This window comes from Thermococcus sp. (assembly GCF_027012695.1).
GTDB lineage: Archaea > Methanobacteriota_B > Thermococci > Thermococcales > Thermococcaceae > Thermococcus.
Genome location: NZ_JALUYR010000082.1, coordinates 1 through 53,051, shown reverse-complemented (window position 1 = coordinate 53,051; position 53,051 = coordinate 1). Strand labels below are relative to the sequence as shown.

65 protein-coding genes and 1 rRNA gene (1 of these 66 running past the window's edge) are annotated in these 53,051 nt (G+C 55.7%); 25 read left to right on the top strand and 41 right to left on the bottom strand.

The genetic code is table 11. From position 1 onward, the window contains the following. A protein-coding gene (locus MV985_RS06815; RefSeq protein ID WP_297464647.1) for an MFS transporter crosses the window boundary here: on the top strand, window positions 1-461 show its 3' portion. 721 nt of this gene lie to the left of the window's left edge; 461 of the gene's 1,182 nt are visible here — the last part of the coding sequence; its start codon lies beyond the left edge, outside the window; it ends in the stop codon at window positions 459-461. A gap of 26 nt (window positions 462-487) precedes the next feature. Here MV985_RS06815 and MV985_RS06810 read toward each other — a convergent pair whose 3' ends face one another. From MV985_RS06810 to MV985_RS06795, 4 genes are read right to left on the bottom strand one after another with little or no spacing between them, the layout of a single operon-like run. Beyond that, a complete protein-coding gene (locus MV985_RS06810; RefSeq protein ID WP_297464645.1) occupies window positions 488-1,051 on the bottom strand; it encodes a nicotinamide-nucleotide adenylyltransferase in 564 nt (187 codons plus the stop codon). After that, on the bottom strand, window positions 1,044-1,484 hold the full coding sequence (locus MV985_RS06805; protein ID WP_297464644.1) for a HEPN domain-containing protein: 441 nt from the start codon (window positions 1,482-1,484) through the stop codon (window positions 1,044-1,046). The genes MV985_RS06810 and MV985_RS06805 overlap by 8 nt, the downstream gene beginning before the upstream one ends. Continuing rightward, complete coding sequence (locus MV985_RS06800; protein WP_297464643.1) at window positions 1,474-2,013, bottom strand: nucleotidyltransferase domain-containing protein; 540 nt, start codon at window positions 2,011-2,013, stop codon at window positions 1,474-1,476. Before MV985_RS06800 ends, MV985_RS06805 begins: the two co-directional genes overlap by 11 nt. Window positions 2,014-2,050: 37 nt before the next feature. Continuing rightward, window positions 2,051-2,830, bottom strand: a complete 780-nt coding sequence (locus tag MV985_RS06795) for an S-adenosyl-l-methionine hydroxide adenosyltransferase family protein (protein WP_297464642.1) — start codon at window positions 2,828-2,830, stop codon at window positions 2,051-2,053. 48 nt (window positions 2,831-2,878) lie between these two features. On the opposite strand from MV985_RS06795, the gene MV985_RS06790 reads away from it, so the two are divergent. From MV985_RS06790 to pgsA, 3 genes are read left to right on the top strand one after another with little or no spacing between them, the layout of a single operon-like run. Continuing rightward, the gene (locus MV985_RS06790) at window positions 2,879-4,483 is read left to right on the top strand and encodes a transglutaminase domain-containing protein (RefSeq protein WP_297464640.1); all 1,605 of its coding nucleotides are present in this window, start codon (window positions 2,879-2,881) and stop codon (window positions 4,481-4,483) included. Then, the gene (locus MV985_RS06785) at window positions 4,483-5,013 is read left to right on the top strand and encodes a tRNA (cytidine(56)-2'-O)-methyltransferase (RefSeq protein WP_297464639.1); all 531 of its coding nucleotides are present in this window, start codon (window positions 4,483-4,485) and stop codon (window positions 5,011-5,013) included. Before MV985_RS06790 ends, MV985_RS06785 begins: the two co-directional genes overlap by 1 nt. Window positions 5,014-5,025: 12 nt before the next feature. Then, window positions 5,026-5,595 (top strand): archaetidylinositol phosphate synthase, encoded by a 570-nt coding sequence (gene pgsA, locus MV985_RS06780; RefSeq protein WP_297464666.1) that lies wholly within the window; start codon window positions 5,026-5,028, stop codon window positions 5,593-5,595. A gap of 95 nt (window positions 5,596-5,690) precedes the next feature. Here pgsA and MV985_RS06775 read toward each other — a convergent pair whose 3' ends face one another. Further along, window positions 5,691-6,398 carry a TIGR02253 family HAD-type hydrolase gene (locus MV985_RS06775; protein ID WP_297464637.1) on the bottom strand — a complete coding sequence of 236 codons (708 nt, stop codon included), beginning with the start codon at window positions 6,396-6,398 and terminating at the stop codon, window positions 5,691-5,693. Window positions 6,399-6,545: 147 nt separating this feature from the next. Between MV985_RS06775 and MV985_RS06770 the strand changes: the two genes are divergently transcribed. After that, window positions 6,546-6,827, top strand: a complete 282-nt coding sequence (locus MV985_RS06770) for an Lrp/AsnC ligand binding domain-containing protein (RefSeq protein ID WP_297464636.1) — start codon at window positions 6,546-6,548, stop codon at window positions 6,825-6,827. Here MV985_RS06770 and MV985_RS06765 read toward each other — a convergent pair. Together MV985_RS06765 and MV985_RS06760 are read right to left on the bottom strand one after the other, a co-directional pair. Beyond that, complete coding sequence (locus MV985_RS06765) at window positions 6,808-7,377, bottom strand: ASCH domain-containing protein (protein WP_297464634.1); 570 nt, start codon at window positions 7,375-7,377, stop codon at window positions 6,808-6,810. The genes MV985_RS06770 and MV985_RS06765 overlap by 20 nt on opposite strands. A gap of 4 nt (window positions 7,378-7,381) precedes the next feature. Next, a complete protein-coding gene (locus MV985_RS06760; protein WP_297464632.1) occupies window positions 7,382-7,723 on the bottom strand; it encodes an ASCH domain-containing protein in 342 nt (113 codons plus the stop codon). Window positions 7,724-7,795: 72 nt separating this feature from the next. Here MV985_RS06760 and MV985_RS06755 point away from each other — a divergent pair, with 72 nt between their 5' ends. After that, entirely contained in the window at window positions 7,796-7,963 is a 168-nt protein-coding gene (locus MV985_RS06755; RefSeq protein ID WP_297464665.1) for a class III signal peptide-containing protein, read from the top strand. A 9-nt stretch (window positions 7,964-7,972) separates the two neighbouring features. Beyond that, the gene (locus MV985_RS06750) at window positions 7,973-9,172 is read left to right on the top strand and encodes an A24 family peptidase C-terminal domain-containing protein (RefSeq protein ID WP_297464629.1); all 1,200 of its coding nucleotides are present in this window, start codon (window positions 7,973-7,975) and stop codon (window positions 9,170-9,172) included. Between the two features lie 134 nt (window positions 9,173-9,306). Here the strand turns inward: MV985_RS06750 and MV985_RS06745 are convergent, their stop codons facing one another. From MV985_RS06745 to rrf, 3 genes are all read right to left on the bottom strand, one after another. Beyond that, on the bottom strand, window positions 9,307-9,936 hold the full coding sequence (locus tag MV985_RS06745; RefSeq protein ID WP_297464627.1) for an HAD-IB family phosphatase: 630 nt from the start codon (window positions 9,934-9,936) through the stop codon (window positions 9,307-9,309). Between the two features lie 39 nt (window positions 9,937-9,975). Beyond that, window positions 9,976-10,647 carry a protein-L-isoaspartate(D-aspartate) O-methyltransferase gene (locus tag MV985_RS06740; protein WP_297464625.1) on the bottom strand — a complete coding sequence of 224 codons (672 nt, stop codon included), beginning with the start codon at window positions 10,645-10,647 and terminating at the stop codon, window positions 9,976-9,978. A 67-nt stretch (window positions 10,648-10,714) separates the two neighbouring features. Continuing rightward, window positions 10,715-10,836, bottom strand: a 5S ribosomal RNA gene (gene rrf, locus MV985_RS06735). A gap of 55 nt (window positions 10,837-10,891) precedes the next feature. On the opposite strand from rrf, the gene MV985_RS06730 reads away from it, so the two are divergent. Both MV985_RS06730 and MV985_RS06725 read left to right on the top strand, forming a co-directional pair. Further along, window positions 10,892-12,400 (top strand): hypothetical protein, encoded by a 1,509-nt coding sequence (locus MV985_RS06730; protein ID WP_297464623.1) that lies wholly within the window; start codon window positions 10,892-10,894, stop codon window positions 12,398-12,400. A 4-nt stretch (window positions 12,401-12,404) separates the two neighbouring features. Further along, window positions 12,405-12,761: a ribonuclease P protein component 4 gene (locus MV985_RS06725; protein WP_297464621.1), complete on the top strand. Its 357-nt coding sequence runs from the start codon at window positions 12,405-12,407 to the stop codon at window positions 12,759-12,761. Here MV985_RS06725 and MV985_RS06720 read toward each other — a convergent pair whose 3' ends face one another. The 3 genes from MV985_RS06720 to MV985_RS06710 form a co-directional block, all read right to left on the bottom strand. Further along, window positions 12,762-13,919 carry a cell wall-binding repeat 2 family protein gene (locus MV985_RS06720; RefSeq protein WP_297464619.1) on the bottom strand — a complete coding sequence of 386 codons (1,158 nt, stop codon included), beginning with the start codon at window positions 13,917-13,919 and terminating at the stop codon, window positions 12,762-12,764. Between the two features lie 223 nt (window positions 13,920-14,142). Further along, entirely contained in the window at window positions 14,143-14,718 is a 576-nt protein-coding gene (locus tag MV985_RS06715) for a cyclase family protein (RefSeq protein WP_297464617.1), read from the bottom strand. Between the two features lie 24 nt (window positions 14,719-14,742). Beyond that, window positions 14,743-15,477: an MBL fold metallo-hydrolase gene (locus MV985_RS06710; protein ID WP_297464615.1), complete on the bottom strand. Its 735-nt coding sequence runs from the start codon at window positions 15,475-15,477 to the stop codon at window positions 14,743-14,745. Window positions 15,478-15,564: 87 nt separating this feature from the next. On the opposite strand from MV985_RS06710, the gene MV985_RS06705 reads away from it, so the two are divergent. Further along, entirely contained in the window at window positions 15,565-16,830 is a 1,266-nt protein-coding gene (locus MV985_RS06705; protein ID WP_297464613.1) for an adenosylhomocysteinase, read from the top strand. Here the strand turns inward: MV985_RS06705 and MV985_RS06700 are convergent. The 10 genes from MV985_RS06700 to MV985_RS06655 all read right to left on the bottom strand — a co-directional run bounded on the left by MV985_RS06700 (window position 16,781) and on the right by MV985_RS06655 (window position 26,675). After that, on the bottom strand, window positions 16,781-17,677 hold the full coding sequence (locus MV985_RS06700; RefSeq protein WP_297464610.1) for a hypothetical protein: 897 nt from the start codon (window positions 17,675-17,677) through the stop codon (window positions 16,781-16,783). The genes MV985_RS06705 and MV985_RS06700 overlap by 50 nt on opposite strands. After that, window positions 17,664-18,923 (bottom strand): DUF58 domain-containing protein, encoded by a 1,260-nt coding sequence (locus MV985_RS06695; protein WP_297464608.1) that lies wholly within the window; start codon window positions 18,921-18,923, stop codon window positions 17,664-17,666. Before MV985_RS06695 ends, MV985_RS06700 begins: the two co-directional genes overlap by 14 nt. After that, complete coding sequence (locus tag MV985_RS06690; RefSeq protein WP_297464606.1) at window positions 18,920-19,726, bottom strand: hypothetical protein; 807 nt, start codon at window positions 19,724-19,726, stop codon at window positions 18,920-18,922. The genes MV985_RS06695 and MV985_RS06690 overlap by 4 nt, the downstream gene beginning before the upstream one ends. Next, window positions 19,727-21,667: a carboxypeptidase-like regulatory domain-containing protein gene (locus MV985_RS06685; RefSeq protein WP_297464604.1), complete on the bottom strand. Its 1,941-nt coding sequence runs from the start codon at window positions 21,665-21,667 to the stop codon at window positions 19,727-19,729. It abuts the gene before it with no gap. Next, window positions 21,664-22,635 carry a MoxR family ATPase gene (locus MV985_RS06680; protein WP_297464602.1) on the bottom strand — a complete coding sequence of 324 codons (972 nt, stop codon included), beginning with the start codon at window positions 22,633-22,635 and terminating at the stop codon, window positions 21,664-21,666. The genes MV985_RS06685 and MV985_RS06680 overlap by 4 nt, the downstream gene beginning before the upstream one ends. 115 nt (window positions 22,636-22,750) lie before the next feature. Further along, a complete protein-coding gene (gene wtpC, locus MV985_RS06675; protein WP_297464600.1) occupies window positions 22,751-23,785 on the bottom strand; it encodes a tungstate ABC transporter ATP-binding protein WtpC in 1,035 nt (344 codons plus the stop codon). Further along, window positions 23,778-24,524 carry a tungstate ABC transporter permease WtpB gene (gene wtpB, locus MV985_RS06670; RefSeq protein ID WP_297464662.1) on the bottom strand — a complete coding sequence of 249 codons (747 nt, stop codon included), beginning with the start codon at window positions 24,522-24,524 and terminating at the stop codon, window positions 23,778-23,780. The genes wtpC and wtpB overlap by 8 nt, the downstream gene beginning before the upstream one ends. Before the next feature lie 39 nt (window positions 24,525-24,563). Then, window positions 24,564-25,595 carry a tungstate ABC transporter substrate-binding protein WtpA gene (gene wtpA / locus MV985_RS06665; protein ID WP_297464597.1) on the bottom strand — a complete coding sequence of 344 codons (1,032 nt, stop codon included), beginning with the start codon at window positions 25,593-25,595 and terminating at the stop codon, window positions 24,564-24,566. A 200-nt stretch (window positions 25,596-25,795) separates the two neighbouring features. Then, entirely contained in the window at window positions 25,796-26,350 is a 555-nt protein-coding gene (locus MV985_RS06660; protein ID WP_297464594.1) for an HD family hydrolase, read from the bottom strand. Window positions 26,351-26,360: 10 nt separating this feature from the next. Then, entirely contained in the window at window positions 26,361-26,675 is a 315-nt protein-coding gene (locus MV985_RS06655) for a GTP-binding protein (RefSeq protein ID WP_297464661.1), read from the bottom strand. A 49-nt stretch (window positions 26,676-26,724) separates the two neighbouring features. On the opposite strand from MV985_RS06655, the gene MV985_RS06650 reads away from it, so the two are divergent. Continuing rightward, entirely contained in the window at window positions 26,725-27,282 is a 558-nt protein-coding gene (locus MV985_RS06650; protein ID WP_297464592.1) for an Era-like GTP-binding protein, read from the top strand. Here MV985_RS06650 and MV985_RS06645 read toward each other — a convergent pair. After that, window positions 27,279-27,572 (bottom strand): hypothetical protein, encoded by a 294-nt coding sequence (locus MV985_RS06645; RefSeq protein WP_297464590.1) that lies wholly within the window; start codon window positions 27,570-27,572, stop codon window positions 27,279-27,281. The two genes, MV985_RS06650 and MV985_RS06645, sit on opposite strands and share 4 nt — an antisense overlap. Continuing rightward, a complete protein-coding gene (locus tag MV985_RS06640; RefSeq protein WP_297464588.1) occupies window positions 27,551-28,864 on the bottom strand; it encodes a prenyltransferase in 1,314 nt (437 codons plus the stop codon). Before MV985_RS06640 ends, MV985_RS06645 begins: the two co-directional genes overlap by 22 nt. A gap of 73 nt (window positions 28,865-28,937) precedes the next feature. Here MV985_RS06640 and MV985_RS06635 point away from each other — a divergent pair, with 73 nt between their 5' ends. Further along, window positions 28,938-30,038: a TRM11 family methyltransferase gene (locus tag MV985_RS06635; protein WP_297464585.1), complete on the top strand. Its 1,101-nt coding sequence runs from the start codon at window positions 28,938-28,940 to the stop codon at window positions 30,036-30,038. On the opposite strand, the gene MV985_RS06630 is transcribed toward MV985_RS06635, so the two are convergent. Continuing rightward, window positions 30,035-30,457 carry a CoA-binding protein gene (locus MV985_RS06630; protein WP_297464583.1) on the bottom strand — a complete coding sequence of 141 codons (423 nt, stop codon included), beginning with the start codon at window positions 30,455-30,457 and terminating at the stop codon, window positions 30,035-30,037. The two genes, MV985_RS06635 and MV985_RS06630, sit on opposite strands and share 4 nt — an antisense overlap. Before the next feature lie 62 nt (window positions 30,458-30,519). Between MV985_RS06630 and MV985_RS06625 the strand changes: the two genes are divergently transcribed. Next, on the top strand, window positions 30,520-30,858 hold the full coding sequence (locus tag MV985_RS06625; protein ID WP_297464582.1) for a hypothetical protein: 339 nt from the start codon (window positions 30,520-30,522) through the stop codon (window positions 30,856-30,858). Between the two features lie 66 nt (window positions 30,859-30,924). Here the strand turns inward: MV985_RS06625 and MV985_RS06620 are convergent, their stop codons facing one another. From MV985_RS06620 to MV985_RS06605, 4 genes are all read right to left on the bottom strand, one after another. Beyond that, window positions 30,925-31,182, bottom strand: coding sequence for an NfeD family protein (locus MV985_RS06620; protein WP_297464580.1), 258 nt, complete (start codon window positions 31,180-31,182; stop codon window positions 30,925-30,927). Between the two features lie 64 nt (window positions 31,183-31,246). Further along, complete coding sequence (locus tag MV985_RS06615; protein WP_297464578.1) at window positions 31,247-31,930, bottom strand: SprT family zinc-dependent metalloprotease; 684 nt, start codon at window positions 31,928-31,930, stop codon at window positions 31,247-31,249. Between the two features lie 51 nt (window positions 31,931-31,981). Beyond that, window positions 31,982-32,650, bottom strand: a complete 669-nt coding sequence (locus MV985_RS06610) for a TIGR00703 family protein (RefSeq protein WP_297464660.1) — start codon at window positions 32,648-32,650, stop codon at window positions 31,982-31,984. A gap of 34 nt (window positions 32,651-32,684) precedes the next feature. Further along, window positions 32,685-33,113, bottom strand: coding sequence for a DUF371 domain-containing protein (locus tag MV985_RS06605; RefSeq protein ID WP_297464577.1), 429 nt, complete (start codon window positions 33,111-33,113; stop codon window positions 32,685-32,687). 109 nt (window positions 33,114-33,222) lie between these two features. On the opposite strand from MV985_RS06605, the gene MV985_RS06600 reads away from it, so the two are divergent. Then, window positions 33,223-33,426 carry a 30S ribosomal protein S17e gene (locus MV985_RS06600; RefSeq protein ID WP_366085296.1) on the top strand — a complete coding sequence of 68 codons (204 nt, stop codon included), beginning with the start codon at window positions 33,223-33,225 and terminating at the stop codon, window positions 33,424-33,426. Window positions 33,427-33,450: 24 nt separating this feature from the next. Here the strand turns inward: MV985_RS06600 and MV985_RS06595 are convergent, their stop codons facing one another. Then, window positions 33,451-34,047, bottom strand: coding sequence for an ArsR family transcriptional regulator (locus MV985_RS06595; protein WP_297464572.1), 597 nt, complete (start codon window positions 34,045-34,047; stop codon window positions 33,451-33,453). Window positions 34,048-34,243: 196 nt separating this feature from the next. Here MV985_RS06595 and MV985_RS06590 point away from each other — a divergent pair, with 196 nt between their 5' ends. Together MV985_RS06590 and nth are read left to right on the top strand one after the other, a co-directional pair. After that, window positions 34,244-34,672 (top strand): ATPase, encoded by a 429-nt coding sequence (locus tag MV985_RS06590; protein ID WP_297464570.1) that lies wholly within the window; start codon window positions 34,244-34,246, stop codon window positions 34,670-34,672. Continuing rightward, window positions 34,641-35,363 (top strand): endonuclease III, encoded by a 723-nt coding sequence (gene nth / locus MV985_RS06585; protein WP_297464569.1) that lies wholly within the window; start codon window positions 34,641-34,643, stop codon window positions 35,361-35,363. The genes MV985_RS06590 and nth overlap by 32 nt, the downstream gene beginning before the upstream one ends. Window positions 35,364-35,562: 199 nt before the next feature. Here nth and MV985_RS06580 read toward each other — a convergent pair whose 3' ends face one another. Both MV985_RS06580 and MV985_RS06575 read right to left on the bottom strand, forming a co-directional pair. Further along, entirely contained in the window at window positions 35,563-36,141 is a 579-nt protein-coding gene (locus MV985_RS06580) for a TrkA C-terminal domain-containing protein (RefSeq protein WP_297464567.1), read from the bottom strand. Continuing rightward, window positions 36,134-36,739, bottom strand: a complete 606-nt coding sequence (locus MV985_RS06575; RefSeq protein ID WP_297464565.1) for a TrkA C-terminal domain-containing protein — start codon at window positions 36,737-36,739, stop codon at window positions 36,134-36,136. The genes MV985_RS06580 and MV985_RS06575 overlap by 8 nt, the downstream gene beginning before the upstream one ends. Before the next feature lie 112 nt (window positions 36,740-36,851). On the opposite strand from MV985_RS06575, the gene MV985_RS06570 reads away from it, so the two are divergent. The 4 genes from MV985_RS06570 (at window position 36,852) to MV985_RS06555 (ending at window position 41,097) form a co-directional block, all read left to right on the top strand. Beyond that, window positions 36,852-38,036, top strand: coding sequence for a magnesium transporter (locus MV985_RS06570; protein ID WP_297464658.1), 1,185 nt, complete (start codon window positions 36,852-36,854; stop codon window positions 38,034-38,036). Beyond that, window positions 38,037-38,807: a sugar phosphate isomerase/epimerase family protein gene (locus MV985_RS06565; RefSeq protein ID WP_297464563.1), complete on the top strand. Its 771-nt coding sequence runs from the start codon at window positions 38,037-38,039 to the stop codon at window positions 38,805-38,807. 97 nt (window positions 38,808-38,904) lie between these two features. Continuing rightward, window positions 38,905-40,329 carry a CoA-binding protein gene (locus MV985_RS06560; RefSeq protein ID WP_297464562.1) on the top strand — a complete coding sequence of 475 codons (1,425 nt, stop codon included), beginning with the start codon at window positions 38,905-38,907 and terminating at the stop codon, window positions 40,327-40,329. A 3-nt stretch (window positions 40,330-40,332) separates the two neighbouring features. Further along, window positions 40,333-41,097, top strand: a complete 765-nt coding sequence (locus MV985_RS06555) for an acetate--CoA ligase family protein (RefSeq protein WP_297464559.1) — start codon at window positions 40,333-40,335, stop codon at window positions 41,095-41,097. Here MV985_RS06555 and MV985_RS06550 read toward each other — a convergent pair whose 3' ends face one another. Genes MV985_RS06550 through MV985_RS06535 form a run of 4 tightly spaced genes read right to left on the bottom strand, consistent with a single transcriptional unit; the run spans window position 41,098 to window position 43,545 of the window. Beyond that, complete coding sequence (locus MV985_RS06550) at window positions 41,098-41,478, bottom strand: hypothetical protein (protein WP_366085281.1); 381 nt, start codon at window positions 41,476-41,478, stop codon at window positions 41,098-41,100. It lies immediately after the preceding gene. Window positions 41,479-41,510: 32 nt separating this feature from the next. Then, the gene (locus tag MV985_RS06545; protein WP_297464557.1) at window positions 41,511-42,059 is read right to left on the bottom strand and encodes a DUF998 domain-containing protein; all 549 of its coding nucleotides are present in this window, start codon (window positions 42,057-42,059) and stop codon (window positions 41,511-41,513) included. 9 nt (window positions 42,060-42,068) lie between these two features. Beyond that, window positions 42,069-43,214: a tRNA uracil 4-sulfurtransferase ThiI gene (gene thiI / locus MV985_RS06540; protein ID WP_297464555.1), complete on the bottom strand. Its 1,146-nt coding sequence runs from the start codon at window positions 43,212-43,214 to the stop codon at window positions 42,069-42,071. 4 nt (window positions 43,215-43,218) lie between these two features. Beyond that, the gene (locus MV985_RS06535; protein WP_297464553.1) at window positions 43,219-43,545 is read right to left on the bottom strand and encodes a hypothetical protein; all 327 of its coding nucleotides are present in this window, start codon (window positions 43,543-43,545) and stop codon (window positions 43,219-43,221) included. A 93-nt stretch (window positions 43,546-43,638) separates the two neighbouring features. Here MV985_RS06535 and MV985_RS06530 point away from each other — a divergent pair, with 93 nt between their 5' ends. Together MV985_RS06530 and pfkC are read left to right on the top strand one after the other, a co-directional pair. Beyond that, window positions 43,639-44,352 (top strand): maleate cis-trans isomerase, encoded by a 714-nt coding sequence (locus MV985_RS06530; RefSeq protein ID WP_297464551.1) that lies wholly within the window; start codon window positions 43,639-43,641, stop codon window positions 44,350-44,352. A gap of 75 nt (window positions 44,353-44,427) precedes the next feature. Then, a complete protein-coding gene (pfkC, locus tag MV985_RS06525; protein WP_297464549.1) occupies window positions 44,428-45,813 on the top strand; it encodes an ADP-specific phosphofructokinase in 1,386 nt (461 codons plus the stop codon). A gap of 76 nt (window positions 45,814-45,889) precedes the next feature. Here pfkC and xerA read toward each other — a convergent pair whose 3' ends face one another. Genes xerA through sfsA form a run of 3 tightly spaced genes read right to left on the bottom strand, consistent with a single transcriptional unit; the run spans window position 45,890 to window position 48,397 of the window. After that, window positions 45,890-46,732, bottom strand: coding sequence for a site-specific tyrosine recombinase/integron integrase (xerA, locus tag MV985_RS06520; RefSeq protein ID WP_297464546.1), 843 nt, complete (start codon window positions 46,730-46,732; stop codon window positions 45,890-45,892). After that, window positions 46,725-47,630 (bottom strand): toprim domain-containing protein, encoded by a 906-nt coding sequence (locus tag MV985_RS06515; RefSeq protein WP_297464544.1) that lies wholly within the window; start codon window positions 47,628-47,630, stop codon window positions 46,725-46,727. Before MV985_RS06515 ends, xerA begins: the two co-directional genes overlap by 8 nt. Before the next feature lie 44 nt (window positions 47,631-47,674). Then, window positions 47,675-48,397, bottom strand: a complete 723-nt coding sequence (gene sfsA / locus MV985_RS06510) for a DNA/RNA nuclease SfsA (protein WP_297464542.1) — start codon at window positions 48,395-48,397, stop codon at window positions 47,675-47,677. Between the two features lie 84 nt (window positions 48,398-48,481). On the opposite strand from sfsA, the gene MV985_RS06505 reads away from it, so the two are divergent. Both MV985_RS06505 and MV985_RS06500 read left to right on the top strand, forming a co-directional pair. After that, window positions 48,482-49,528 carry a M42 family metallopeptidase gene (locus MV985_RS06505; RefSeq protein ID WP_297464538.1) on the top strand — a complete coding sequence of 349 codons (1,047 nt, stop codon included), beginning with the start codon at window positions 48,482-48,484 and terminating at the stop codon, window positions 49,526-49,528. A 65-nt stretch (window positions 49,529-49,593) separates the two neighbouring features. Continuing rightward, complete coding sequence (locus MV985_RS06500; protein ID WP_297464536.1) at window positions 49,594-50,295, top strand: hypothetical protein; 702 nt, start codon at window positions 49,594-49,596, stop codon at window positions 50,293-50,295. Here the strand turns inward: MV985_RS06500 and MV985_RS06495 are convergent. Beyond that, window positions 50,279-50,527, bottom strand: coding sequence for a hypothetical protein (locus tag MV985_RS06495; protein WP_297464654.1), 249 nt, complete (start codon window positions 50,525-50,527; stop codon window positions 50,279-50,281). The genes MV985_RS06500 and MV985_RS06495 overlap by 17 nt on opposite strands. A 47-nt stretch (window positions 50,528-50,574) precedes the next feature. Here MV985_RS06495 and MV985_RS06490 point away from each other — a divergent pair, with 47 nt between their 5' ends. After that, window positions 50,575-52,506 (top strand): helicase C-terminal domain-containing protein, encoded by a 1,932-nt coding sequence (locus tag MV985_RS06490; RefSeq protein ID WP_297464534.1) that lies wholly within the window; start codon window positions 50,575-50,577, stop codon window positions 52,504-52,506. Window positions 52,507-53,051: the final 545 nt, after the last annotated feature.

Here is a 53,051-nt window from a genome sequence, read left to right as displayed (position 1 = left end):
ATAAGACCGTCTTCGAGGTGACTCTGGTGGCGGTAGCGAGCAGCCTCGCCTCGATTTTGGGAACCTACGCCAGCGAGCGCTTTCCAAAGGGAAAGGGATTCCAGGGGATGAGCTTGGGGATGCTCATCAATGCCCTCTACTCTGTGTTGATGATGGTCTCGCCTCCGTTCTGGCTGGTGATCATAGCTTACAGCTTAGATGCGTTTGGCGGCACCTTCTGGTTCCCATTCTACCGCTCATGGATGTTCAAGCTCATACCAAAGGAGAGGGCGAGCGAGTTCCACGCGGCGATATCGAGCTACAGAAAGGTGATAGGGCTTTTCACACCTTTCATAGCCGGCGCTCTGGCGAGCGTCCATGCAACCCTACCTTATGCTTTTAGTTTGGCATTCTTCCTCTCGGCGGGCCTCCTCCTTGCCGCCACTCCGAGAAGACTCCTCCCACGTAGATCCCGGAGCTGAGGGATGAGCAGATGAGAGGGAAAAGATCAGAACTCAGGGATCCTTATCGGCGCTTGCAACTCCTTCTCGTTCTTCTCGAGGTTCGTCGCGAGCATTTTGATCCTTTCCACGCCGTGGATTTCCTTTATGAACTCGGCGACGCTTTTAGGAACCAGCTCCTCCCATGGTTCACCTTCGATCATGCGACGCCTTATTTCCGTCGCCGAAAGGATGTCCTTTCGAAACATGGGCTGGACTATCACCTCGTAACCCTTCTCGCGGAAGAGCTGGGCAACGAGCGAGTTTCCTGTGAAGACCACATCAAACCTGGGAACCATGCTGACAACGTAGGTCGCCCAGATGGCGTTGAAGTTGATGTCCGGGAGCGGGATGAGGTAGTAGCGCCTCTCCACACCTGCTTCGTTCAAAGCCCTTATGAGCATCTCCATTCTCTCGCTCGTCGTGAATGGATTTTTCAGCGTGTGACTGGCCTGGGCGCTTCCGATGCCGATGATAACCTCATCCACCTGGGAAAAGACGAATTCGAGGGCCTTGATGTGGCCGTTGTGAACCGGCTGGAAACGGCCGACGAAGAGACCGCGTTTAGCCATCGGTTTCACCTCCAAGGATGTTTTCAACAACCTCGATAAACGCCTCCGCCTTCGGGATAATGGCCTCAACCTCCTCTGGCTCTGGGGAGAAGCCAACGTCGTACTGGGCCTGATGCCTCAGGTTCCTTACGTAATCGAGGTATCTCACCCATTTGACCTCCAGGATCCCGGGCTTTACGTAGAACTCCCTCAGATATGCTGAGATGCAGGCGTGAGTTTTCTCCCTCCACCCATCTCTGAATAGAAGTGCCCTCGCAGCGTGGAAGAAGGCAAGGTAAGCCATTACAGGGGCACCGTCGTGAATGCCCATGTTCAGGTTCTTTCTTGCGGGTTCCAGGAAGGAACGAGCCTTGGCAAGGTTGAGCCTTCCAAGTTCAGGTTGTGGTTCAATTCTTCTGAGATAGCTCCTTCTAACGCACTCTTTAAAGTCCATCAACGTCACCCCATAACACCAGTGATGAAAGTTTGATGTTCCAGTAAAGATAGGGATTCTCCTTTTTGAGCCGTGCCAGTTTATCCCCTGTAAGGACAAGAAGATCGACTTCCCTCCCAAGGACCTTTTCAAGTTTTTCCTGAAACTCCATGATTTTGAGGGGGCCAGTATCCTCAATGAGAATCCAAACGTCAACGTCACTGTCCTTCCCGTTCTCGCCCCCTGCAAAGCTTCCATAAACCCCCAAAGCAAGTATCCAGTCCTCCCTAAGCGGTAGCAGAGCCTCCCTCAGAGTCCAGAAGTTAAGGAACCTCTTAAGTTCTCTCAGCTCGGGACCCCTAGATGGGTAGAACCTCCGCCCCCGTTTGTGGATTATACCCAGTTTCACCAGCTCTCGAAAGTATGTGGAGACCAATCCCTTGCTGAGGTTTAGAGCTGAGGCAACCTCCTCCGGCCCAAACTCTTCCATCTCGAGTATATACTCTAGGATTCTCTCACGGTTTTCGGTTGATGCAAGTCTATGGATCATGAGTTATCCTCTCGTTCAAAATTTTTGAACCTTTCGTTCAGGATTCCTGAACGAGCCTCACCCTGACCTCGTCCCCGACCTTTAGATTAAGCCTTTCAGCTGCACTCCCCTGGTTGACGGCTATCTCAAGGTAGTCGTGGCTTCCGGGCAAGGCCAAAAGTTCACCGGGCCTAACCTGGCCGTAGGTGTCCAAATAGGGAATTCTGAGGCCGAAGTCGGAAAGCTCAATCGCTTTTGGCCTCTCGTAATCCTCGAGGTTCAGGATAACGTTTCCGAAGTCGTCAACGTAGATTACCCTGAGTAGCCAGAGGTCACCTTCCCTCCTCGGTTCCAAATCCAGCTTAACGAGGGAATCGAGGGGGATCTCTTCGGCGAACTCCTCGGGAGAAACGCCCCTTTCGATGAGCGCTCCAGCCGGTCCAAAAACATCCCTTCCGTGGAAGGTCGAGCTTACTCTCCAGCCTGTGAAGCGCCTGATTCTCTCAAGGTCTATCGCCCAGGCCCTTCTGGGCTTTATGTGTTTCAATGGAAGCGTGGCCAAACCGTTGTCGGGAACAATTAACCACTGTTCCCCTTCGATGACCACCGCCCTCCTCTCCGTTCCGACGCCCGGGTCTATCACACCAACGTGGACCGTTCCCTCGGGTGAGTACTTGACAACCTGCTCCATGACGAAGGAGCCTTCAACGATGGAGTGCCGGGTTATAGCGTGGGTCACGTCAACGAGCTTTGCTTGGGGGTTGACGCGGAGCATCGCGACCTTCATCTCTCCCACGTAGGGACCCTTCACACCAAAGTCTGTCGTGAGGGTTATCATTCCACCACCTAAAGCTTATTAACTGTTGGACTTTAAAGGGTTTGGAAGATGGGAATGGAAAAGAAGCTCCTCACCCTCGCGATCGTGCTGCTGGTCGTTACCTCGGGCTGCCTCTTCAAACCTCCTGCGGAGGTAAGGTTCTCCATTGACCGAACCACCGTGCCCCCGGGGGGAACATTGCACCTAATGGTCCTGGTCAACAACACGGGAAAGGTCGGTCTGACGGGGGCGACGCTCGTTCTCGGGGACGACAACTTCCAGATACTCCAGGAACCGAGGTTCCCGGACGTTCTTCCCGTCGGTAAGGCCATACAGCTCGTGTGGATCCTCAGGGCTCCGTTCAGACCGGGATATTACAACCTGAAGGTCTCCCTGGAACTGACCGATGAGCTCAAGAGAACATGGACCGGGTTTTATGGACAGTTCAGGGTGCTGGTCTCCGAGGAGGCTCCGCTGCCGGGGGAGGTGGAGCTCAACATCACCGGGCCGGGGGAGATCCAGGCCGGTAAAACGGCTGTTATAACAGTCACGATGAGGAACACCCTGGAGATTCCCGTGACTCCCGTTGACCTCAGGCTGGATCTCCTGAAGGGAATGGTCGTGGTGGGGGCCGATACACTGCCCGAGAAAATCCCGGGGGGCGGGAAGGTGGCGCTGAAGTACACAGTAAAGGCCCCCTACGCCCACAGGGAGGGCTATATATCGGCAATACTCAGGTACAGGGTGGAGAACACCGAAAGGAGTATCGTCGGGAGCCTGCCGGTGGAGGTGGTGTGGACACCGTGGAACGAGGACGAGGATGTCCTGAGGGAGGCCTACGGTCTAAAGTACCACTGGATAGTGGACAGGTACCTGGTCGACGGCTACTGGGCAGAGAAGTACAACTCAACGCCGGTGTTTGAGGGGGGCGAACTGCGAAACCTGACGATGGGAATCGTCGCGGGTTCGAAGTCCGAGAGGCAGGCCGCGGAGTCAATACTCAGGTGGATGACTGGTAGGTACTCCCTCGGGGACACCACATCGACCCTCGAACCCGCCAAGATCCTCCCCCAGGACAGAATAAGCTATGCCGAGGGTCAGATACTTCTGACGGCCATGCTCCGGTCAATAAACATCCCCGCAAGGATTGTAACGCTCTACCGGGGGTTGGACTGCACGAAGAGGCCGATAACGGAGTTTTACACGGCCGACGGATGGCACGTTGTAGATATAAAACACGACTTCGTGGGTTCACTCGACGAGTACCTGGCTAGTCCTTACTTCCCCAGACTTTACCAGCTGATCACCGAGGACGGTTACCATATCGTTGCCCAGAACCCGGTCAGGCTGGAGGGACACGAGCACGTTGATGTGACCGGAGACTTCATGGCAAACCTTGAGGACCGGCTCCTGGCGGTCGTCAAAAGCAGACTCAGGCCCGAGCTAAGGTCGAAGCTCATGGTTGTTATGAACGACCTCGACGAGAACGAACGCCTCTACGCGCTGTTCCTCTTCAGTTCGGCCCCGAGCGAGGAGGAACTCAACAGAGTTTTCGAAGAGTACAGTGCCAAGAGGATAGAGAAAAACGTAAAAACCATGTACGAGTTCTACAGGGGAATGGAGTGGAGCGACGACTTCACGCGCTACTGGAGGATCTTTGCGGGGGAGGTTTGATGATAGTCGTTCTGCGACTCGGCCACAGGCCGGAGAGAGACAAACGAATAACAACGCACGTTGCTTTAACGGCAAGGGCCTTCGGGGCAGATAAAATCATAATCGCCGCCGAGGAAGACGATCACGTTAAGGAGAGCGTTGAGGACGTTGTGAAACGCTGGGGAGGGCCCTTCGAGATAGAGTTTAACCCCAGCTGGAAGAAGATAATGCGCGAGTGGAAAGGAAGGGGAACAATCGTTCACCTGACGATGTACGGGATTCACATAGACGACGCCCTCCCGGCGATAAGGGAGAAGCTGAAGGCCGGGAAGGACATCATGGTCGTCGTCGGGGCCGAGAAGGTTCCGAGGGAAGTCTATGAGATGGCGGACTACAACGTAGCTGTTGGGAACCAGCCCCACAGCGAGGTTGCTGCGTTAGCGGTGTTCCTCGACAGGCTCCTCGACGGGGAAGGCCTGAGAAAGGAGTTCCAGAACGCAAGTCTCAGGATAATCCCGCAGGAGAGAGGGAAGAAAGTAATAGAGCTCTGACCGGTGAGAGCGATGGTCCTCAACAACTACCGCGAGAACGTCAGGGGCTATCTCGAGGCAATCGTGAGACCCCTTGCAAAAGCCGGGTTGACCCCCAACGCGGTTACTGTAATCGGTATCCTCCTCAGCCTCCTCGCGGCCTACCTCTTCTACCTTCGCGAACCGAGACTGGCCGCTCTGACCCTCCTGGTGGGTTCTCTCGTTGATGCCCTCGACGGAACCCTGGCGAGGATGACGGGGAAGACGAGCCGCTTTGGAGCTTTCCTCGATTCAACCTTCGACAGGATAAGCGACGGCGCGGTGCTCTTCGGCATAGCCGCCGGAAACCTCGTTGACTGGCGAATAGCGTTCCTCACCTTCATGGGTGCCTACCTGGTGAGCTACGAGCGCTGCAGAGCGGAGTTAGCTGGCTCCGGAAAGCTCGCCGTCGGAATAGCTGAGAGGGCCGAGCGGCTGATGATACTGATTGCTTTTTCCCTGTTCGGGGAGGGATACGTTAAATACGGCGTCTACCTCGTTGGAATACTCGCATGGATAACCGCCTTTCAGAGGATGTGGGTCGCCTACCAGAGGCTCAAATGAGAAAGTGTTAACGCAGGGAGAAAAGGGGGATGACGAGAATTTCGCTAGGCGAGCCACCACAGGTGGCCATGAAGAACCCTGCCGTTACTGACCCCTCATTTCTCCATTAACCCTTTCACGATGTCAATGACCTCGCTCAGTTTCGAAACCACGAAATCACACTTGCCCCACAGTTCCCTTTTCTCCCCCTTTGGATCTAGGAGGACGCTGAGCATGCCGACGTTTCTGGCACCGACGCAGTCCTTGGCGGGGTTGTCGCCGACGTAGATGGCTTCCTCAGGTTTAACCCCTGCCTTTTCAAGTGCCAGGAGGAACGGTCCCGGGTGGGGTTTGAAGTAGCCCGCTTCCTCGCTCGTTGTTATGCTGTCGAAGAGGTCGTAGATTCCCAGTGCCCTCAGATGGGTCTCGATGTAGTCTTTGTCTGAGTCGGTTATAATTCCAACGTGAAGACCGAGGGCTTTGAGTGCCCTTATGGTATCGACGGCATCCGGAAAGAGCCTTCCATGAAGTGCGTGCATCTCGAGGCTTATCCTCCAGAAGTCCTCGGGGACGGAGAAGCCGTGTCTCTCTGCAACCTTTCTCATCGCCTCCGTGTCCACGTCGCGGATTTTGACGTAGGGTTTTCCGGCCAGCTCATTGAAGAGCGCCGAGCTTTCCTCCTCGTACTCCTCCCAGAGTTTGAGATAGTCCAAGTCCTCCCTGCCGGCCCTCTTCAGGACCTCCCGGACTATGTTAATGTGCGTCTCGTTTTCGCCCTCCTTCGTTATCAGCGTTCCGACGAAATCGAAGAAGACCGCCTTCATCCGACCACCGGGACGGGTTGGAAAGAGGGATTAAAACCCTTGCCCGGCACAATGACGAAACTCTGCCCGAAACTTTTCGAAAATCTGCCGGTTTGATGGAAAAAATTTGGAAAGGTTTTTATCCAATCCCGGGCTTCGGGGGCGGGGGTGAAAGAAATCGAGGCGATACTCCTAGTCTGGGGCGTCCGGGACGAGGTTCTGGAGAAGCTCCCCGTCGATGGATACTGGCTCTACGGGGAGTACGATTTCATAGCGAAGGTTGAGTTCCGGGACGTTGCCGGGATGGAGCGGTTCGTGGAGGAGCTAAGGCGCCTGATCAATGGCGGTACCTTCAAGCTCATGCCCGTAACCCTGTCTGCCGTTAAGAACGGAGCGGAAGGGAGCGAAACGGTCTCAGTGCTCGAATCGCTCAAAGTTTCGGCCCCATGAGGCCCCTCCTTTTCAGCTCTTCGTAGGCCCTCCTGAGGGCGTCCCTTATGAGGTAGCGCTTGTTCATGCCGCCGAGTCTGTAAGCGGCCTTTCTAAGGCTTCCAGCCCTTAGGAAAAGTTCTATCAACCTTCGGTCCTCTTCCGGGAGATTGAGGTGCTTTAAGGCCATCTCCGCGATCTCCAGCGGGCTGTTCCCCTCATAGGCGTAATCAGAACTCATGACGGGTTTGTCAAAGCGCTCAATGAGGCGGAAAACGACGACGTGGGCCTTGGAATCATCATTGACGTACTTGTAGTGGGTTTTGAGGGCCTTTATCAGCTCCTCCCTGCTGGAAAAGCCGTCCAAAAAAGCGTCCTCGTCTGTCAGCTCCCCAACCGTTTTGCTTTCGACCCTCTCCACCACGGCCTTCCCGAGGGCGTAGCCGCCGGAGTGGATGAGAACCTCATCCCCTTCCCTCAGGCTGGGCCTCCTGCCGAGCCTCACAGTTGCCCTCTTCCTCCCGCTCAGTATCGCCTCAGCGTAGCGCCCGTCGAACTCGAGGTGGCGCATGCCCTTACTCCCCCCTCTCGCCAAGGAGCTTGAACCTTATGGCTATCACACCGTAGCGGTTCTCCTTCCATTTTGGATAGAGGTTGTGGAACCGCTTTACCGCCCTCTCGAAACCCGGCTCGTCGGGGAAGATCTTCTTTATCGGTTCCTCCCTGAGGACCTGGCGGAAGGTCTCGTAGGCCTTAACGCCCGTAACCACAGCGGGAACCTCGTCGTTGAAGATTATCTTATCGCCGGGCTTTATCTTCTTCAGCTGTGGATATGCCACCCTCACCTCGATCCGCTTTTTGCCGGACTTTATGTGGTCGAGGTATTCCTCACGAACGCGAAGTTTGTAGACCCTCATGCGCACACCCGGATTAGGGATCCTGCGGAAAACTTTAAATCCTTTGGTACGGAACTCAGTCCGGTGTGGCAGATGAGGCGAAGGGCCCAGGGAGCGTTGGAGTACCTGTTCATGCTTGCCGCTGTGCTGATACTGGTCATCATAACCATCAAGGTTGTCCTGGACAGCATTGGCACGATAACTAAAGCCGTCGGGGAGTACACCAGCGAGGTAAGAAAGCAGCTTCTCGAAGAGCTGTGAGGTGTGGAAATGGAACACCTGCCCCTCATTCTGGGCGTTCTGGCGGGAGTGCTCACTTCTTACACCGACCTGAAGACGGGCTTCATTCTTGACAACCACGTCTTCCCCACGCTCTCTCTCGTCGGCAGGCTTCTCGGCTGGGATGAGGAGGAGGATGTTGATCTACCCCGCTGGATCGGGAGGGTCGTGATTCCGGCCGCGGAGGGAGGAGTTCTCTACTACGCATACAGGGGCATCTCGGAGGGAAACCCTGGTCTCGCGGCCGCTGGACTGGTGGGTCTCGTCATCGGCTTTCTCCTTGGGGTGGCGCTCTACTACTTCGGCGTCTGGGCCAGCGGTGATGCCGTTCTTCTTGCGGGCTTTTCCGCGCTCCTGCCCCTGCCCCCTGGAACAGCGAAGGTAGTTCCACCCTATGCCCTGTCCCTTCCCCTCTACCCCCTTACCATCCTGCTGAACAGCATTCTGGCCGTCTTTCCCTTCATACTGGCCTACGCCCTGGCCGTTCTCCTCGTCCGCCGTCCATCCGGGATGTTGAGGGAGATTCTCATTGGAAAACCCCTGACAGTACTCCAGATGTGGCTCTGGCTCGTGGGTTCCGCGGCCGTTACTCTCGTTCTCCCGGACACAGGCCTAAAAATTCCCGGCTACCTGCTGGGGTTTTTTCTGCTCCTCATCTTCGTTAGGTTCAGGATGGTTGGGAATGTCGCCGGAGTTCTCGGCCTGGCGTACCTTATCCATCTCAACCCCGCCGCAGGATTTAGATTCGCGGGGATAACACTCCTCCTCGTTTACGTAACTCGGGTTATCATCGCCCTCTTTGGGTTCATCAGGAGGGAAGTGCTCGTTGAGGAGGTCACAGTGCAGGAGCTCCGGGAGTGGGACGTTCTCGGCGAGACCATCCTGGATGAGAAGGGCAGGGTGAGGAGGGATCGGAGCGGTCCACTTGAAAGACTCTGGGGGTTCCTGAAAGGAGAAAGTTCCTCGGGGCTGGGTGGCGGTAGGGTTATAGCCTCCCCAACGGCGGAGGGTCTGACAAAGGAGCAGATTGAGGAACTCGGAAAATTGGTCGAGGATGGAAAGCTCGAGAACCGCTTTTTGAGAAAGAAGGCCATGCCCTTCGCGCCGGCGCTCTTCATAGGATTTCTCATGGGCTACTTCTGGGGCGACGTCTTCTGGTGGCTCGTCCTCAAGGTAGCAGGCTTCAGCTAAGCTTTTAACCTCTTTCCCCTACTTTCCCCGGCCCGGCACCCGCCCTCTCCGGGGAAAGGTGAACCGGGGGTTCCGGTCGGGCCGACAGGGGGATGACGAGCTTTTGCTTTGCTGATGGGTGATGAGCACGCCCTTCACCGACCCCCTATTAGGCCTTCGATTATCTCCCTCACTTCCCTGAGGCTCTCAACGTTGTGGTCGCCCTCAACGCCCTCGTGCGGGTTTATGGCTATCGCTACATCAGCTTCGCGGAACATGCTTACGTCGTTGTAGCCGTCGCCAACTGTCACCGTCAGTTCCGGCTTTAGTTCCTCCTTCAGCTCGCGAAGGATTACACCCTTGCTCTTGAAGTCCACCAGCGGGTTCACCTTTCCGGTAACGACGCCGTTCTCATCGAAGAGAAGCTCGTTCGCGAAGACGTAGTCAACCCCCAGCTCCCGCGCTATCCTTCCCGCAAGGCACATGAGGCCGCTCGAGAGGATGGCTATCTTGAAATCATTCTCCCTCAGAAACCTAATCAGCTCCTCCGCGCCGTCCATGTACTCAACGGAATTGGCCCACTCAAGGATTTCATCCCGCGTGTGCCCCTTCCAGAGGGATGCATCAAGCTCGGCCCACTTCACGTAGTCGATTTCTCCAGAGAAGAAAAGCTCGGCGTACTCCTTTCCCTTCTCCCACGTTCCAAAGCGCTTGTGAAGCTCCACCCAGCTCGAGACCGATTTGACGAGCGTCCCCTCGAGGTCGAAAGCGATTAACCTGACCATGCCACCACCTGAGAAAAGGCCGCGGTGGAGCTTAAAAGCCTACTCTTTCCAGCCGTACTCCCCGACCAGGGGCACGAAGGCAACCCCACCCCAGCTATTCTTTTTGATCTTCCCGTCCTGGGTTTTGTCGACGATATAAAGGTCCTGCCAGAGGTGGTAGCTCCCGACCGGGATTATCAGCCTTCCACCGGGTTTGAGCTGCTCTATTAGGGGTTCCGGAATTCTCGGCGCCCCCGCGGTGACGATTATCCTGTCGTAGGGGGCCTTAGGCGGGAAGCCCCTGCTTCCATCCCCTAAGAAGATATGGACTTTCCCAACACCCGCTCGCTGGAGGTTCCGCCTGGCAAACTCGACAAGCTCCGGAATCCTCTCAACGGTGTAAACGTCGGTCTTCACGAGTTCGCTTATCAAAGCAGCGTTCCAGCCGCTTCCAGTTCCGACCTCGAGAACCTTCATTCCGGGCTTGAGATCGGCCAGCTCGAGCATTATCGCGACCATGTGGGGTGCGCTTATCGTCTGCCCGGCTGGAATCGGGAGGGGTTCGTCAAGGTGGGCGTACTTCCTATAGCGATCCTCAACGAACAGATAGCGGGGGTATTTAAGAAAAGCCCGTCTAACGGCTTCACTTTTGATGATACCCTCCCGGACAAGAGCCTCAACAGTCCTTTCCCACCGCTGCTTGAGTTCTTCCTCTGAAACCACGGGGCTCATCTGAAAAGGGCTACGTATCCAAAGGATTTAACACTTGCGGAGAAGCCGTGGAGAGAAGTTGAATAGTGGCCGGCGGCGTTCCCGGTTTCCCGCCCCCTCTCGGAGGGCAGTACACCCGGGAACGCTGGCGGGCTTAACTTCCGGGGTCGAAACGAGACCGGGTGTAACCCCGCCGCTATGACCGCCGTACCGATACATACCTGCCGCGGAGGGTTTATAAATCTTACGGTTCCTATGTGTTTTGATGGAGGAACTTGTTGAACTGCTGAGACTGGAGCGGGCGAGGGAGCCGTTGAGCCCGGGCAAAAGGGTTAGGGAGTTCCAGCAAAGGATACAGGCAATGAAAAACGGCGAAGAGGTTGAGGTAAGGGGTTTTCTGATCGGCAGAAGACCTCCCAACGCGCCAAGGGATGCCGCTTACTATCTCCTCTCCCCGCTCTCCCCCTCTGAGCTGGCAAAACTGAGCGAGAAGGAGTTTCGAACTTACCTTGTCGTCCGGGCAACGGAAAATACGGAGGTAGCCGGGGAAGTGAAACCCGGCAGCTACGTCCTTGTGAGGGGGATCATCGAAGCCTATCCCTTCGGCAACCTGAGGATGGTTCACGCGGGTTCCATCGAGGGGAGGGACTACTCGGAGTACTGGAAGGATTACCGCGAGTTCGCGCTGAGCAGATCCGAGGTTATTGATCTCTTCGAGAGAACTGTCTATCTGCGTGACGACATGAGGAACGCCCTCATCTACTCGATCTACGGCGTCCCGTATATAATCGGCGAGAACTGGGGTGAGGGCTTCGAGTTCTTGGCCTTCAAGTACCGGGACGATTCCGGGCTTATCGCCCTCTGGAAAGCCCTCAGGTACTTCCACTCAAACCTCCCCTGGGAAGTTCGCCTGACAAGGGAGGGGATAATCGAGGTTGATGACCCGATCCTCGGAATAGACTTCCGGCTCGGCAACCCAAACTCAAGTGACATGAGGTACTACACTCCCCCCACCAGGAGGGGACTGGTAAAACCGGCCAGATGGGCGGCGAAGATAATAAACTCCAAGAGAGCGGTAGGCCTGCTGCCAAGGAACACGGACGCAGACCCGCGCGATAGGATGGCCAGGATTTCGGAAACCCCCTTCGTGCTCGTCCCCTCAGAGGAGAGGCCCTACTTCGAGGAGAACCGCGAGTTCCTCCAGCTCATACCGAACCTCCTCGTGACGGTTTTCATCCAGAGGGAGAGGCACAGGGCCCTCGACCGCGAGAAGACCCGCTTGCTTGAGGAGGAGTTCCTGCGGTGGCTCAGGGAATCGAGAAACGACTACGGCGACCCCTTCAGGGCTTTAACGGCACCGAGCGGGCCAATGAACGTGAAGCTCAGGGCAGAGCTCGGCAAGAGGGTGTTCGGCTCGATAGTGCGCTTCAACGGCAGGGTCACTAAAAAGGCAGCGAGGGAGGTCAGACTGATAAACGAGGCGATAGTCAACGACTGGATGGTTGTCCTGAAGGACCGCCCCGGCGAGATGATGAGGCTCCTCAAGGAGTACAACGCCTACATTCCCGGAACGCTCAGGGCCAGGAGGGCCCTGGAGATAATGGAGGATCTGGCGTCGCTCAGCCCCTCGGGAGAGGTCACGAAAGAGAGCTTTATCCGCGAGCTGGTTAAGGACGGCTTCTCGAGGGAAGATGCTCTGGAGATAACCGAGAGGTTTATAGCGGCCGGCTACGTCTACGAGCCCTTTCCCGGAAAACTCAGACTGGTGAGGTGATGGAATGTCGAAGAGGTCAATCCGTCAGAGGGAGCAGAGGGAGAAGAAGAGGATTGCTAAGGAGAGGGTCGAGAGGCTCTTCACCCTTGCGGAGCGCGTTTACCCCTATGAGCCGGAGCTGGCCAACAGGTACGTCGAGATAGCACTCGCTGTTCAGCAGAAGGCAAAGATAAGGCTTCCACGGAAGTGGAAGAGGCGGTACTGCAAAAGATGCCACTCCTTTCTCGTTCCGGGAAAGAACGCACAGGTCAGGCTGAGGAGCAGGCCATATCCCCATGTGGTTATTAAATGCCTTAACTGTGGCCACATAATGCGCTATCCATACCTCAAAGAGAAAAAGGCAAGGAGAAAGGAAAGCTAATCAGTGCTTTCCGCTCTTTTCGTCGTGTCCTCCTATCCCCGGTATTGAAATCACTGATTTCTTCTCACGGTAGAGCTCGTGAAGGGCCTTCTTGGCCTCTTTAATGAGCACCTTTGCAACGCTGTAGTTTCCGGCCTTTATGGCCTCTTCGACCCTGTCCAGGATTGTTTTAACGGTGCTAACATCAATTCCGGCCTTCTCGAGGACCTCAACCTGTGCCTCCAGCTTTTCGAGCTCGATTCTCAGCTTGAGTTCCTCCCTGCTCTTCACTGTCATCTTGAACTCCATGTGGGCGTTCTTCAGGGCGAATTCACTCCTTACCTGGAGCCGAAGGGCCAGAACGTAGGCCTCGGTGACGTTTCCAGCCTGAAGGCTCTGGTTAACTTTCTCCATGAGCTGGAACATCTCCCTGACCTGCTCCATCAGCTGTGTTGAGTTTGTCATGTTGGCGATTTCCTCAACGGCAATTAGCCTCTCGCGAACCTGCTCCATTATCCGCTCGACCTGCTCCCTGCTAACGTTGGCCTGAACCCTTTCTGCCCTGCAGTTGCACTTCTGAAGCTCTTTCTCAACTTTCTCCATGACCTTCTCTGAGGCCTTGCTCTGGACCATCACCATCTTCCTGACCCGGAACCTCTCCATGAGCTTGCTAACGTTGGTGGACTGGTTAACGTAGATTATCATGGCGCGGTTTTCAACGGCCAGCTTAAGGGCAGTCTGGATTGCGAGGCTGTCGTTTCCAGCAACGACAACGCTGGCGTTGAATTTGATTCCAAAGAGCTTGCTGGCGTTGTCTATAACAGCCAAGTCAGTCTCGTACCTGTTGGCCCCCCACCAGCGGTAGACCGTTATGTTGTATTCCTCAAGGTCCCTAACGTATTCATCCACTATCGCCATTGGCCCACCTATTATTATGACCTGGTCAGGGGCGTAGCCCAGTATTTCAGCAGTGATGTTTGGGTTGTAAACTCCCCATGTTGTTGTGACAACTATGGCACCGGTGAGGTTGGCAAGGTACTCCGCTATGGCCTTGTCCGCTGCGTTGTCGCTGACGAGTATGACTGTAACGGTCTCTCCCGCGAAGGCACTGCCGGCACTGAACGCCATTCCAATCATCAGCAGTCCGAAGAGGACTGTGGCCAGTTTTTTACCGAGCATGGCTATTCACCTCGGTTCTTTCTCCGAAAAAAGACCTATTTAAGTCTTTTTCAGGAAATCGTAAATTTACGTCGCTGATTGCTCAGGAAAAAAACTCTGAGAGCCTAAATCCGATTGTCAAACGTTAACCGAGGTTTCTCAATGTTTAGCCACGTTTAAAAACCGTCCAAACAAGCCCGTTCCCCCTTGGGGTGACAGTATCATAGCGTTAGGGGAAAGAAGCTCAACCAGGGGACATAATAGCCACGGCCCTCACCGGGCTCCCGGAGCCACCCTCTATTTTCAGCGGGAAGGCCATGAAGGTGAACTCCTTCCCAAGAACGGCATCGAGGTTGGTGAGGTTCTCGAAGATAGGTACCTCAGCGCTCAGGAGTATCCTGTGGACGGCGTCATCGCCGATGCTCATCGCGTCCGTTCCGACTGCCTTAATACCCTCGGCAACAATGAAGAGCGCCACCTCCGGGGAAAGCTCCCTCCCCTCTGTGAGGAAGAGAACTATCCGGTTGTGATAGCCCGAATCCGGAATCTCGTCAAGCTTTACCCTTCCCTTACCCCCCCTAACGTCCAGAACAAAGGCCTCTCCGATGAACTTCTCTAAGGGAAGCTCGTCAACCGTCTTTCCACCGGGTATGAAGTGGGCCGGTGCATCGACGTGCGTTCCGGTGTGCTCGCCCATCTTAAGAACGTTCATGTAGTAACCGTCCCGGCCTATCAGGGCCCAGGGTTTTATGCTCACCGGGGGATCGTCGGGGTAAACCGGCGTCCTCTCGGAGATGGGGGTGGAGAGGTCGATTATCATACACCCACCAAAATCTGGGGGAAGTCATTCCATATAAGCCTTACCGTCCCCCCCGAGGAGCCGGAGGAGATACTTCCGGTTTGGAAAGCGCTGGATCACCTTCTCTATCGTCAGCTCGATGTCGCGCTCGACGTTCCTCGATTCCCAGCCGTGACCGGGCAGGAGGAGGTCTATCTTAAGCGTTTTGAGCAGACGGAGGGAGTTAAAGTACTCTCCAAGACTTCCGGAGTCGTAGATGTTTGAGACCGTCCCTTTGGCGAAGAGTGTGTCCCCCGAGAAGAGTATCCTCCTCCCAGGTTCGTAGAGGCACATGCTCCCGGAGGTGTGGCCCGGCGTGTGGATAACCTTGAGAATCCACGAGCCCGCGTTGATTATGTCGGCGTTGTTGAGCCAGAGGTGAACTTTACTTCCCGGAAACTGTTCCCCATGATGGCGACACCGCATGACCTCGTCGTCGCCGTAGAGTATCTTCACCGCGGAGTACTTGTAGGCGCCAATGAGCGAGCTCTCCTGGAGGTAGAGGTTTCCCCCGACGTGATCGCAGTGCTCGTGGGTGTTGAGGACGATGTCAATATCGCCCGGCTTAAGTCCAAGCTCAAAGAGACCCTCCTCAAGCCTCGGGTAGTCACTCATAAGGCCTGTATCTATGAGCACATTTATGTCGCCCGTTATCAGGTATGAAAAGGCCGAGTACCTGCCGGGCTTTATCTTGTAGAGGCCCTCCTTTACCTTCCTGACGCAGGGGTAATCCACGGCCATGGTGAGAAGGGGGGAGGCCAACCTCAAAAGCCTTTCGCACTTCGGAGGGCTTTTAAGACTGCTTTCTCTAGCATCCCCGGTGGTACCATGGACTGCACGAAGGACTACTGTGTTAAGGACATATCCCTTGCTCCCAGCGGGGAGAAAAAGATAGACTGGGTATCCCGTTTCATGCCTGTTCTCCAGAGCATACGGAAGGATTTCGAGAAGAGGAAGCCCTTCAAGGGCATCAGAATAGCCACGACGCTCCACCTCGAGATGAAGACGGCCTTCCTCCTCCTGACGCTTAAGGAGGGCGGTGCCGAAGTTTCCGCGGCGGCGAGCAATCCTCTTTCAACGCAGGATGATGTGGTTGCGGCACTGGCGAAGGCTGGGATCAAAGTTTACGCCGTGAGGGGAGAGAGCAGGGAGGAGTACTACGAGAATATGCATAAAGCGTTAGACATAAGGCCGAACATCATCATAGACGACGGAGCGGACATGATAAGCACCGTCCACCGCGAGAGACAGGAACTCATAGACGAAATCTGGGGCGCGAGCGAGGAAACGACAACGGGGGTGATAAGGCTTCGCGCCATGGAGAGGGACGGCGTCCTCAGGTTTCCAGTCATAGCGGTCAACGACAGCTACACCAAATACCTTTTCGACAACCGCTACGGAACCGGACAGTCAACCTGGGACGGTATAATAAGGACGACGAACCTGCTGGTTGCTGGAAAAAACGTTGTGGTCGTCGGCTACGGCTGGTGCGGTCGCGGGATAGCGATGAGGGCCAGGGGGCTGGGGGCCACCGTTATAGTGGTCGAGGTTGACCCGATTAGAGCCCTGGAGGCGAGGATGGATGGTTTCCTCGTGATGAATATGAGGGACGCGGCCGGGATGGGGGACATATTCGTGACATCAACAGGCAACATAAACTGTATTCGCAGGGAGCACTTTGAACTCATGAAGGACGGCGTAATACTGGCCAACGCGGGTCACTTCGACGTTGAAATTTCAAAGCCTGACCTGGAGGCCCTGGCCGTCGAGATACACGAGGTAAGACCCAACATCAGGGAGTACAGGATGGCCGACGGAAGGAGGCTCTACCTCCTGGCGGATGGAAGGCTCGTAAATCTTGCGGCCGCAGACGGCCATCCGGCGGAGATAATGGACATGAGCTTTGCCCTTCAGGCGAAAGCCGCCGAATACATCAAGGACAATCATGATAAGCTCGACCCCAAGGTCTACGTGCTCCCGAGGGAAATTGACGAGATGGTGGCGAGGATTAAGCTGAGCTCAATGGGAATAAAAATAGAGGAGCTCACTGAAGAGCAGAGGGAATATCTTGAGAGCTGGAAGCACGGGACGTAGTGTCCGAGTACACGACGTACCGTACCCCATTCTCCACCCATTCATACTTTTTGGTCAGCATCCGCGACTCCCATGGTGAGCGGAGCATCACGAATGTTGGGGCATACTCCAGATCCAGGGTCAGGAGCAGGGGCCTCCGGACCGGGCTGCCTCCCTGAAGGGCCAGTGAGACCGACCTCCCGTCCATGGCCAGTGGCTCCACCCTGAAGGTATCGCCCGCGGTCATGACGGTTCTCAGGATCAGGCGGTTGAGAACCTCCTCCCCGGTGTTTTTGGCCCTCTTCATAGCGTACCCTGCGGATATCAGGGCCGCAATACCAACGAGGAGGGGCAGCAGAATCCAGAGGGGGAGCAGGTTCGGAGGCCGGGATCCCAGATCGCTCCAGTAAAGTATCAAAATAAGGAACCCCGTTCCAGCGACAATAGGAAGGGCGAGAATCGTTAGAGTTGGAGCAATCAAGGAATCATCGTCCCCGGTGAAACTCCCACCCCCGGAGTATGGCTCGAGATAGTAGGCCAGAATCAGGAGGATGGAAAAGAGTATTCCCCCGAGGGTGTAGCCCTTCAAGGCGGAAAGGGGGGTTCCCCAGAGGGTGGGGATCATGAAAAGCAGAAGCTGGGCCAGGACCAGCTTGAAGACGCTCTCGACAGCCAGGGAACCGATGATGGAGAGCGTCCCGGTTAGGAGAAGCATGAGGGGCAGGGGATCGGTGGTGTCAACGACTGGACGGAACATCGACAGGACCAGCTCGCCGATCCAGGTTGTTGATAGGGACCAGGCCAGTGGGATCGAGGCCACCAGGGGAACGAGAATCCTGAGGAGCCTTATCCGGTTAGATTTTACCATTCAGCATCACCCAGAGGACCTTTTTAACCCCCGCAGGGAGGCTCTCCCCGGCGGGATTCCAGTGGACGACTGGAACGCCCAGTTTCTCGGCAAGGGCCCTCTTCTGGAGTGCGGTGAGGGAACCGACGATTCCGTCAATCTGGTGATAGGGGTTAACGTCCACAACGATCGTCCCCTTCCCGGTGAATCTGGCGGCTCTCTCCACAGCCCGGGATATCTCATCGACGGTGTAGGGTGTGAGGTTGGTCACAAAGAGCGAAACCGTTGAGCCTCCCTCCAGGAGGGCCCGAGAACGCTCGACGGCTAGTGGGAAGGATTCTCCCGATATGGACGGGCCGGCGTGAAGGAGGAGCTTTGCAAAGGTCGAGAGGGCCTGAATCCCCGTTCTAGGGGTCTCGAACCTCCTGGAGCCAACGAGGTAGAGGCCAACCCTGAAGTCGCTCTTGAGGAGAAAGGCTATAATGGAGAGGGTTAGTCCAACCGCCGACTCGAGCCCCCCGTTGACTGCGGTCCCAACGCCCATGTTCTCGGTGGTGTCGAGGTAGATCATGACCCGCGCCCTGCCCTCCGGTTCGTATTCGTTGACAAGGGGTTCGTTCAGCCTGGCCGTGGCCTTCCAGTTGATGACTCTGAGGGGATCCCCTGGGTGGTACTCCCTGATCTCCCTGAAATCCGTGGAAACCGGGCCCATTCTCGAGAGGTGGGAGGAGGGTCTGCCCTCCCTTGTGCGGAGCTTTCTGGTCACGAGCCTTTTCACGGGCACGAAGCTGGGGGCAACCTCGATGTCAATCTCATTGCCAAGGATGGCATAGGATCTCATTCCAACGCGGAGGGGATCCACGCCGATGACCTCCACGGGAGACAGGACGTGCCTCCCCCTTTTGAGGGCCCTTATCTCGTACTCGTAAACGACCTCCAGGGGCTTTTCAGGGCGCTTGAAAAAGATCCGCCTGTTGCTGCCGCGCGTGATCTCAAAACCGGGCGGAATCACGTCTGATACCTGAACGATGCCGGCGCCCTCCTCGATCCGGAGACTGACCCGCACTCTGGTACTCTCACCGACTCCCAGCTTCGTTCTCTCAACGGTCTTCTCTCCTGAAATGCCGGATGGAGGATCTGTCAGTATGCCGTAGGAGAGGACTGCGGCCGGGATTAGACTCATGTAGGCGAATCCCGGAATTCCCGTCAGGAGCGCGGCGGCGAAGGGCAGGAGCGTTGCGTAGATCAGAAGGTTCAACGCCCTCACTCCAACCCCTCCAGACTCTCAATGGACTTGAGAATCTCCTCGACGAGTTTCTTCCTCCTCCTTACTTCCTCAAGTGCCCTCTTCTCCTCGAGCCAGGGGGGAGCCAGGGGATTGGTTGGGGGCCGGTACTCCACCAGGGGTCGGATAGCCCTCTCAAGGTGAACATCCAGAACGCCCCGGGGAGAGTGTCTCAGGATGAACACCAGCAGGGGGGTTTTGTCACCCTTTTCAACGAAGGCCCTGACCACCCTCCTGAGATCCAGTGTATAGGCGTCCTCCTTGGGGTTCGGGCTGGTTGGGGGTAGGGGATCCAGCTCAACCTTCCCGATTCTGGCTGAGACGTAGGTGACCGTGAGGTAGGTAAGGTAAACTATCGCCGATGCAACGAGGAGGTAGAACAGCGCAAACAGGACCGTTCCTGGGTGGGGGTACGAGGCCAGGAGGGCCGAGAGCACCACGGAACCCGCCAGGACCAGAAAGTACCTCTCCAGGAAGTCGCTTCCGGTTAGTCGGTAGAAGGCGTAAACCATAAGGTAGGCGATGCTGACACCCCCAAAGGACAGCGCCAGAAAGCGGGTCAGCCAGCCGTCGCCGGCGAGGAGGGAGGCGAGTGCCATTACCATGAACCCCGCTGCCCGAACCAGGAGGTCCTCCCTCCGCCTTGCTCGGTGGGAGGCCCAGAGGATCAAACCGCCTATGCCGAAGATGATCGGTACCAGGATTCCCTTCGTGAACATTGTCGCCATGACCGTCCACATGAGAAAGCTGCTCGCCGCAGATTTCAGATCCCTCAGCTTCGCCATTCACAGCACCCCCAGCTTCTCCAGGGAATCCACCATCCTCCAGAAGTCGTCCTTTCCGACGGGTCTTTCGGAGTACTTGGCCAGGACCAACGTTCGCGTTATCGTGAGGACGGGTTCCTCCGCGATGCCCTTTCTGACGAGGGCCCCGGCGATCTCCAGAGGGGTTCGCTCCCGCGTTTGGATCCCGAGGGATCTCACGAAGGGGAGGAAATGCTGCTCGTAGAGATCCACAACCGCTTCCTTGGGTGGGAGTATATGAAGCTCGATCTCTTCACTCCCGGCCCGCAGGAGGTGTCTCCCGGGCGGCAGTCTCAGTTCGAACCGCTCGTCCGCACCCAGGTTCTTGCCATCGACAGTCAGTTCGGCCTTCTCCGACAGGACAACGGGTACGATCTCGTCCGGTAGGAAGACCCTCCTCCTGGGTTCGATAAACTGAACGGACGTTTTAGAGTATTTGAGGGAGGGCGGGGAAAGTTTCAGACCCGGGTTGAGGTGAAGCCTGCTCCTGCCTGTCACCACGAGGACGAGAAGAAGAACCAGAGAGAGTCCGATGGAAACCTGGGTCAGGATGGTCCTGTTAACGGAGATCTTCAGTCCATTTTCTCCCCCCCGGGAGAGAACGACGGTTTTTTCCACGGGGAGATATAACCTGTCGCCCGGATATGAAATCAGGATTTTCTTCCCTCCGGCCGGTATTGGATGGAGTCTTGCGAATCCCCTTTCGTCTGTCCTCAGGGTGAAGGTGGAGTTGCCAACCGTCACCGTAAGGCTTCTGTTTGCGAGCGGAACGCTGCGCCAGTGCACCCTGATAATGAGGGTATCGTTTCTCAGCGATGCCTCTATCTCGGGTCTCCTCCTTATCAAGAGTTCGGGGTCGCTGTTTGAGGGGGCCGCGGGATAGCCGCGGTAGTGGGCTATGATGTGGTAGCTGCCGGGGGGTATGGATGAGGTAACGACGCCCCTGACGGTGAACCTGCCGTTGCTGACCTTTCCATAGCCTATGATAAAACCCTTCGTCCCCTTGCTCCTGTTCACCGTGACCCAGACCCTCCCCATGGGGACGGGCATTCCGTCGGGGTAGTAAACCCTGCCGGATACCTCAACCGGCAGGTCCCCGTTTCCAGCGAGTTTCTTCGAATAATTGGTGATCTCAACAACCGGCTTCTTCAGAAAGGCAACCCAGCTGAGGAGAGCGTATGTCCGGTTTCCGGTGTCGACGGTGACAAAGAACGGATAGTAACCTGTGGGATGTATCTCCTCCCGGGTCGCGAAGGGAGGCACCCTGTACTCAAGGTGAACGCTCCCGTTGCGTTCTCCAACCCGGACGATGTTTCCCGTGAAGGCGAAGCTCACGTTGATATGGAGATAGGGCCCTGAGACATAGAAGGGAATCGAGAAGCTCTCCCCGGGTGAGGAAAAGACCAGCGGCGAGGTTGTGTCAACCACTGCCTCCCCGTTAACCCCCTGAACCGTGTGGACGTCCCCGTCGTTCGTTACTATTGGGATGTAGTACTTTCCCCGGTACCAGACGATTAACTGCCAGTATCCGTAATCCTTCCAGGGAAGTATCGGCAACGATCTGGCGGGGGATTTTATGCATACAAGCTCCGGATCCTCCGGGAGTACGGCCACCGGGCAGTCGGTATCAACGTCCGTGGGGACAAAACGGAAGTCGCTCCTGGGTGGAACGAAGCCTGGGAAATCCCGTGGAGGTTCTAAGGCAGAGGGATTTTTCTGATGATTGTTCCTCTCGGTGTTATTTTGGGATTCTTCTGCCTGATTCCTGCTGTGGAGGGACTGGAGGGGGCTGTGAATCAGGGGCTGAGTCTTTTCCCTGTGATCCGCAGGGGATGGAGATTCTAACACGAAGATTTGGCCCAGGGTCAGTGTTGAGATGAGAATAAGGAAGAAGAGCAGAATGGCCGCGTGCTCCCGTCTCATTCATACTCAGCTCCCTTGGGGACGGGGGTCTTCTTCAGGGCGTCTTTTATAACATCTTCGCCGCCTACTCCCTCGAAGGAGTACTCCGCTTTGATCACTACCCTGTGGGCAAGGACGTCCATGGCGAGGGTCTTGACGTCGTCGGGGATCACAAAGTCCCTGCCATCGAGGAGGGCGTTTGCCTTTGCAATCTTCATCAGGGCTATGGCCCCCCTCGGGCTCGGGCCTGCTTCAACCTTCGAATCGGCCCGGGCGTTCCTCACGAGATTGACGATGTACCTCAGAACGTCCCTGCTCACGTAAACGCCATTCTCCACGAGCTCCTGCATCTCTATAAAAGTCTCCCGGTCTATCACCGGCTTAAGGTCGGTGGTGGGATCGTCCTTTCCCCAGCTCAGGCGAGCCTCCAGGATGGCCAGCTCATCCTCCTCGGTTCGGGGGTAGCCGACGTGGAGCCTGACCAGGAAGCGGTCGAGCTGGGCCTCGGGGAGGGGGTAGGTCCCCTCGAACTCTATCGGGTTCTGGGTGGCCATGACAAAGAAGGGCCTCTCCAGGGAAAAAGTCTCTCCCTCGATGGTGACCTGTCTCTCCTCCATCGCCTCGAGCAGAGCAGACTGGGTCTTCGGTGGCGCGCGGTTGATCTCGTCCGCGAGGAGAACGTTGGTGAAGACTGGCCCCTTTATCAGCTCGAAGGTTCCAAGGTTCTGGCGCCATACCTTGGTTCCCAGGATGTCGGCCGGGAGTAGATCGGGAGTGAACTGGACGCGGGTGTATTTGAGCCCCAGAACCCTCCCGAAGGCCTTGGCCAGTAGCGTCTTTCCCAGGCCGGGGTAGTCCTCAAAGAGAACGTTGCCGTTGACGAGGGCCGCCGCGAGGGTCTTTCTAACCACGGGCTCGTTGCCGATATAAACGGATGATATGGCCCCAACGATGTTCTCTGCGAGGTCTTTGAACTCCTTTGCGTCCATTCCTCTACACCTCGATGGCAGATGTCAATTACTATATCCAATAAAACCCGAAATATGGAAAGCTTAAAAATTTTGTGGGTTCGGACTGTAGTCGGCGGAAGCCGATCGCCGGAGCTCAGAAGATGTGAATGGCACTCGCCTTGAAACCCACGTAAACACTCTCCCCGGGTTTTATTCCCAGCTCCAGCAGGGAGGAGCGCGTGATGAAGGCCCTCAGAATGAGCCTCCCAACGAGGAGGTGCACCCTCACGAGGGGACCGAGCTCCTCTATCGAATCAACGATGGCCCTAAACTCGTTTCTCGCTGAGCTTCCAATGGGTCCCGCGGAGAGGATCATGTCCTCCGGTCTTATGCCAACCCTCACCCTTCCGGAGACCTCCAGGGGGAGCTCTATCTCGAGACCACCAGCCCGTAGCTTTCTCCCCTCCGCAATCCCCTCGATGATGTTCTCAAAACCCAGAAATCGGGCAACCTCCTCGTTTGCCGGCCTTGAGAAGACTTCCCCTACTGAACCGACCTGAACGAGCCTTCCTTTGAGCATTACTCCAACGCGGTCGCCCAGACTGACGGCCTCCTCGAAGGAGTGGGTGACGTGAATGGCGGTAAAGCCCAGTTCCCTCCTCCAGCGCTTCATCTCGGTTAAAAGCTTCGACCGGGTTTGAACGTCGAGGTTGGCGAAGGGCTCGTCCATGAGGATCAGGGGGGGCTCGATAACGAGGGCCCGGGCTATAGCAACGCGCTGGGCTTCACCGCCGCTGAGGGTTTTCGGTTTCCTGTTAAGGAGGTGGGCTATACCGAGAACCCCGGCCACTTCCCTGACTTTCCGCTTTATCTCGGTCTTCGGGAGCTTTCGGAGTCTCAGCCCAAAGGCTATGTTGTCGTAGACGCTCATGTGAGGAAAGAGAGCATAGTTCTGGGGAATGTAAGCCAGACCTCGCCTTTCTGGGGGTAGATCGGTCACGTCCCGCCCGTTCAGATAAACCCGCCCGGAGTCGGGCTCCACGATGCCGGCTATCACCTCGAGGAGAACGGTCTTTCCAGCGCCGCTCGGGCCAAGGATCACGAAGTGCTCGCCCTTCTCGACGCCGAAGGTTACGTCCCTCAGGTGGAACCCCCCGTAGTCCCTGGAGATGGAGATTACCTCAAGCATTCCCGCCCCTCCTCACGAGCCAGCGGAGAAGCACGAAGATTGTCAGGCTCATCGCAACCAGGATCACAGCTATTGGCCTCGCGGCTCTCAGACCGTAACTGTTGAAATACTCGAGGACCAGAACCTGTGCCGTCTTGGGGTAGTAGGCTATAATAAGTATTGCCCCGACCTCGCTTATGGCCCTCGCCCAGGTCATCACCGAGCCGCTGGCCACAGAAGGGAGGGCCATTGGGAGCGAAACGGACAGGAAAACCCTGAACCTCGATGCCCCAAGGGTTCTGGCCACGTGCTCGAGTCCTTCGTCAACCGCCAGAAAACCATCCCTTGCGGCGTTTATCGTGAACGAGGCGGAGACGAAGAGCATGGCGGCTATTATTCCAGTGTAGCTGTCGAGGATTGCCTTTGAAAAGGTCACGAGGAGCATTATTCCGACGACGGAGTGGGGGATGACTATCGGGACGTCAACGAGGGCCTGAACAACGCTTTTCCCCGGGAAATCCATTCTCGCCAGGACGTAGCCCAAAGGGACGCCGAAGAGGAGCGCTATGAAGGTCGTTGCCGTCGCAGTGAGGAGGGAGTTTTTGACGGCATCCAAAACGGCCGGATCTTGGAGGGTTTTAACGAGCATCTCCCAATCGGAGGCCTGTTTGAGGAAAATGACGGCTAAGGGGAGGGCTATGTAAACTATCAGGAAACTCCCGAGTGCTGCGAAGAGGTAGAGCGTGTAGTCGCGCCTCATGGCATACACCGAACCAGGGTGAGGAAAGGGGCTAAAAGCTCACCCCTCCACTCTAACCAGCGCCCTTATCTCCTCCGGCACGTTTCCGAAGGCTACCGGCGGGTTGAGGAAGTCCTGGTGGTTCTTTTCAAAGACCTCCCTGCCCTTCTCGCCGAGGAGGAACTTGAGGAACTCGATGGCGAGCTTCCTGTGGGGAGCGTTACCCGGAACCGTGATGCCGTAGACAATGGGCTTGGCCTTGATTGTCTTCCCCGTTGAGCCGAGGGTTATGCTGACCTGGGTGTAGTAATCAGCTTTCCTGAAGTCCCCGAGATTTATCTCAGCCGGGAGGGTGATGTAGCGCAGGTGGTGCTGCTCCGCGACGCTCTTGTAAATGAAGAAGTAGTCGAGGCTTCCGCTCTCAACGAGGCCGGTTAAATCGGTCTCCTTCGGCCTTATGACGACCTTCTCGTTCTTAACTTCGATCTGCTTGGGGGCATAGATGTGGGTCCCGTTGGCGTGGATGTTCGTGTTCTTCTCGACGAGGGTCTCAAAGACGGGCTTCCCGTAGTAGATATCGGCCAGCTTCATTACCATGACCGAGCGGTAGCCGCAGGGATCCTGGTTGGGGTCGGAGAAGCCAAAGGTGACGTCCGGTCTCGCGAGGATTTCGTACCAGTTGTCGGAGTTTATCCCGTCGGCGTACCTGCTTTTATCAGTGAAAGCGATGACTATTTCGTTCGTCGCGAAGAGCACGTAGAAATCCGTGAAGTTGGGGACCATCATCTGGGGTATTAGAGTATAATCGGCAACGGCAACTATGTCGGCCTTCTTTCCGAGGTCGGTTACCTTTCTGACGGCCATGACGCTTCCGCTGGCCTCGTCCTGGAAGCTCACGCTCAAGTTGAGCTTTTCCCTCGCGTAGGTCTGGAATTCCCTCTCGATTTCAGCCAGCGGAACACTCAGGGAACCCGCGTGAAAAACAACGAGGGTTACCGTCTTCTCCCGCGGCGAGGTGCCGGAACCGATGCATCCAGAGGCTATGAGCGAAAAGCCAAGCAGGAAAAGGAGGAGTATGCCCTTTAACCTCACCCAGCACCACCACTGGAGATGGACAGAAGCGGGTATTTAAACATTTTGAGCAAACAAAAAGATTAACGTCAACAAGTTTGTTTCAAAATCTACGGGAAGTCGCCGGCGCCACACTACGCTGCCCTGGACAAATGGGGGATGAGAGACTGAAATGGAGAGAAGAGAATTGTTGCATCATGATCCGACTAACCGTGCTGCAACTATTTAACCTTTCTCTTTAACCTCACCAGATCTTCGATGAGGTCTCCAAAATATTCGTATAACTCGTTCTCCCTCAGCTTCTCAACAGCACCCCAGAACTCGTCGAGGTTCCTGAATCCAGCTTTCTCGTACTCGTAGGCCTGAATCAGCATCTCCATCCTGTCCGCGAACTTGACGAGTTTGCCTTCAATGCTCGTCTCGTTCTCGTACTCATCAAAGAGACTCAAGAGGTCCCCGCGGCCGATGGAGGAGAGCATCTCCATCAACGCCTCTCTTTCGCCTTTTCCTTTGTCCAGATACTTCTGTGCCGTGAGCGGAACGTCGGTTATCCTGGCCTCGGCCAGATCGTGGAGGATGGCCATCCTGATGGCCTTCTCGGTGTCGATTTCAATGCCTTTGGCCCTCAGCTCGTCCGCGAGGAATAGGGCTATGAGGGCGGTTCTGAAGCTGTGATCCGCTATGCTCTCCGGGTTTATAACCCCGCGGAGGAGCCAGCCGGTTCTGGGAAGCTTCTTAAGGCTGCCCGCCTCGAGGAAAAGCTCCAAAAGGGACATCATCAGCACCTCACTCCTCGGTTGTGAAGAGCGCCCTATCGGTCTCAACGGCGCTCGCTATTATGCAGTCCCCAAGGAAGCGGCCGTAGACCTTAACACTGTCACCCAGGCCGATGCAGGGGCTTCCTGAGAACTCGACCTTTATTCCCGACACGGTGAAGGTCGTCCGATAGCTCGGCAGTTCCATCGGGAGGAACTCGATGAGGGGTTTGTCCTCGATTACACCCTTGATGACGATGTTCTTCCCCCTGAAACCGCCGGAGTGGAGGTCATCAACCGTGACGATGTAGTAGTAGTGGTGACCGAGTTTAACCCGCCTGGGCATGCTCATCACCTTTATATCCCCATGATTCATCACCACTAGGGGTGAGGGTATGATAAAGGTTGCGATTATAGGCGCGGAGAACGTCGGCAAATCAACGCTGATGAACGCGCTCATAGGCGGAAAGGTGAGTGAAGTTGAGAACCTGCCCGGGACGACGAAGGGTGTGATAAGGCGGCGCTTCGGCAAGCTTAAGATACCGAAGGGCATGAAGAACCCCCTGGGGGGAGCGGATGAGTTCGTTCTCATCGACACAGCGGGCCTGTTCGATCCCAAGAGGGAGCTTCGGGGGAAGGTTCTCAGCGAGGAGCGCTTTAAGGAAATAGTGAAGGAGATAACCTCAGCAGACATAATAATCCACATGGTTGACGCGACAGTTGGCCTCCACAGGGGGATGGAAAGGCTCCACCACATCCTCAAGATGCGCTATGAGAAGCCGATAATAGTGGTTATCAACAAGGTTGACCTCGTTCCGAAGGAGCGCGTTGAAGAACTCAGAAAAATCATAAAGAAGCGCCTGGAGCAGGAAGCGATTCCGCTGTCCCTGGTTACCTACGAGGGCTTCAACGAACTTCTCGAGAGGATAGCTCACCACGCCCAGTACGTTTAGCTTCCCGCCCTCTTCAGGTTTCGCCTCAGCTCTCGCAGGAGGTCTCCGACGCCTTCCGTCCTTCCAGAGATGGAGGTCCTGAGGAGAAGCGCCGTCTCATAGGCGTCCGTGAGATCCCTCCTGCAGTTCTCCACGACCTCCGAACGAAGGATGGAGTAGATCTCCTCCACGGCGTCCCTGAAGAGCACCTCGTCCGAGTAAAATTCCCCGGTCAGGAGCAGGTCTACGAGATCCCTCACGAACTCGATCTTGTTTTCCCGCTTTCCGATCAGTGTTTTGAGCCGCTCCACTGCCTAACCCTCCCGGGAAGTTCCCTCTCAAGGGCCTTTATCAGGATCTCCGAGACGAGTATTGAAGAAAACCGCGGATCCCTCACCTCGAGGGCGGTGTCTATGGCGCGCTCTATGTCACCCGTTTTGAGCAGGTGGTGGGAAACGTCGGCCATTACCACGGAGCGCAGCTCAGGATCCTCGATCCTGGAGCCGACCCTCAGGGCGTCATCTATCCTTCCTGTGAGGACGTAGTACCTTGAGACCTTGGCCAGCACCTCCTCGCTGGGAGTGCTCTTTTCAACGGCCTCAACCACATCCTTTCTCGCCAGCTCCGGCCTCTCAAGGAGACGGTTCATTACCGCCTTTCCAACCAGCTCGGCTTCCCCCTCGTTCAGGACGGAGATAAAGTCCGGAAGGACTTCGGGATCCCTTCCGAGCAGCTCGAGGGCGGTGCTGACGAGCAGATCATCCCCGTTCTCGAGCTTTCTTATGAGCTCCACCGCAGACTTCCCTTCCCCGGCAAGGGCAAAGGCCAGCGCCAGCTCCTCCGTGAACTCCCTGCCAAACTTCTCTATCAGCTCCCCGGCGATCGATTCCAGGAGGTCTATATAATGCCCGAGAACTCCCTTCTCCTTCAGGCGGAAGGACACTTCCTTGAAGGCCTGTCTGGTCCATTCCCTTGACCCCATGGCCCTCAGCAGAGAGATGGCCTTTTCGTAGGCTCCGAGGGAGATGTAGGCCTTGGTGAGTTCGAGAAGGGCCCTTGAGAGATAGGGTTCTCCCTCTATGTACTCGAGGGCTAGCTTGCCCTTCCTCAGCCTGTACGCGGCTTTGAGCTGGTCTCCGTCCATGGTCCTTGCGCTGGCCCGCACTATCTGGAGCAGGACCTCGTTTCTGACCTTTGAATCGGCTATCTCGAGGGCGTAGGTTACCGCCTCGCCCGTTTCTCCGAGGGCCAGCAGGTAGGAAACGGCCGTTCTCATCACCTCGTCCCTTCCGGGAGGTGGTAGAAGTCTTGAGTCCTCGAGAACTGTCTGAAAGACCTTTCTATATGTCCTGAACCCCGCCCTACCCAGTGAGTGGCCCACGGAGAGAAGGGCACGGAACATCTTCACCGGATCTTCGATTTCCCTGGCAGTATCGAGGGCCTTCAGGAAGGCGGTTCGATGGTTGACATCGCCGGCACGGGCCAGCCTCTCCCCGATCCTGGCGTACGTCACCGATTTGACATAGGGGTCTCTGATGACATCGACGGAGGCGAGGATCTCTCTCACGAGCATGACGTCGGTCCTCCAGGGCTTTGATTTCACGCCCCCAGTTGATCGGGGGCTCTTATTAACCTAACCCCGGAACGTTTTTAAGAACCTCTCCCCAGCCGGGACCATGTACTCCGTCATCTTCGGCAAGAATCCCGCGCTCAGCGAGGCGGAATTCCTTTCATTCGGACGAAGGTTCTCTCTCCACGTCCGACCTGTGGAATCCGGTTCGAGCTGGATGGTCTTTCACTCGTCCCCGAAGGTGGAACGTCACTTCAGGTGGCTCGGTGGTTCGCTCAAGCTCGTGAGGATAGTCGGTGAGGGTGAAGAAGCCTTAAAGAACCTCGAATACTCGAGACTGTTTACGGTGAGCATCTACGGGAGGAGCGACTGGAGGCTGTGGAGAAAACTGGGGAGCGAGATAAAGAAGACGTTTAAGTCCGAAGGCCCGGCGAAGTTCTTCAAGCCCGCCAGGGTTTACGCGATGCCCTCCGAGCTTATACTGAAGGGATTTCCGGAGGTCAAGGACTTCGTCTTCCTATTCCGGGAAGACGGGAGTTTTTTAGTGGGCGAGACGGTTAAAGTAACGGACCCCTTCGAGCTGAAGAAGCTCGACGTGGAAAGACCCGTTCAGAAGCCGATCCTATCGATCCCTCCCAGGCTGGCGAGAATAATGGTGAACCTCACTGAGATCAGGAAGGGAAGCTTTTTGGATCCCTTCTGCGGGATTGGAACGGTGGTTCAGGAGTTCGTTCTCCAGGGTCTGAACGCCTACGGGAGCGACCGCGATCCAGAGCAGATAAAGGCCGCGAAAAAGAACCTCGCCTGGCTCAAAAGGGAGTTTCACCTCAAGAACTCGGCTCATTTAGAGGTCTGCGACGCGAGGAAGCTCAAGAGGTGCTTCAGGCAGAGGTTTGATGCGATAGTTACCGAGCCATACCTTGGGAAGCCCCTCAGGAGAAATCCGAGCAGGGGGGAGGCGATAAAGCTGGCCAACGAGCTTGATAGGTTTTACTATTCCGTCTTCGAGAGCTTTGCCGACGTCCTGAGGAGGAAGGGAAAAGTCGTCTTCGTCTTCCCGGCCTACAGGCTGAGCGGCGGCGGGATATACAGAAAAGACAGAAAGTGGCTCGGCAAGATCGGCTTCGAGGTTCTTGGCAAATACACCGACTACGAGGAGAGGCACAGGCTCGTTAGGGACATCCACGTGCTGAGGTACAGGGGTTAACCGATGAGCCTCTCGTGCTCCTGCTTTATGCACCTGTGGGCTACAGCTGTTAAGCTGGCCTCCCTGGCCCTTTTAAAGGCCTCCTCGTTGAACGTTCCGAACTGGAACCACACAACCTTTGCCCCCTTCTTTATCGCCTGCTCCACGTACTCCATCGTGAACTCCGGCCTTACGAAGAGGTCGACTATCTCAACTTCGTCAGGGATATCCAGGATGCTTGGATAGCACTTTCGCCCGAGAACCTCCTCGTAGCGCGGGTTCACGGGATAGACCTCGTAGCCTTTCTCGAGGAGATAGCGCATCACCTCGTTTGCATCCCTTTCGGGCTTCGGTGAGGCGCCTACGAGGGCTATTTTACGGTACTTGGTCAGAATTTTCCTTATCTCATCGTCACTAAGTCCATCCGTTCCGGTCATCATATCACCGGTGAAAGTTTGCATCAAGGTTTAAAGGGGTTGCGCGAACTAAAACCGGTGGTGACATGGCCCTCTACGAGGAGAGGATTTTCAGCCGCGGTTTCGCCCTGCTCATGCTCCTTGCGGTGGTGCTGCTGGCCTGGAGCACCGCTGCCGCTTATTACTCGAAGGCTTTCTGGATGATGTTTGCGGCCTCCCTCCTTCTGCTGGCGGTACTCGTTGACATCGTGGCCATTCGGATTGAGATAGACGAGCGTGAGGTTAGGATACGGGGCCTTCTCGGCCTTGTGGTCAGGAAGACAGTCAAGATAGAAAACATCGCCAGCTTCTCCGTTTCAGAGGGCTGGATGGGCTGTTCCGGGCGATTCACTTCACCCTTCCAGCTAAAGGTTGCGTCGTGCTGAAGCAGAAAAGGGGCTGGACGGTTTCCTTCACGACGAACCATCCGGAAGAGATAGCGAGGATATTAGCTATGCTCGGCGTTCCACGAGAACCTTAGCGCCGCTCACGCCGATGACCACAACCTCCCCGCCCCGTTCAGCAGTCCCGTTTACCCATTTAGCACTCCAAACCTCACCTTCGAGCTTCACAAGGCCCTCAGGAGTTAAGTCTTCAACAACCACCGCGGTTTTCCCGATCAGGCTTTCGAAACCGGTCTGCGGCTTGGTATTAAGCCCGCCGCGCAGAATGGAGGGAACATCTTTCTTAACGAGGAGCAGGGGTATCAAAAGGGCGTGAAAAGGACTCTATCCTGGGGGAAAGGAGCGGAAGAAAGAGGGCCAAACCTCAGGCTCATCGGTTATGGAGGCCAGGGATTTCAGGAAGCTCCTCGCTTTCACCGCCCAGCCACCTCCAGTAGGAATTCAGCTCGATGATGCTCCACCACTTCCTGAGTTCCTCCCTCGCGCTCCGCCATCCGGGATAAAAGCCTCCAACGAACTCCCAGAAAGCCTTTGAGTGGTTCGGGAACCTCAGATGGGCCAGCTCGTGGACAACAACGTACTCCCGAAGCCCGGGCGGGACGGAAAGGAGGCGGACGTTGAAGTTGAGGTTGCCCTTCGCTGAGCAACTCCCCCACCTGCTCCGCTGATGCCGGATGAAGACCTTCCCGGGGGTGACGTTCATCTTTTGGGAGTACTCCCCCACTAGCGGGAGGAGCCTCGGCCTGAGAAATGCCTTCAGACCGGAGATGGCCTCGTCGCGGTAGGCGGAGAGAACCACCGTCCTAAACCTCTCGTGGACCTTCGTCTTTCTTCCCCTGACCACAGTATAGAACTCTCCCCCTATAGGAAAGCCCGACTCAGCTATTTCCCTAAGGCCGTCTATCTCCCCCAATTTGGCCTCGAGCCATCGCCTGTGCCTATCGATGAAGCCTTCCACGCCAAAGCCCTCCGGGGCCGTGACGACCACTTTACCATCGGGTTTCACCTCAATTCTCGCGTACTTTACGGGCCTTCGCCGGATCAGGACGTCCACACTCTCATCCCCCGGTGATACCGAAAACGTCAGAAAAGGGAAAGATGGGGATCAGTCGAGCATGGCCAAGACCTTATCGACCTCGTTTGAAACCTCGACATCAAAGAGGTGTATCGTCGGCAGGAGCCACCAGAGGCGGTAGTTGTGAGTCTTTTCCTCTTCGCCATAGTACTGGAAGACGAACCTTCCAAAGTCCGTCATGTCGCGGTGGACGTCCCGGACCTCCCTTAGAACGCGCCTGACCTTGGGCGGATACTCCTCGAAGGGCAGGGGGATGCTCTTGATGAAAACCCGGTCCTTGAAGAAGTCTGTCGTCAGTCCAACACTGCCCACGTGCTTCTCAAGTTGCCTGAACTTCTTCTCCCTCCAGAAGCGGTGAAGGATTATCCTCGGGTCCTCTTTGGCCAGGGGGTAGTCGGCACCCTCCGTGTCGAGCCAGAACTCCAGGTAGGGCTGGCCCCTCTCGATGATTATCTTCGCCAGCAGTCGGGCGTTCTTTGGTATTTCCCTCTGGGTTTCGCTGATGTGGTACTTCTTTCCATCCTCCGTGTAGGTTTCTCCCTCCTCCCTCGTTCCGGTTCTCGAGACGAAGTAGGCCTCCCTGCCGTCTATGGTTCCCAGGTGGAGGTCGTAGCCCCAAGCCTTGAGGTCCTTGAACTTGAAGCGCCTCTCGGCCGGAACAATGCCGGTGTTTTCGACGATGTAGTAACCCTCGAGCATTTTCATCACCGGAAGTTAATAAAAGTTTGGCCTTTTAAGGCTTTTCCTCCGAGATGATGAGCTCGATCTCAGCTACCGTTTCAGGGTTCTTCAAAAGCTCAACAACGCGCCTGCTAATGTCTCTAGCGGCCTTGTTCGCCCTCACTGCAAGCGTTCTCCCGTCGATGTAGGTGCTCTTCCGGACGACCATCGAACAGTCGTGGTCGAGGATCAGATCGGGGCTTCCCTCCGCGATGATTTCCTCAACAAGGTTGCCTACCTTAATCCTGATGAGGAGCTTTTTTCCGGCTTTTAACGCGGCTTTAAACTCCTCGCTCAGGTCGTTTATCCCCTTATCCGCCCCAACGCAAAGTATGCAATCTCCCCTTGGGGTTAGGTGGTCCTCCTTCGTGAACTCCAGCGTCGATTTGTGGGTGGCCCTAACGTTCTCGTGTCCTCTGCAGTGAACTGCCTCCCGCAACATGCATTCCGGTCCGTCGCGGGGTTTATAAGTCTGAGTGAGGGAAAAGCTTTAAAACCGCTTTCGAGACTGGGGTATGGTTGTCAGAATCAAGCTAACGGGGGGTTTGATGATGGGAAACATCAAGCAGACGTTCATCAAGAGGGTTGCCCGCGAGCTTATTGACCGCTATCCAAACGAGTTCAACAGGGAGTTCGAGCACAACAAGAGGAAGGTTGAAGAACTCACCACCGTCCAGAGCAAGACCACGAGGAACAGAATAGCCGGTTACGTGACCAGGCTCGTGAGGTTAAAGGAAGAGGGCAAGATACTCTGAGATCGTTCCTCAGGCTCTCTTCCCCTAAACGTCCTCCAGAGCATCGAGGATTTTTCTCGGCAGCCTGGGTCCAAACTGTTTCACTATTCTTTCGAACTCTCGCTCGTCCTCCCTGGCTATCCTGCGGAGGAGGTTCTCTATGTAGGTCTCGGTCAGGAGACGGACCTCTTCGAGCTCCTGCTTCGTTCTTACAAGTTCTTCTATCCTCTTTTCAATCCCCTCCAGGAACGTCAGAAGTTCGCGTATCTTCTCCTCAAGGGGTTCGGTCGACTTGATGAGAGCCCTTGCCTGATCGTACTCCTTGGTGGGCCGCGGGACTTTGGGCTCGTACATCTCGGTGCCGAAGGCGTAGGGGGTAAGGAGGACCTCTATTCTGAAGCCGCGCTTTATGGTGTAGTACTTCCGGGGTCTTCCTCTGGGTATTCTTTCTATCCGCCCCTCGATAAGTCCTGCACTCTCCAGTATCCGAAGGTGCTCCAGGACGGCCTTCTGGCCGACCCCGAGTTCCTGGCTGAGCTCGCTGACGAAGTAGGGCCTTCGGGTGAGCAGGAGGAGTATCCGCCTCCTCGTCTCGTTTCCAAGGATGTCCAGTAGCCTTCCAAGGTTCTTATTTGATTCCACGTTCTCACCCCCTTTCCCTAACCTAATGTAAGAAAAGACTACTTTAAGCTTTTCGGTGAAACTGACGGGGGAATTCCCCGGGATGAGCCGGTATTCACGATAGATGCCTGGATTAATAATCCAGAATACCCTTTCAAGAGCACAGGTCGGGGGTTAGACATTTAAGGTTTCACAACCTTTTTCAACCGGTGATAGCATGAGACTGGTTCTTAAACCCCTCTTCGACGCGGAACTGCCATCGGGCTTTGAGGAGATACTGCGGGCAAAACTCTCCGGAAGAGAGGTAAAAACCGGCGACATCGTGGAGGTGGACCTCCTTGGAAAACCTCTGGCCTTCAGGGTTCTCCTTGCGGAGCCATCGCCCCTGAAGGTTGGAGAAAACACGAAGATAGAGCTCTCCCCCGGGGAGATCGAAACAATAACCGTGGAGTTCGATGGCCCGGTGGACGATGTCCTGCCCTTTGGTCGGGGTTTTGCAGTGATCCGGGGTAACGAGGTCGTACTGCTGTCTGGGGAGGGACAAAAGATTTATAGCGAGCAGTTCGAGAACCTTAAAGGAGTTAGGACAACCGAAAACGCAGTGGTGGTGATTGATGGGAGAAGGATTAGGATCATCAGGCCGTAGATTCACCTTCGATGAAAGCTGGGAGGAGAAGAAGAGGAGAGCCGGGAAAATAGTCGAAATTCTCATGAAGACCTATCCCAGGGAGAAGCTCCTCATAGGCGATCCCTACAGGACGCTCGTTCACTGCATAATCTCCCAGCGCATGCGCGATGAGGTAACCTACCGCGTCTGGGAGGAGCTTTTCAGGAGATACAAAGACATCGAGACGATAGCAAACACACCGGTCGAGGTGATGCAGGAATTCCTGAGAAAACAGGGAGTTGGCCTCTGGAAGACCAAGGGCGAGTGGATTGTTAAGGCCTCTCAAATAATCCTCCAGAAGTACGGCGGAAAGGTGCCTGACGACATAAATGAGCTCATGAAGCTGCCCGGCATCGGGAGGAAGTGCGCGAACATAGTCTTAGCCTACGGCTTTGGAAGGCAGGCTATACCGGTTGATACTCACGTCAACAGGATAAGCAAGCGCCTCGGCCTGGCCCCGCCGAGGGTTCCGCCGGAGAAGGTCGAGGAGTACCTAAAGGAGCTCATCCCGGAAGACAAGTGGATCTACGTAAACCACGCCATGGTTGACCACGGAAGGACGATATGCAAGCCAATAGGACCGAGGTGCGATGAGTGCCCTCTGAGGGAACTCTGTCCGTATGCGAAGGGACTTGTTACGGATGCGGACATAAAGGGGAACAGGGGTTAGCGGTCATAACCGCAGGAATCGAGTCCGGTGATGATGGGGGTCATCGGATCTCCATTCCCAGCGTTCTTTCCTCCGGGGCCATGAAAGGGTGTACCTGGCGGCAGCGAGCATGGGTATAATGGCAAGGCCGGACTTTTACCTTCCACGGGGTATGGAGAGAAATGACTTGAAACGGTGAAAGTCTTTCGAACTGGAGTTGTCACTCCTCTTTCTCAATCTCTTCCCCAGCGAGCTCGCGGAGTTTGTCGAGATCGGAGCTGACTGCTATGAGAACGTCATCCTTCTCTATGGTGTCTGCCCTTCCCGGGTTGTAGATGTACCTGCTTCCCCTCTTGATGGCCAGGATTCTCGTTCCGATCTTGCTCGGGAGCTTCAGCTGGGCGAGGGTTTTCCCTACCAGTACCGATCCCCCGTGGACCCTGACCCTGCCCAGTTCCTCCTCCGTGTCCTCCATTATCTTCCTGATTATGGGGTGGGGCTCGATGTCGCGGAGTATTATGTCCGCTATTCCGTATGCTGCGTCGCTTATGCGCTCGTTGATGTCGGCCAGATCAATTATGCTGAGCAGACTCTCGGGATCTTCTTCCTTTTTGGCTAGCCGGAGGGTCAGCTTCTTGACCTTGAGGGTCAGGTCGTCCATCTTCTCCTCGAGCAGGTAAACCTCCTCCGCTATGTCCTCGCTGTTGTACATCACCGAAGAGAAGGCCAGGTCCACCATGAGGGCAGAAAGATCCTTCATCTCGACCAGACAGTTCCTAATCTCCTCGTACTCATTCATGGCGTATCACCTTGATGATCCCCCTCGCTACCTCCTTCAGATAGTCCAGGGCCGTTTTCGTTCCCCTGCCGATGAGTATGTCGCCGGGCATGATCTTGGTGTCTTCATCGGGGTCAAATATCCAGCGTTTTCCGCGCCTTATGGCTATCACCCAGACCCCCGCGTTCGTGGAGAGGTCGAGCTCCTCCAGGGTCTTTCCAACGAGAATGGACTCAGGGGAAACGATTACCCTACCTATGGTCTCCTCGCTTTCGAGGATTACCTCCGTTATGAGTGGGTGGAGCTTCTCCTCGAGGACCATCTTGGCGAGATCCGCCGCCGCGTTGGAGATTTCATCTATCGAGCGGGCCATCTGCAGTATGGATGTTATCTGCTCGGCCTCCTTCATGTTCCTCGCCGCTAAAACGGCCCTGATCATGAGGTGGTAGTTGAGGATGTCGAGGTATTCCTCCAGCTCCAGAACTTCCTCCGCTATCTCCTTCTCCTTGAAGAGCGCGGCCGAGTAGGCCAGATCGACCATGAGTTCGGCCGTGTTTTTCATTTCAATGAAGATGTCTTTGACGTTCTTTGGCACCTTGACCTCGTCCCATTCCTCCACTCCGGGCTCACCACCGTGAAGTGAGCGGCAAATTTTATTTAGTTTTCGCCTGCGAAAGGTTTAATACCCCCTCCGTTAAGGTCGGGGGTCGGGGCGGAGGTTGGTTGCCGTGATTGACGATGAGATCATGGGGGAGCTCAGGGAGAAGATCAAGGAAGCTTACAGGGTTACCCTTCCGTCCCTGTTCACCTCCCAGGTGTTCGGTCTCTTTGGGGGCACGTTCCTGGGCAAATACTTTGACGTAATAAGAAACCAGTTTCCGGGCCTTCTCGTGGTCCTCCCGGGTATGATGGGGCTGAGGGGCAACGTCTTCGGCTCGATGGCCTCGCGCTTCTCCACGATGCTCTACCTCGGTGAGCTCGAGCCATCGGTCAGGGACAGGAAGGTTCTCAAGGAGATAGTCCTCAGGATGCTCATCTCCCTCATTCCAATATTCCTGCTCTGGGCCATTGGGGTGATTACGGGCATAAAGAAGAACGCCCTCGACGTTCTCCTCATAGTGATAACCTCAACGATACTCGTTTCCTTCATACTCGGTTACTTCACCTCCTTCGTGACGATGTTTGCATTTAAAAGAGGCACCGATCCGGACAGCGTCGCGGCACCGCTGGTAGCTTCGATGGGCGACTTCCTGACAGTTCCGTCCTTGGTTCTCTTCATACTCCTCATAGGGAAGTCTCCATGGGCCTTCAGGATCTTCAACTACGCCGTCATAACTTTCTTCCTCGCCCTCACCCTTCTGAGCAGGTTGAGGAAGGAGGAGTTCCTCGAGCTGAAGCAGGTCTTCATCACGATAACCGGTCTCGCGCTGCTCTCCACCATCTCGGGCTCGCTCCTGGCAAGGTTCAGCGACGTTATTCAGGCCTCGATGATACTGAGCTTCATCTACCCCGCGGTCCTAAGTTCCTTCGGCAACTATGGTTCCATAATAGCGGCAAAAACCTCCACCAAGCTCCACCTCGGTGAGATAGAGAGCTTTCTCTGTCCGGGGGCCTTCACCGACATCCTCGCCCTCTTCACCACGGCCCCGGTTATCGGCCTGACCAAGGTCCTCATAGGCGGCTTCCTGATGATACTCACCACGGGGGCAAACGTTCCGAGAACCATCTCCATCCTCATCATCACGTATCCCCTCATGGCACTCTTCATAATGCTTTACTCCTACGCGGTTTCGTACCTGCTCTTCCAGAAGGACATTGACCCCGACCACGTGGCCATTCCGCTCATCTCGAACAACAGCGACATCTTCGGCACCCTCTACGTGGTTCTGATTGCCAGGCTCATGGTTGGTGGTTGAATGATCGGTATTTCGATGACGGCCTACTCCGAAAAAAGCCTCGACGGGTTCGAGTACTGGGTTCAAACCGTCAGGGAGCTCGGCTTTGACTTCATTGAGATCATGAGCGAGTGGCCGCACTACCTGAGCTCCGGCAATCTGCCCCTCTTCCGAGAGATTCTCTCCTCCTACGGGATGAAAGTTACAGTGCACGCCCCCTTCGGCGACGTCAACATCGCTTCCTTCAACGAGCGCATAAGGGATGCCTCGCTGGAGATCATCCGCGAAACTCTTGAGCTTTCGGCGGAGCTTGGGGCGATGGTTGTGACGGTTCATCCGGGCCACTGGTCTCCAGTCAGCGTGAATAACCCCCGCGAGTACCTTGAAATTCATCGCCGATCCCTCCGGGATATAGCTCGCTGGAGCGAAGAGTACGGAGTGAAGGTTGGCGTCGAGAACATGCCCCGCTTCCCGATCCTAGATGCCCAGGACTGCGACAGGCTGGCCGAGATAATCGGGGGCATCGAGATTGGAATCACCTTCGACGTTGGGCATCTCAACACAACCACCCAAAACTTCGACCGCTTTCTGGAGCTTTTTGCGGACAGGATAGTTCACGTCCACCTTCACGACAACTCCGGGGAGAGGGATGAACACCTTCCCCCGGGCAGGGGCACGGTTCCCTGGGAGAGGCTGCTTCCAAGGTTTCAGGAGGTGACGATGGCCCTTGAGGTAAAGGGGATTTCAGAAGCACGTTCCGGTCTTCGGTTCATAGGAGAAGTTCTTCAATGAGCCTCTGGGTTCATCGGGGTTCTATCCTTCAAAACGCAACACTTTTATACATTCCCGCCGAGTTCTCAGTGAGGAACATTTCTCGGGAGGGATAGCGGTGACGGAGAGAATAGTTGAGGAACTGAGGCCCTTCTTCGACCCCAAAGCCGTCGCTATCATAGGAGCGACCAACAAGAAGGGCAAGGTTGGAAACGTTATCTTCGAGAACTTCAAACGGAACAAGGAGCGGGGAATCTTCAAGGGCAACATCTACCCGGTTAACCCCAAGCTCGATGAGATAGATGGTTATAAGGTGTATCACAGTGTTAGGGAACTTCCCGATGACACTGATCTGGCGGTTATCTCGATACCCGCTCCATTTGTTCCGGCAACGATGAGGGACATAGCCGAGAAGGGGATAAAAGCGGTCATAATCATCACCGGCGGCTTCGGAGAGCTCGGCGAGGAAGGAAAGAAGCTGGAGTGCGAAATCCTGGAGATAGCGAGGGCCAACGGGATAAGAATCATAGGGCCCAACTGCGTTGGTGTTTACGTTCCCGATACGGGCGTTGACACCGTCTTCCTGCCTGAAGAGAAGATGGACAGGCCGAAGAGCGGGCCAATAGCTTTCGTCAGCCAGAGCGGTGCATTTGCGGCTGCAATGCTCGACTGGGCCGCGATGGCTGGACTGGGAATCGGGAAGATGGTCAGCTATGGAAACAAGATAGACGTGGACGACGCGGATTTAATGGACTACTTCCTCCACGACGACAAGATCAACGTCGTCACCTTCTACATTGAGGGAGTTAAGGACGGAAGGAAGTTCATGGAGAGCGCGAAGAGAATAACCCGAGTCAAGCCCGTCGTCGCGCTGAAGAGCGGCAGAACGGAGTACGGTGCCAGGGCCGCATCATCCCACACCGGTTCCCTGGCGGGAAGCGACAAGATCTACGACGCCGTCTTCAAGCAGACCGGGATAATCCGGGCAGAAGACTTCGAGCATATGTTCGATCTCGCCAAAGCCTTTGCGGCACTTAAGGACAAGCTCCCTAAGGGCGACAGGATAGGAATAATCACCGACGGCGGCGGCGCTGGAGTAATGGCCAGTGATGCGGTGGCAAAGTTCGGCCTCCGGATGGCGGAGCTGAGTGAGGAAACCATAAAGTTCCTGAGGGAGCACTTTCCACCGCACGCCGTTCCCGGCAACCCGACGGATGTTGTGGGAGACACCGACGCGGAAAGGTACAGGATAGCCCTCGAGGGCTTCACGAGGGATCCGAACGTTGATGCCATAGTCGTTATAGTCCTCTTCCAGGTGCCGCTCCTCGAGGAGGAGAAGGTCATAGAGATACTCGCCGATTACCAGAGGAAGAGCGACAAGCCCATAGTGGCGGTTGCGATGGGTGGAAGGAAGACCAGCCGCTATGCCCGCCTCCTCGAGGAGAAGGGCGTTCCCGTTTATCCGACCCCAGAGAGGGGAGTCCGGGCTATGGCGGGCCTTGTTAGGTACGCTGAGCACCTCGGAAAACTTAAGGGGGAATGAGTTATGTCCAGGGAGGAGGCCCTTAAGGTTATTGAGTCCGTCCTGGCCCAGGGCAGGACTGTCCTGGTCGAGTACGAGGCCAAGCAGGTTTTGAAGGCCTACGGCCTTCCCGTTCCAAACGAAAAACTCGCGAAGACCCTCGACGAAGCCTTGAAGTACGCGGAAGAGATAGGCTATCCCGTCGCGCTCAAACTGATGTCTCCCCAGATACTCCACAAGAGCGATGCCAAGGTCGTGATGCTTAACATTAAGAACCCCGAGGAGCTGAAGCAGAAGTGGAAGGAGATCCTTGAAAACGCCAGGAAATACCGGCCGGATGCGGAGATACTGGGTGTCCTCGTTGCCCCGATGCTCCGTCCCGGCAGGGAGGTCATCATAGGTGTGGTCGAGGATCCACAGTTTGGACACGCAATAATGTTCGGCCTCGGTGGCATCTTCGTCGAGGTCCTCAAGGATGTGACCTTCAGGATAATACCCATAACCGAGCGCGACGCCAGAAAGATGATCACCGAGATAAAGGGCTATCCCATTCTCGCGGGGGTTCGCGGCGAAGAGCCCGCAGACATAGACGCTATCGTGGACATGCTCCTGAAGGTCAGCAAGCTCGTTGAGGACCTCGAGAACTACATAAAGGAGATGGACCTAAACCCGGTCTTCGTCTACGAGAAGGGCAAGGGTGCCGTTGTTGTTGATGCCAGGATGATCCTCAAGGCACCTCAGAGGAAGGAAGAGGAGATAAGCTCCGAGTACAGGGAGAGGTGCGCCTGATCACTTTGGTTTCTCGCTCTTTTCCTCTTCCCCCCTTTTGTCCCCTTCGGTTTTTCCTTCTTCATCCTTCTCTTTCCTGTAGACCTCCTGGATGTAGCCGAGGATGTCGTGCATTATGAAGAAGCTTATCGCAGCATCAACCGCTGAGTAAAGGTTACCCGCTATGAGGAAGAGCAGGCCGAAGAAGAACTCAAGGGCCGAGTAGATGAGAGCCACCTTTATCGCCGTCCTGTTCTCCCTGCCGACTCCGTAAGCCAGGGACAGGTTGAGGAGGGCAAAGGCAAGGTAGACGAGCGAGCCCCACGAATAGGCGTAGTAGAGTAGCAGGAAACCGTAGATGGCGAGCAGGTAAGTGGCGAGCTGGAGGCGCTTCATAGTCATCGATTTTCAGAGGGGTTTAAAGGGGTTATGCCTCACTTCCCGCGCAGCTGGAGGAGGCCAAGGTAGACGAACCACGCGAGAACCGTCAGGACACCTATCAGTTCCGGAATGGCCAGTCCCCTGAAAACCCCCTTCTCAATCAGGATTATCATAACGGCCAGGGTGAGCACCGCCAGGCCCGACCATAGGTAGCCAGCGCCGGTTCCCGCGCGGCCGAGCTTAACCCCCACGATGACCACATCCGCCAGCGCCAGAAGGTAAGTGAGAACCGCCAGGGGGAGATGGAGGGGATGCTCCTCCGGGAAAACACCCACGAGAAAGAGACAGATCATCGCGAGGGGCATGAGGTAGCTGAGGCCCCTTCTCAGCATTCCCACCGACGCTATGAAGCCGATGGTCGCGAAGATCATTAAAAAACCGTTGAAGTACCACCTGTGGGGATTGTGAAGTGAACCCATGTCGCTGAGGGCGTTGTCAGTGAATGAGAACCACGGGTTCTTCCAGATGACCACCAGGAGTCCCGCAAAGAAAACCAGGGGAAGCAGCAGTGAGAGGTATGCCGGGAACCTGCTGGAGTTCACGCTTCCACCTCAGCACTTTCTCTGGCAGGGGTCCTCTCCAAAGACTTCCCGGTAGAGCTTCCTGAACTCCTCCCAGGAGCCCCTTATTATGGGGTGCTTTGGTATGAAGGGTATCTCGTCCTCCGGAAGGGTGGAGAGCTCGAAGGTGCCTATTTTCTTGGCTATTCCCACTATCTCCTCCTTGTCCATGCCTATGAGCGGGCGGTAGATTGGCAAATCACTCGCCTGGCTGACGATGTACATATTCTCAAGCGTCTGACTGGCGACCTGACCGAGGGAGTCGCCCATGACTATGCCCTTGGCACCGAAGTCTCTCGCAATTTTATCGGCGTTCCTCACCATGTTGAACTTGCAGAGAACGCAGGTGTACTTGTCTTTCTTCATCTCCGTGAGCTTCTCTATTATTTTCTCGCGATCCTTCGGCCTGACCACTATAAGCTCACCCTTTCCGCCGTAGTGATATTTTTTCAGCTGGTTCCATATCTTTCTGACCTTTTCGAGGGTTTTCTCGCCCATGTAGATGTGGACTGGAATAACTTCCACACCGCGCTTCATCATGAGGAAAGCCGCCACCGGGGAATCTATTCCACCGCTGAGCAGCGCGACAACCTTGCCCTGCGTTCCTATCGGCAAACCACCCCAGGCCTTAACCCTGTCCACGAAGACGTAGGCTTTGCCGTCCATAAGTTCCACTCCAACCTCGATATCATAGTCGTGAAGGTTAACCTCGCTCTCCTCGTTCTCCAGGATGTACTCCCCCACCTTCGCCTGTATCTCCGGACTCTTGAGCGGGAACTCCTTGGTTATCCTCCTCGCGGTGACCCTAAACTTGGGCTTCTCGAGGCCCAGCTCGCGTTTCTTCTTCCGGAAGAGCTTGAGCGCTGTTTTGTTTATCTTGTCCATCTCAGCATCGACTTCCATCGCCGGCGAGAGCGAGACGATGCCAAAAACCCTCTGGAGGACTTCAACCGCTTCCTTTGCTCTGTTCGTCCTCACCAGGATCCTGCCGTGCTTTGCCTCTATTTTCTTGAATTCGATTCCCTCGCTCACCAGGGCCTCGCGGATGTTGTTCATGAGTATGTTCTCGAACCATCTCCTCGTCTGCCTCGCCTTCGTTCCAATCTCTCCGTACCTGACGATAACGACGTTGAACATGCTATCACCCCAGCGCATGCGGGAACTTGATTATTATCTCGACGTACTTCTGAATGGCTTCATAGAGCAGGAGGGAGACCACGTATGAGGAGAGGAGTATAAGCTCGTTCATCTCGAAGATGTGGGCCGCTATGTCCTTCGCCTTTGGGGTCGCGTCCACTATCTTTTCCATGTACTTCCCCTTGAGCGACTGGTTGATCAGTATAAACCCCACCGTGAGGAAGACGCCCAGGATGCCCCAGATCCGGCCCAGGGCGAGCATCAGGAACAGGGTTGAGGCCACAACTATCCAGCCGCCCACGACCCCGAGCAGTATGACGAACTCTATCATCCTCCCACCGGTGATGGTTGATCCCGGGGGATAAAAACGTTTAGGGCGGAAAGGTTTAAGAAAAACTGTGAGTAAATCGAGGGAGGTGAAAGCATGTACGGATGGCGCGGAAGACTCGGCCTTATTGTCCCATCATCGAACACCACGATGGAAATGGAGCTCCATACATTCCTTCCTGTTGGAGTTTCGCTCCACACTGCCAGGGTTCCGCTCAGGAACGTTAACGAGGAAGAGCTCGTGAAGATGAACGCTCTAGCGGTTGATGCTGCGAAGCTGCTCCGGGATGCGGGCGTTGAGCAGATCCTCTACGGATGCACGAGCGGTTCCCTCATAGGCGGGAAGGACTACGAGAAAGAGCTCGAGGCGAAGATCGAAAGCGAGGTGAACGTTCCGGTTGTCAGCACGAGCACCGCTGTAATAGAGGCCCTCAAGATACTCGACGCCCAGTCGATTCTCGTGATAACCCCCTACACCGACGGGATAAACCAGCGCGAAAAGGAGTTCCTCGAGGCCAACGAGTTCGAGGTCCTCGACATAAGGGGCCTGGGAATTGAGGACAACACCAGGATTGGAAAGCTCGAGCCCCACGAGGCTTACCGCCTGGCGAAGGCCAGCTTCATTGACGAGGCAGACGCGATCTTCATAAGCTGCACCAACTGGCGGACCTTTGAGATCATCGAGATCCTCGAGGATGACCTCGGCGTTCCGGTGGTTACCAGCAACCAGGCATCCCTCTGGCTCGCCCTCCGGGAGATGGACGTTATGGAGAGGATTCCGGAACTGGGAAGACTTTTCACGGAGTTCTGATCCCTCTTTTTCTGACGAAACCCTTTTAAGAGCCGCCCCGCATTTTCAAGATGTTAGTCACTGAGGGTGATACATATGGTCACGGGGCTTCTGGACGGGGCGAGGGAGCTTTCGATCTACACCGCTTACAACACAAACGTCGATGCGATAGTCTACCTCACGGGAGAAACGGTTCAGAGGCTCATAGACGAGTTTGGAGCTGAAGCGGTGAAGAGGAGGATGGAGGAATACCCAAGGCAGATTGAAGAGCCCATTGACTTCGTGGCAAGGCTCGTCCACGCCCTCAAGACGGGCAAACCGATGGCGGTTCCCCTCGTCAACGAGGAGCTTCACGCCTGGTTTGATTCCCACTTCAGGTACGACGTCGAGAGGATGGGCGGCCAGGCTGGGATAATAGCGAACCTTTTGGCCAATCTCGATTTCAGGCGCGTTCTGGTTTACACCCCCCATCTCGCGAGAAAGCAGGCCACGATGTTTGTTGACAGGCCAAACCTCTTCTATCCCGTCGTTGGGGACGGGAAGCTCGTCTTCAGGCATCCGCGCGAGGCCTATCGCGAGGGGGATCCGATAAAGGTAAACAGAATCTTTGAGTTCCGCGCGGGAACGACCTTCAAACTGGGAGACGAGACGATAACGGTCCCCTTCTCGGGCCGCTTTATTGTTTCGGCACGCTTTGAGAGCATAAGGGTCTACACCGAGCCGGAGCTTAAGCCGTTCCTCCCGGAGATCGGCGAGATGGTTGACGGGGCTATCCTTTCTGGATATCAAGGCATAAAGCTCCGCTACTCCGACGGGAAGGATGCAAACCACTACCTCCGCGAGGCAAAGAGGGACATTCTCCTTCTCAAGCGCGAGAAGGACGTTAAGGTTCACCTCGAGTTCGCCTCCATACAGAACCGCGAGCTGAGGAAGAAGGTCATCTACAACCTCTTTCCGCTCGTGGATAGCGTTGGAATGGACGAATCTGAGATCGCCTACGTTCTCAACGCTCTCGGCTATCCAAAGCTCTCCGATAGGATTTTCACCTACAACCGCATCGAGGACACCGTCCTGGGCGGGAAGATACTCATCGACGAGATGAACCTCGAAGTTCTGCAGATCCACACCATCTACTACATCATGTACATCACCCACGCCGACAACCCGCTGAGCGAGGATGAACTGAGGAGCAGTCTCGAGCTGGCAACGACTTTGGCTGCTGCGAGGGCCTCCCTGGGAGAGATAATTTCACCGGAGGATTTTAGGGTCGGTCTTAGCGTTCCCTACAACGAGAGGGGAGAATACGTCAAGCTCCGCTTCGAGGAGGCGAAGAGAAAGCTGAGGACTAGGGAGTACCGGGTTGTTATAATTCCGACGAGGCTCGTCAAGAACCCCGTCTCAACCGTCGGCCTCGGCGACACTATTTCAGCCGGAGCCTTCACGAGCTACCTCGCTCTGCTGAGGAAGAAGGGTGCGCTCTGATTCTTCACAATTTTTGGTCCGGTATAATAGACTGGTACTTTAAAAACCATGGTCTAATTTGTTAGACCAATCTGGCTCACTCAATCAGCCCCTCCATCAGTCTCGCCTTCTCCTGCGCCTTCCGCAGGTGCTCAACGGTGACCTTGGTGTAGATCTGCGTCGTTGAGAGGTTAGAGTGACCCAAAAGCTCCTGAATCGCCCTTATGTCGACGCCGTTCTCGAGCATGTGCGTCGCGAAGCTGTGGCGGAGCCTGTGGGGAGTGACCTCAACCCCGGCTCTCTCGCCGTACTTTTTGAGGAGATGCCAGACCGTCTTCGGCGAGAGCCCGTCCTTTTTTCTCCTTCCCTCCTCGACGATGAGGTACTCGCTGTCGTCCTCTCTGCTCTCGAGGTAGTCCCTGATCGCATCGCCCAGGAAAGCCGGAATCGGGACGACCCTGTCCTTGGCGCCCTTACCGCCGCGCACGACTATTAGGTTTCTCTCGAGGTCGACGTCCTTCCTCCTGAGGTTGCACAGCTCGCTGACGCGAAGGCCTGCCCCGTAGAGGAGGAGAACGATGAGCCTATCGCGCTTCCTCGTCGGCGGAATCACCGATAGGAGCCTTTTAACTTCTTCCCTCGTCAGGGCCTTCGGTAAACTCCTCGGGACCTTGGGGGGCTTTAGCTTTTCCGCCTCTTCGTCCGCCCCCTCGAAGCGGAAGTAAGCCCTCAAAGCCTGGACGACGAGGTTCAGACTCCTGTTGGAGTAGCCTTCTCTTCTAAGCCTTGCAAGAAAGCGGAGGGCGGAGCGTGCGTTCAGCTTTCCGCCCCACTCGAGGTATCTCCTCACATAGTAGGAGTACATCCTAATCGTGTTGGGACTCTTGCCCTCGAGGTCTAAATAGGTCTCGAACTCTTCCACCGTCTCGGCTTCACTCATTGTCGATGCCCTTCAGGAGGCGCTCTATCTCGTCCGGCTTCAGCTCGGGATTCTCCACGATGTTCGTCCCCTCCGGCGCTGATGCTCTATCCTCCGGCGATTTTTGGGGCTTCGGCTCTTCCTTTTCCTCGAGCTCTTCCCTGATCGAGAGGCTAAGGTAGACCGTCTTGAGGAGCTCACCTATGAGCGATTCATCCTCCGCGAAAATGTAGCCCTGTCCGACGATTATCTTTCCGGCCAGGCCGAGCTTCTCAACGGCTATCGCGATTATCCTCTCCTCAGGCACAGGTTCCGCCGGGAAGAGGCCCTTCCAGGCGTCCTCTATCTTGACCGGCCTGGGTTTTCTTTCCAGAAGTTCCTTGAGTCCCTCGTTCTCACTCCTGAGTCTCTCAAGCTCCGACTGGAGTTCCTCGTACTTCTTCTGGAGTTCCTCGTGTTCCTTGTAGAGGGCCTCGTATTCGTTGGCCAGCTGGTCGTAGCGACCCTTCACGTCGAGGAGCTCCCTCCTTATCTCCATGTACCCGGGAAGAACCTGGAGGCTCTTAAGCCCGGCCCTGACGAGCGTGTTCCTGAGTTCCTTTCTCACCAGTTCTACGTCAACGTGCTCGAGGTCATGACCGAGGGGGAGCTTCATTCTCTCTATGTGTCCGACCATTTCCTTGAGCTCATTGTACAGTCTCTCCGCGAGCTCCCTTCCAACCCTGTCAGCGTCGGTGGCTATTATTAGGAGATCCGCTCCAGCCGCGGCACTCTTCGCGATCTCCACGTTCGTGGTTGGGATTATCGAGGATATCGTGATGTTGTACTCGCTTCCGAGCGCCAGTCCCTGGAGTGCCTTGCTCACGACCTCAACGTCGCTCGCACCCTCCACCAGAATCCTAACATCAACGATGGTCATTCCAATCACCCCTTTGAATACCCATCGGGATTGGGTGACGGTCTTTAAAAACCCTCCCTCAGCTCCACTGCAAGGGATGGCTTTTCTAAGATCACCCGGCCGTCTGGAATCATGGAGATGCTGAGGGCACGTATCTCAACGCCCGTTTTCAGGGCCTCCCTCAGGAGTTTTGCTATAACGGGGTCCCCCTTCTCGTAGGGCCTGAACTTCTCCACGCCGGGCATCGCACCGATGAAGAATATCATCGCCCCTTTCCCGGCTTTTCTAAGTTCGATGAGTTCTCTTATGTGCTTCCGTCCCCGTGCAGACGGGCAGTCGGGGTACATCGCGTACTCCCCACGCTCTCCGCCCCTCAAGACCGCGCTCTTCATCTCGGCGTAGACTTCACCATCCGGGCACTCAAAGAGGTAATCGAGGCGGGATTTCCCGACGGTTACCTCCTTTCGCTTTATCCTGCAGTCCCTCAGCCAGGGAATGGTGTTCAGCTCAACCGCCCTTTCGAAGGCTTTAGCCTGCGTTCTCGTGTCTATCACCGCTCCTTTTCCTCCCAAGTCTTCAAAGGCCAGCAGAACGAAATCCGTCTTTCCACCGCTCTTTGGCAGGCAGAATGCCCTTCTTCCCGGGATCATGAACTCCTTTAGGCGGCCGGTGTTCGTAACGAGGGCTTTTCTGGTTTCCCCATTCACCTCAACCAAAGCAACGAATCTGTTAAGCCTTTCTATAAACGTGCAGGGAACGATGTTAAGCCTCAGCAGGGTCCTCTCCATTCCACCACCGGTGTCCGGGGGGTAGATAAGCTTAAATATCTGCCGGACCACTTTCAGACGGAAATCTAAACGGAGGCGACGGCAATGGTTGGTTTTGAACTGTTGAAAAAGATAGTGGAAGCGCCGGGAGTTTCGGGCTACGAATTCCTTGGTGTCAGGGACGTCGTTATTGAGGCCTTTGAGCCCTACGTTGACGAGATAAGGGTTGACAAGCTCGGGAACGTTATAGCCCACAGGAAGGGAAAAGGCCCAAAGGTCATGCTCGCGGCACACATGGACCAGATAGGCCTCATGGTCACCCACATAGAAAAGAACGGCTTTTTGAGAGTCGCCCCGGTCGGAGGTGTTGACCCAAGAACCCTGATAGCCCAGAGGTTTAAAGTCTGGATCGGGAAGAACGAGTACATCTACGGCGTTGGCGGTTCAGTTCCGCCGCACATCCAGAAGCCGGAGCAGAGGAACAAGGCCCCGACCTGGGATCAGGTCTTCATTGACATCGGTGCCGAGAGCAGGGAGGAAGCCGAGGAGATGGGCGTCAGGATAGGCACCGTCATCACCTGGGACGGAAGGCTGGAGAGGCTCGGCAAGCACAGGCTTGTCAGCATAGCCTTCGACGACAGGATAGCGGTTTACACCCTCGTCGAGGCGGCGAGGCAGTTGAGCGAGACCGATGCGGACGTTTACTTCGTTGCCACGGTCCAGGAGGAGGTTGGTCTTCGCGGTGCCAAGGTCTCGGCCTTCGGCATAAGTCCCGACTACGGCTTCGCCATAGACGTCACCATAGCGGCCGACGTTCCGGGAACGCCGGAGCACAAGCAGGTAACCCGGCTCGGAAAGGGTGTTGCAATCAAGATAATGGACCGCTCCATCATCTGCCACCCGACCATCGTCCGCTGGATGGAGGAGCTGGCCAAAAAACACGAGATACCCTACCAGTGGGATATCCTGCTCGGGGGAGGAACCGACGCGGGGGCGATACACCTGACGAAAGACGGTGTTCCGACGGGAGCAATAAGCGTTCCGGCACGCTACATACACTCCAACACCGAAGTTGTGGACGAGCGTGACGTTGATGCCGGAATCAGGCTTATGGTAAAGGTTCTGGAGGAGATCCCGGAACTAAGGCTCTGACTCCTTTTTCCATTCTCCCACATCTAAAAGCGCCGGCTGAAGGCAATGTCCAAGGGTGTGCTCCCATGGAATCCAGAACTGCCGAGGTGTCCTTTGGAGGCGACTGGAAGGCGCTCATCGAGGTTGCATCCAGACCCGTGGAACTGCTCTCCACGTTTCCCTACAGGGTGGAACCTTTGGACCTGGAAGGCAAAACGCTGGTTCGTATCTCCTTCAGGCGGCTCCTGACAAGGTTCGAGTTCGAGGGCGTTCTGGAGTTCACCTTCAACGAACCCCACGTCACCTATATCCTGAAGGGTTGGAAGGGTCTGATCGTGTTCTCCTTCGCCGCGCTGGAGGGGAGGCTCGTCGCGAGAATCTCGGCCGACGTTTCGGGCGAGAGAATGCTGGGGGACAAGCTGGACTTCATGGCCAGGAACTCCGCTTTAGCCGTCGCAAGGATGGCCGAGAGCCATGGTCTCATCGCCCCCAGAACCACGGGCAGGGGAATGGGGTTCGTTGTTCGGGATCTGAACAGGGAGCTGATGCCACACCTCATCAGATACGTCCGCTTTCACACCATAAAACGGAGCTTTCGCCTGGCCGGCGAGGGTACGGAAGACGGGTTTACAGTGGACGTCGAGAACGACATGATAAGAAGGGTTGAGTACGGGTCCCGCTCCGGAAGTTCCATAATCGAGATCGGAAGGGACGTTCTCGATGCCAGTGGGGAGGACTTCGAGGGAATTGAAGCCTCCGGAGAGTACCTGATCAGGGTGATCGGCTGAGATCCTCGGGAGCCGAAGCCCTTCCACCCCGGTCGAGCTTTGACCACTCGTACCAGAAGAAAATACCGCCCGCGAGCACGCCAAGGAGGAGGAAAGGGATCCTCGACGGCAGGGGCAGGCCACGGTGCCACCTGTAGAGCAGGTAGTTCTGGTAGAGAAAGAGGTAGCTCAGCCAGGCTATCAGAAGCCCCTCGACGGTGATCTCGATGAGCTTGCCCGTTTTCCTGTCCATCCCATCCACCGGCAAAGGTTAAAAGCGGGCCGTTAAAACTCTTTCCCATGAGAGAATCCAGCGACGCATTCGAGTACTTCCCTTACAGGGGTCTGAGGCCGAACCAGCGGGAGTTCATCGAGCTGGTCTCGGAAACCGTCAGGAAGGGCGAGAACGCGATAATCGAGGCACCGACCGGCTTCGGAAAGACGGTGAGCGTTTTAGCCGGAATACTGCCCTTCGCGAAGGAGGAGGGCTACAAGGTTCTCTACCTTGCCAGAACACACCGGCAGATGGACCGCGTAATAGAGGAACTCAAGGCTATAAGCGGGAAGAGTCCGGTCTCTGGAGTTGAGCTGAGGAGCAGGAAAGAGCTGTGCCTCCACAATTACCTGACGCAGTTCACGACGGATGCGTACACCGCCATGGTCGTCTGCAGGAACCTCAAGAAGCTCGGGAAGTGTCCCTTTTATGAGAATGAGAAGAAGAAAAAGACCGAGTTCGAGGAGCTTGTGCGCTTCTTCCTTGAAAGTCCAAGCCACCCGGCTGAGATTCTGAGCTACGCCGAAACGCTCGAGCTTTGTCCCTACGATTTGACCAAGCGGATGGCCGAGAAGGCCGACGTTATAGTGGCGAGCTACCTCTACCTCCTCAGTCCCTCGATAAGGGAGAACTTCATCAGCTCCCTCGACGTTGACTACTCCGACCTCATAGTGGTTTTCGACGAGGCCCACAACCTTCCCGACCAGGCAATCTCTGCCCTTAGCGATAAGATAAGCATAAACACAGTGAACAGGGCCATAAAGGAGGCCGACGAGTACAACGAGCACGAGATAGCGAACTTTCTCAGCATCTTCGGCAGGGGGCTGGAGATACTGTTTCAGGAGAAGCTTGGAAGCAAAGACGTTCAGGAGACTCCGATTCAGCCCGAACTCGTCTTCAAGCACGTCGTCAACGTCCTCAACTTCGACACCCGCTGGCTCGTCAAGACTCTCAACGACATGGTGGCAATAGGAGATGCCATAAGGGAGGACCGGATTGAGAAGGGGAAACCGCCGCGCTCCTACATCGGCCGCGTTGGGGAATTCCTCCTCCTGTGGCTGTCGCTTATAGGCAGGGATGACTACCTCTTCATCCTTAGCAGGGACAGGGGACTGAGCCTCGAGCTTGTTGCGCTGGATCCCTCGAAGGCCCTCGGCTTCATCCGGGAGGTGCAGAGCGCGATATTCATGTCGGGAACGCTCACGCCGCTCGAGGCATTCAGGGACATAATGGGGATCGAGAACGCCCGCCTCAAGAAGTTCCCGCGTATGGTGAAGCGCGAGAACGCGCAGGTTCTGGTTGCAAAGGACGTCTCAACGCGCGGAGAGGAGCGCTCGCTGCAGGTTTATAGGAGGATGGTGGACTACATAGTCGAAGCCGCGAAGATAATTCCCAAGAACGTCGGTGTCTTTACAGCTTCCTACGAGGTTCTCCAGGGCCTGCTTTCGGCCAACCTGGGGGTCCGCCTCGAGGAGACGGGGAAGGCAATATTCGTTGAGAAGCAGGGGGTTTCATCGGCCGAGAACGATGCGATGGTTAGAGCCTTCAAGGCCCACGCTAAGGGCAACGGTGCGGTTCTGCTCGGAGTCATGGGGGGCAGGAACAGCGAGGGGCAGGATTACTCGGGAGATGAAATGAACGGGGTTATCTTAGTTGGAATACCCTATGCGAGGCCAACGCCGAGGGTTCAGGCGCAGATACGCTATTTCGAGAGAAAGTTCCCCGGAAAAGGCCGGTACTACGGATATTATTTACCGGCCCACAGAAAGCTGGTTCAGGCAGCCGGAAGGGTCCACCGCTCGGCCGAGGAGAAGGGTTCGATAATAGTCCTCGACTACCGACTGCTCTGGCGTGGCATAAGGAGGGACCTGCCGGACTGGATGGTTGAAACGATGAGGCCCGTTGACCTAGCGAGAATGAGGCTCTACCTGAAAAGGTTCTGGACGAACGGGCAGTGAACGAATTTTCTCCTTTTGTCCTGGTGCTCTCGGGCGTCTTTTTGCTGTAAACCCCTTTAAAATGAGTTCCTAAAGGATTCTCTCCCAAAACAATCAAGACAATGGGCTTCAAGTAGAAAACCTTCTGAATGGCACTTCAAGAAGGAGCAACGAACGTTGATGAAACTTTTGCTTGGCAAACAAACTTTGCAGAGCAAAGTTTGATCAAAGAGTAGATTTCCACAAAAATGCCAGAATGAGTTGGCATGTCTTTTCAAGATTGCAAGCTCAAAGCGGGTTTGCACTTGAAAAAGCAAGCTAAAGCAGGTTTCAAATTCTCATTAACGCCCTCCGGGCGTGGTACTCACAGTAAAACCTTCCAGAATCAGCAGGTGATATAACAAACCCCTCTTAGAACCGCGAATTTCCAAAAACGACATGCGAATCTTGATCAAACTCAGAGGGACTGTCGTCCCGTGTGCTGGAGTAAAGCTCCAACGTCGCGCAGGCGAGCAAGCTTTTGGAAAAAGCTTGACCAAAAGTTCGTGGTTCTTCTTAAATTGCCA

What these genes read in the sequence shown, in the direction of transcription:
- MV985_RS06650 (WP_297464592.1), top strand. Translation starts at nt 26,725, where the DNA reads ATGATAAAGGTTGCGATTATAGGCGCGGAGAACGTCGGCAAATCAACG.
- MV985_RS06760 (WP_297464632.1), bottom strand. Translation starts at nt 7,723, where the DNA reads ATGAGGGTCTACAAACTTCGCGTTCGTGAGGAATACCTCGACCACATA.
- MV985_RS06550 (WP_366085281.1), bottom strand. Translation starts at nt 41,478, where the DNA reads ATGACTATGAAGCGCCTCCAGCTCGCCACTTACCTGCTCGCCATCTAC.
- MV985_RS06785 (WP_297464639.1), top strand. Translation starts at nt 4,483, where the DNA reads ATGATAGTCGTTCTGCGACTCGGCCACAGGCCGGAGAGAGACAAACGA.
- pgsA (WP_297464666.1), top strand. Translation starts at nt 5,026, where the DNA reads ATGGTCCTCAACAACTACCGCGAGAACGTCAGGGGCTATCTCGAGGCA.
- MV985_RS06590 (WP_297464570.1), top strand. Translation starts at nt 34,244, where the DNA reads ATGAGACTGGTTCTTAAACCCCTCTTCGACGCGGAACTGCCATCGGGC.
- pfkC (WP_297464549.1), top strand. Translation starts at nt 44,428, where the DNA reads ATGGTCACGGGGCTTCTGGACGGGGCGAGGGAGCTTTCGATCTACACC.
- wtpC (WP_297464600.1), bottom strand. Translation starts at nt 23,785, where the DNA reads ATGCTTGAGGTAATCTCCATCTCCAGGGACTACGGGGGGTTCCACCTG.
- MV985_RS06500 (WP_297464536.1), top strand. Translation starts at nt 49,594, where the DNA reads ATGGAATCCAGAACTGCCGAGGTGTCCTTTGGAGGCGACTGGAAGGCG.
- MV985_RS06610 (WP_297464660.1), bottom strand. Translation starts at nt 32,650, where the DNA reads ATGCTCGAGGGTTACTACATCGTCGAAAACACCGGCATTGTTCCGGCC.
- MV985_RS06555 (WP_297464559.1), top strand. Translation starts at nt 40,333, where the DNA reads ATGTCCAGGGAGGAGGCCCTTAAGGTTATTGAGTCCGTCCTGGCCCAG.
- MV985_RS06600 (WP_366085296.1), top strand. Translation starts at nt 33,223, where the DNA reads ATGGGAAACATCAAGCAGACGTTCATCAAGAGGGTTGCCCGCGAGCTT.
- MV985_RS06795 (WP_297464642.1), bottom strand. Translation starts at nt 2,830, where the DNA reads ATGATAACCCTCACGACAGACTTTGGTGTGAAGGGTCCCTACGTGGGA.
- MV985_RS06605 (WP_297464577.1), bottom strand. Translation starts at nt 33,113, where the DNA reads ATGTTGCGGGAGGCAGTTCACTGCAGAGGACACGAGAACGTTAGGGCC.
- MV985_RS06625 (WP_297464582.1), top strand. Translation starts at nt 30,520, where the DNA reads ATGGCCCTCTACGAGGAGAGGATTTTCAGCCGCGGTTTCGCCCTGCTC.
- MV985_RS06530 (WP_297464551.1), top strand. Translation starts at nt 43,639, where the DNA reads ATGTACGGATGGCGCGGAAGACTCGGCCTTATTGTCCCATCATCGAAC.
- MV985_RS06515 (WP_297464544.1), bottom strand. Translation starts at nt 47,630, where the DNA reads ATGACCATCGTTGATGTTAGGATTCTGGTGGAGGGTGCGAGCGACGTT.
- MV985_RS06680 (WP_297464602.1), bottom strand. Translation starts at nt 22,635, where the DNA reads ATGGACGCAAAGGAGTTCAAAGACCTCGCAGAGAACATCGTTGGGGCC.
- MV985_RS06505 (WP_297464538.1), top strand. Translation starts at nt 48,482, where the DNA reads ATGGTTGGTTTTGAACTGTTGAAAAAGATAGTGGAAGCGCCGGGAGTT.
- MV985_RS06755 (WP_297464665.1), top strand. Translation starts at nt 7,796, where the DNA reads ATGAGGCGAAGGGCCCAGGGAGCGTTGGAGTACCTGTTCATGCTTGCC.
- MV985_RS06630 (WP_297464583.1), bottom strand. Translation starts at nt 30,457, where the DNA reads ATGATGACCGGAACGGATGGACTTAGTGACGATGAGATAAGGAAAATT.
- MV985_RS06750 (WP_297464629.1), top strand. Translation starts at nt 7,973, where the DNA reads ATGGAACACCTGCCCCTCATTCTGGGCGTTCTGGCGGGAGTGCTCACT.
- MV985_RS06790 (WP_297464640.1), top strand. Translation starts at nt 2,879, where the DNA reads ATGGGAATGGAAAAGAAGCTCCTCACCCTCGCGATCGTGCTGCTGGTC.
- MV985_RS06655 (WP_297464661.1), bottom strand. Translation starts at nt 26,675, where the DNA reads ATGCCCAGGCGGGTTAAACTCGGTCACCACTACTACTACATCGTCACG.
- nth (WP_297464569.1), top strand. Translation starts at nt 34,641, where the DNA reads ATGGGAGAAGGATTAGGATCATCAGGCCGTAGATTCACCTTCGATGAA.
- thiI (WP_297464555.1), bottom strand. Translation starts at nt 43,214, where the DNA reads ATGTTCAACGTCGTTATCGTCAGGTACGGAGAGATTGGAACGAAGGCG.
- MV985_RS06565 (WP_297464563.1), top strand. Translation starts at nt 38,037, where the DNA reads ATGATCGGTATTTCGATGACGGCCTACTCCGAAAAAAGCCTCGACGGG.
- MV985_RS06740 (WP_297464625.1), bottom strand. Translation starts at nt 10,647, where the DNA reads ATGAGCCCCGTGGTTTCAGAGGAAGAACTCAAGCAGCGGTGGGAAAGG.
- MV985_RS06635 (WP_297464585.1), top strand. Translation starts at nt 28,938, where the DNA reads ATGTACTCCGTCATCTTCGGCAAGAATCCCGCGCTCAGCGAGGCGGAA.
- xerA (WP_297464546.1), bottom strand. Translation starts at nt 46,732, where the DNA reads ATGAGTGAAGCCGAGACGGTGGAAGAGTTCGAGACCTATTTAGACCTC.
- MV985_RS06745 (WP_297464627.1), bottom strand. Translation starts at nt 9,936, where the DNA reads ATGGTCAGGTTAATCGCTTTCGACCTCGAGGGGACGCTCGTCAAATCG.
- MV985_RS06730 (WP_297464623.1), top strand. Translation starts at nt 10,892, where the DNA reads ATGGAGGAACTTGTTGAACTGCTGAGACTGGAGCGGGCGAGGGAGCCG.
- MV985_RS06690 (WP_297464606.1), bottom strand. Translation starts at nt 19,726, where the DNA reads ATGGCGAAGCTGAGGGATCTGAAATCTGCGGCGAGCAGCTTTCTCATG.
- MV985_RS06660 (WP_297464594.1), bottom strand. Translation starts at nt 26,350, where the DNA reads ATGTCCCTTTTGGAGCTTTTCCTCGAGGCGGGCAGCCTTAAGAAGCTT.
- MV985_RS06705 (WP_297464613.1), top strand. Translation starts at nt 15,565, where the DNA reads ATGGACTGCACGAAGGACTACTGTGTTAAGGACATATCCCTTGCTCCC.
- MV985_RS06700 (WP_297464610.1), bottom strand. Translation starts at nt 17,677, where the DNA reads ATGGTAAAATCTAACCGGATAAGGCTCCTCAGGATTCTCGTTCCCCTG.
- MV985_RS06720 (WP_297464619.1), bottom strand. Translation starts at nt 13,919, where the DNA reads ATGCTCGGTAAAAAACTGGCCACAGTCCTCTTCGGACTGCTGATGATT.
- sfsA (WP_297464542.1), bottom strand. Translation starts at nt 48,397, where the DNA reads ATGGAGAGGACCCTGCTGAGGCTTAACATCGTTCCCTGCACGTTTATA.
- MV985_RS06765 (WP_297464634.1), bottom strand. Translation starts at nt 7,377, where the DNA reads ATGCGCCACCTCGAGTTCGACGGGCGCTACGCTGAGGCGATACTGAGC.
- MV985_RS06685 (WP_297464604.1), bottom strand. Translation starts at nt 21,667, where the DNA reads ATGAGACGGGAGCACGCGGCCATTCTGCTCTTCTTCCTTATTCTCATC.
- MV985_RS06495 (WP_297464654.1), bottom strand. Translation starts at nt 50,527, where the DNA reads ATGGACAGGAAAACGGGCAAGCTCATCGAGATCACCGTCGAGGGGCTT.
- MV985_RS06710 (WP_297464615.1), bottom strand. Translation starts at nt 15,477, where the DNA reads ATGGCCGTGGATTACCCCTGCGTCAGGAAGGTAAAGGAGGGCCTCTAC.
- MV985_RS06725 (WP_297464621.1), top strand. Translation starts at nt 12,405, where the DNA reads ATGTCGAAGAGGTCAATCCGTCAGAGGGAGCAGAGGGAGAAGAAGAGG.
- MV985_RS06775 (WP_297464637.1), bottom strand. Translation starts at nt 6,398, where the DNA reads ATGAAGGCGGTCTTCTTCGATTTCGTCGGAACGCTGATAACGAAGGAG.
- MV985_RS06805 (WP_297464644.1), bottom strand. Translation starts at nt 1,484, where the DNA reads ATGGACTTTAAAGAGTGCGTTAGAAGGAGCTATCTCAGAAGAATTGAA.
- MV985_RS06580 (WP_297464567.1), bottom strand. Translation starts at nt 36,141, where the DNA reads ATGAATGAGTACGAGGAGATTAGGAACTGTCTGGTCGAGATGAAGGAT.
- MV985_RS06535 (WP_297464553.1), bottom strand. Translation starts at nt 43,545, where the DNA reads ATGATAGAGTTCGTCATACTGCTCGGGGTCGTGGGCGGCTGGATAGTT.
- MV985_RS06810 (WP_297464645.1), bottom strand. Translation starts at nt 1,051, where the DNA reads ATGGCTAAACGCGGTCTCTTCGTCGGCCGTTTCCAGCCGGTTCACAAC.
- wtpB (WP_297464662.1), bottom strand. Translation starts at nt 24,524, where the DNA reads ATGAGGCGCGACTACACGCTCTACCTCTTCGCAGCACTCGGGAGTTTC.
- MV985_RS06490 (WP_297464534.1), top strand. Translation starts at nt 50,575, where the DNA reads ATGAGAGAATCCAGCGACGCATTCGAGTACTTCCCTTACAGGGGTCTG.
- MV985_RS06800 (WP_297464643.1), bottom strand. Translation starts at nt 2,013, where the DNA reads ATGATCCATAGACTTGCATCAACCGAAAACCGTGAGAGAATCCTAGAG.
- MV985_RS06715 (WP_297464617.1), bottom strand. Translation starts at nt 14,718, where the DNA reads ATGATAATCGACCTCTCCACCCCCATCTCCGAGAGGACGCCGGTTTAC.